We start from the raw sequence: 45958 nt of genomic DNA, 5'->3' as shown, positions 1-45958 counted from the left end.
CGACCTGAGCCGGATCGATGCGGACATCAACACCGCCGGCGATCAGGCGTTCTCGTTCGTGGGCAGTGCCGCGTTCAGCAACCGCGCGGGCGAACTGCGGTTCGAGAACATCAGCCTGGGCGGTCCGATCTGGCTGGTGCAGGGCGACACCGATGGCAACGGCGTGTCCGACTTCGAGGTCGTGCTGGTGATCAACCCCGCCGACCCGATCACCGCGAGCGACTTCGTGCTGTGACGCTGGCGTCGTGCCGCCGCCGTTGCGGGCGGCGGCCGACACCTGATATGCGCTTGGGGCAAGCACCCGTCTAAGGCGTCCGGACATCCCTACCACCAAGCCGAACTCGTCAGGATCCGCCGCGATCGTCGCCGTCGACCTTGCCCTCGCCGCGAGGGTTGCGCCGTGACGCAGCCACCACGACGGCCCGGCTGGGGCGAGGCTTTGCCTTTGTTCCGGGCGCATTCTCCGGACGGGCACGAGACCGACGGGAACGACGTGGCGGGAGGGCGCGCGGCGCTGGTGCTCTTCGCGGGCCTGGGCAGTCATCCCGCAGTCGCGGCGGCGTTGGCGACGGCGGCAACGCACCGGGCGGTGTTCGACGACGTGCACGCCAGTTTCTACGGCGTGACCATCGACCCGGCCGACGTGTCGGAGCAGCGCCTCTGTGAGCGATTGCCCGGTTGGCGCGTGATGATGGACGCTGATCATGCCTTCAGCCGCCGCTGCGGCGCGATCGACACGGCCGGTGGCTATCGACCCTATTGGCTGCTGCTCGACCGCACCTGGCGCGTGGTCGGGTGGTTCGAGATCGACCAGGGGGAGGCGGCGATCGCGGCGCTGCGGCAACTCGCCACGGGTGCATTCGAAGCGGATTGGGCACCCGTGCTGATGGTGCCACATGTGCTCGAGCCCGAATTCTGTCGCCGGCTGATCGACGAACATGGGGCGCACACCGCCGATCCGGGCGGCGTGATGCGCGAGCAGGACGGCATGACGCGGCTGGTGATCGACCCCGCCGTCAAGCTCCGCCGCGATCACCGGCTGCGCGCGGGACCGCTCGTCGAACAGCTTACCACGCGCCTCGCGGTGCGGCTGGCGCCGATGATCAAACGCGCGTTCCAGTTCGATGTCACCCAGGTCGAACGCCTGTTGATCGGCTGCTACGATGCGGAGGACGGCGGGCACTTTGGCGCACATCGCGACGACAGCACGCGCGGCACCGTGCATCGGCAGTTCGCGGTGACGATCAACCTCAACGCCGGCGACTATGCGGGGGGCGAGCTCTGCTTTCCCGAATTCGGGCAACGCCGGTACACGCCGCCGACCGGCGCGGCGCTCGTCTTTTCCTGCTCGCTGCTACATCGGGTGATGCCCGTCACGCGCGGTCGGCGCTACGCGATGCTGCCGTTCCTGCTCGATTCCAAGGCGTCGGAGCTGCGCGAGGCGAACCGGCGGTTCGTCGATTACACGCCGCTGCCGATCGCCCCACTCTAGAAGCGAAACGTCGTCGAAACAAAGGCGCGCGTCGAGCGCGGCACACCGGTGCTGCGCCCGATATCGGTCGCTACCGTCCCCCGCACGAAGATGTGGGGTGCGAAGCTCAGGTTGAGCCCGGCACCCGCCGCCTGCACGGAAACCTTCTGACCGGGCGCCGCGACCTGCGCATGATCGACAAACACCATCGGCTCGATCTGCAGCCCGTCCCAGGTAAGCCCATAGGCAAGCTCGCCCGACACCGAGAAGCCGCTGTCTCCCGCCGCGACGCCGGGATCGAACGCGCGCGCGGATCGCGTGCCGCCGATCTGATACTGGACGATGCCGGGCAGGTTGCTGGACGTCGCCACCTGCCAGTCGCCGCGCACCCGCGCCTGCACGCGCGGCGCGATCAGCTTGGCCAGTTGCAGCGAGCCGCCGAACAGCACCGGGTTCACTTCGGTAAGGCTAAGTCGTTCGTTGACGTGCGCAAGCGTGGCCTGCGTCTGCACCACGCCGGAAAAGCCCGGACCGGCATAGCTGAGCGTCAGCCCGAGCGAGCCGTTGAGCGCGTTGTTGTCGATCACGCGCGCCCCGCCGATCTCGGTTCGCGAAAGGCTGGTCTGGATCGAGGCGTTGCCGGTCAGGCTGAAACGGTCGCCGATCGACAGCAACGCGGCGGCGTCAGCGCCGAAGGAGTAGGACGAGCCGGTCACGCCGAGCGACGCGAGCGGGCCGTACTTGACCTCGGTGCGGCCATAGGAACCCGACGCGCCGATCCGCAGGCGCGGGCCGATCGGCGCACTGAGCGAGACGGACGAGCTCAGCACCCCCGCCGATTTCACGACGACGAGCGACGCGCGATCCGCGCCGCCGAACAGACGAAATGCACGCAGCACCAGGCCGACTTCCGCCGTACCGGTGGAGGCGAAGCCGTTATTGTCGACGAAGAGATCGCCCGACAATCGCGCCGGCTCCGTCACGGCGAGCGCCACGTCGGTGGTGCCGAACGTCGTTCCCGGCGTCAGTCGCGCGCGCAGCTGGGCGTCGTTGTTGGCGTTGAACAGCCGCAGCTGCTGCTCCAGCGCGCCGGGGGCGGCCAGGGTGCCAGCGGGCAAGGCCGCTGCCCGTTCGGCATAGCGGCGCCCGCGCGGCGAGCCGCCCTCGGCCGTCGTCGCACCGATGCGACCCTCGATCAGCCGGATCTGAACCGTGCCGCCGTCGATCTGTTGCGCCGGCAGCGCGGCGCGCGCGGTGGTGAGGCCGCGTTCGGCATACAGCGCGTTCACCCGATCGACGATGCGTTGCAGGTCCGCGAGCGTCACCTCCGTGCCGATCAACGGTTGCGCGAGCGCCTGTAGCTCGCTTTGGGTCAGGTAGCTCGACGGGTCGAAGCGGACCGCCGTCAACGTGAAACTTGTCGCGGGGGCGGTGCTCTCGGTGACGGCTGCGGGTGGCGGCGCCTCGACCTCGGGCGTGCGCGGAGGCGGCGCCTCCGGATTGATCCGCTGCTGCGATCGCTGCCGCTGCTCCTCGTTTATGCGGTCGGGGTTCACCGTCGGATTGCGTTGCAGCACCTGCGCGGGCGGCGCAACCTGTGCCCCCACCGGCACGGCCGCCACCACCGCCACCCCGGCGGCCGCCCACGCCCTGTTCCTCACCTTAGCGCGCCCGGACGCGTGTGGGCGCCGCCGGTGTGGGGGCTGGCGTCGGAGCTGGCGTAGGCGTGGGGGTCGGTGCCGGCGTCACCGTGCCGCTGGAAGTGCCCGTCACCGTCAGATAGTCGCGCACCTGCTTGCTCAGATAGCTCAGCACTGTCTGCGCCGCGATCACGCCCTTGTTTACCCACAGCGCGTCGAACTGCACCGGCCGCTCGGTCTGGAGGCGCAGTGTCAGGTCGTCGACCGCGCTCCTGCTGAACCCGCGCGCATCGATACGCACTGCCCGGCCGGTCGAGGTGCCGGTGTCGAACTGCGCATTGATGATGTCGCCCCGCAGCGTCGTGAGTGCGCCGGGCGCATCGATGTCCGTGATGAACCCCGCCGCCGTGGTGCTGATCGTCCTGCCCGCCAGCCACATGCCGCCAGCCGCGCTGACCGGGCCGCCGAGCGAGATTCCCCTGGCTGCATTGACCGTGAGCGTGGCGCTCGGCGCGCTGGGCAAAAGGCCGACCACGCGGGTGGTTCCGCCCAAGGCTACCGACCCGGTACTGCTGTTGAACAGCGCGCTGGTCGCCGACACGCCGTTGGTGGAGATGTCGTCACGCGCGGTCACCGTCAACTCGCCGACCACCGCCTGGTTGCGCAGGATCGCCATGCCACCCGACGCGTTCACCGTCGCGGCGGCGCCCGTCAGGGATCCGGTCGACAACGCGCCACCCGCCCGCAGCGAGACGACCTGCCCCGCGGCCTTGTTCGCCAAGACGTCGCCCACGACCGCCGAACCGTTGGCGCTCAGGTTCACGCTGGCCCCGCTGATCGCTGCCAGCGGATCGATCGCGACCGTTCCGGCGGCGATCCGCACCGACGCTCCCGGAGCCAAGGCGGTGATCCCCGCCGCCGACCCGAGCCGTAGCGTGCCGCCCGCGTTCAGCGTCAGTGCCGACGCACGGTCCGGCCCGAACAAGGACGTGCGGCCGTTCAGCGTCAGATCGCCGCCGGCGACCGCGGTCATGCTGCCCGCCAAGGTGGTGGCCGCCTGGAACCGAACCGCGCCGGATGCCTGGACCAGGAAGTCCGATCCGTCGGAGATCAGACCGTTGTTGATCACGAGGTCGCCCGCCCCGATCGTGATCGACCCGCCATTGGCGCGCACCGCCGCCAGCGTCAGCGTATCGCGCGCGGACACCGTCACCGCCCCAAGCGACCGCAGGTTGGTGGTCGGGGTGGTGGAGATCATCTCGGCGGCGCTGAGGTTGAGTACGCTGGAGTCGCGCACGCCATGCGACAGCGCGCCGAACGCGATCGATTGTCCGCTGACGTCGACCGCGCCACCGGCCACGATCGTCCCGTTCAGCGCCACTGCGCCCTGCGAGGTGAGCGTCGCGCCACCAGAAAGGGTAACGCCGCCGACCGCGATGCCGACGGGCGCGTCGATCAGCAGGCTTCCCCCGCCAACGCTTCCGATCGTCACCGCCGAGCCGCCCGCCGCCGCCGTGCCCGACCGCAGCACCGTCGAGCCGACGTTCACGAAGGATATCGTCGGGTCGAGGTTGAGCGCGCCGGTCGCCTCCAGCGTGAGCGCGCCGGTATTGACGAAGGTGGTGCGTGCCGCGCCGGTGATGGTCCGGCCGCGGATGGTCGCCGTATCCTGCGCGGCGATCAACCCCGCCACCGTAAGGTTGCCGCCCGTCAGGCTGAACACCGACCGCTCGTCGGGCCGGATGCTGTCGCGCTGCAGCAACACCGAGCCGCCGATCGTGACGGTGCCGTCGGCAGCGGCGGTCAGGTTCGCGGAGCGGCCGAACAGCCCACCCGCGATGGAGATGTCCTGGCCGACGACCGTGAGATCGGACGCATGCGCCCGACCGGTCACCGTGACATCGGACTGGCAGCCCAGGATCTGACCACCACAGGCGAGCAGCGCGATGGCGCCGAGGCCGGTGGAACCCACGGTGACATCCGTCGCCGCCTTGATCGTGAACGGCGTTTCCGGTCCGCCATTGCCGTACAACGTGCCGTCGACGCGGACGAAGCCCGACTTGGATTCCACCACGCCACCGCCGGCGGTCAGCGAGCCCAGGATGATCGAGCGGGTGTTCTGCAGATAATCGAACCGCCCCTTGATGTTCAGCTCGAGCGCCGAAAGGTCGACGACCTTGGCCGGGTCGTAGTTCGGGTTGGTGAGGTTACCCAGGCCCGTGATGCGCACGTCCGGATCGGGGAAGGCGACGTCGCCATCGGTGGTCAGGATCAGCCGGCCACCGACCAGGATGTCGGAGCGGAAGATGATCGACGACTTGATGGGCGTCGCGGAGTCGCGATCGTTGTTGAGCGTGCCAACCGTGATGTTGCGGCGCGCGCCCAGCATGGAACCCGGAATGTCCTTGCTGCCCATCTGCGACACGCCACGCAGCGCGAAGAAGCCGTCGCCTGCGGGCAACCCCGCCGGCTGTTGCCCCAACACGCCCGGCAGGCTCGTGGCATAGTCGTAACCCGCCACGAACTGCGTGATGATCGGCGCCTGGATGTCGAACTGGGCCGGCAGCCCGGCGCTGGTGACGCCGGCCGCGCCGATATCCCCCGCTGCGCGGATCGCGAGCCGGTTGGCGACGATGCGCGTGTTGCGATCCTCGCTCTCGATTTCCGACGGCATGCCGATCACGAACAGCGAGCCATAACGGTTGTCGAGCTGTAGCCGGTCGCCCGCGAACACGTCGCCGATCTGCAGGTCGTTGCCGAAGTTGAACGCGCCGATCGTGCTGGGCAGCGACACTGCCTGACGGCGCTCCACGGACGCATTGCCGGCGGCCCGCATGACCTCGATCGCGCGCGCATCGACCAGCAGCGATCCGCCGATGACGGAGCCGATCGAGCCGTTGGATGCCTCCAGACGCACCAGTCCGCCCATCACCACGCCGCTGCCATCGGCATTGGACAGCAGTTGCGACGCAGCGCCGTTGCTCGCGGTGACGGCTGCCGCCGCGGTGATGCCCTCGGTCCCGGCGACCGCACTGACGATCTCGGGTGCGACCAGGCGGATGCGGCTGTCGCACAGCCACGGAGCCGCTGCGCCGGTGTTGCAGCCGGCGACCTTGAGCGTGCTGGGCACCGTCGGCTTTTGCGAGATGATCGAGCCGACGATCAGCCGGTTGTCGTTGGAGATGAAGATGTCGCCCTGCACGGCGCTGCCGACCCCGGTGGCGGTCGAGTTCAGGTTGGTGAAGTTGACCGCGGCGACGGCGTTGACCGTGCCTTGCGCGTTGATCTGCAACGGCTGATCGCGTCGCGTTGTCACCTTGATCTGCGTCGCTTCGAGATCCTTGGGCGCGGCGCCCGGGTTCTTGAAGGTGATGGCGGTGGTCAGATCGCCCGGCCCTGCCGAGGCGAGATAGGCCTGCGCCACTTCCTTGGTGACGTCGACCTGGACGCCCGCCGAGTTGGTGATGAAGCGCGGAGCCAGCACGCCCTCGGCGTCGCGCGCGTCGACGAAGCCGCTGGTGCCGTAGGTGAAGGTCAGCTGCTTGTCGAAAGCGCCCACCGAATTGCCCGCGAGCAGATTGACGTTCTGCGCGGTGATGACCGCCTTGCGCGTCTCGAACTGCGAGTCAGCCACCGGTACGAAGGCGGTGGACGGCAGCGACACGGCCAGCATCGTCGCGGTCCAGGTCGCACCGCTGGTGCGATCGGAAAGGTTGATGAGCTTGCCGGTCTCGATCGTCGCGCGGTTGAACGCGACGTTGCCGAACAGCCCGGTCAGTTCGGTGACCGCAGCCGCCTGCTGGTTGTTGGCCCAGACCTGCAAATTGGTGCCGGTGATCGCCGACGACACTGCATCGAGCTTCTGCGCGGCCGACAGCGCCGGCGACAGCGTCGGCAGCGCCCCGGGCAGCAAGTCGAGCAGCGGCGTGCGCAGCGTGTCGAGATACTTCTGCAAGCCGACGCGGATGTCGGCATTCGTCGGCAGCGGCACCGTCTCGCGCAGCCCGCTGGGGTTGACCTGCGCGCGCAGCGTGGTGAGCGCCAGCTCGTACAGCGCGCCGCCTGCCTGGAGGTCGCGATGCGCGGCGAAGGCAGCGTCGGCGATCGTCACCGTCTTGCCATCGCCCGACAGGGTAAGCCCATCCTTCGCGCCGAACGCCTGGATCTGCTCGATCCGGCCGAGCGCGTCGGACGAGGCGCGGCCGCGCTGCGTCTGCAGGTTCTGCGCCTCGACCCAGCTCGTCAGCGCCGCGCCGTTGATGCGCTGCGATACGGCTGTCGTCTTGGCGGTCGCGCTCATCGTCGCGAGATCGTCGATGGTGATCGACAGGAGGCTCTCCACCGGCGCGCGCAGATCGTTGAGGTACAGCTGCAAACCGTTCTGCAGCTGCTCGGCCGTGGCGGTCAGACCGGTGGCGACCGGCTGGCCCTTGGCCGCCAGTGTCGTCACCGCGATCTGGTACAGCTCGCCGCCCGGGGTCAGCGCGAACGCGTTGGCGTTGCCGATGGTCACGGTGCGGCCGTCGGTCGACAGGTTGATGCCGGGACCGAACTTCGCGCGGAACGTGTCGACGGAGTCGTCAAGCCCGTTCAGGTACAGCTGCAGACCTTCCTGCAGCTGCGCGGTCGAGAGCGTCGTGCCCGAAGCGGGCGCGCGGTTCTGCTCGATCAGCGTCGTCAGCGCGAGCTGACGCAGGCTGCCGCCGGCGTTGAGCTGATCGGCTGCCGTGTCCGGCACTTCCACCTTGAAGTCCGCGCCCAGCGCGATCCCGTTGGTCAGCGTCGCGCCGAACGTCGTCACCGGCGCGATCAGCGCGTCGCGATGGAGCTTGAGTCCGGTTTGCAGCTGAGCCTTGGTCAGCGCGGTGCCGGCGGCCGGCGCGGAGCCGGCGGCGACCAGTGCCGCGAAGGCGGAATCGTACAGATCCACGCCGGGAGCAAGCGCGGCCGCTGCGGCATCGGTCAGCGTGATCGCGCCATTGGCGGCGAGCGTCGCCCCGGACAGCGCGGTCAGCCTGGTCCCGAACGCGGTTGCCGGCGCCGCGAGGCCGTCGACGTGGAGCTGTAGCCCCTGTGCCAGCTCTGCGGTGCTGGCCTTGGCGCCCAGCGCGGGTGCCTTGCCGTTCGCCGCGAGCGTCGACACGGCGAGCGTGTACAGTGCGTCGCCGGCCGCGAAGCCCGCCGCGCCGCCGTCGATCACCGACACGATCTTGCCGTCCGCAGATAGTGCGATGCCGGTTTGCGTCTTGCTGCCGAACGCGGCGAGCTCGTCGATGACCTTGATCGTCGCGACGACTGCGCGACCGCGGCTGTCCTCCGCCGTCGCCGCCGCGTTCGTCAGCGAATAGCGCTCGTACGCGGTCTCCGCCTGGTTGCGGAGCTGGAACTCGATCTTGCTGTCGCGCGACACGGGATTGGCCGCCTGGAACGCCTGCAGCTTGGCACGGTCGATCTGCACGGTGGCGATCGCGTCCTTGCTGGTGGGGACGAAGCCGAACATCTCGGTCAGCTTGGCAGCGGCGGCGGTCTGCTCCGCGCCGGTGCCGGTGCTCAGCTTGTCGACGAGCGCATAGCCGGTCTCGCGGTAACGCTGGTCGAGCAGGCCAAGCGACGCCGGATCGATGATGCCGCACGCGCTCGCGCACGCCGGATCGAGCTGCAAGGCGGCGGCGGCGGCGCGGAAGCGCGACAGCTTGGCCTCGTCGATCGTCGCGGTCGGATCGCCGGCGACGATCGAGCCATAGGCCTTGATCGTCACATCGCCCGGTGTGGAGATGTCGCCGATGCGCAGCTCGCGCGTCGCGGCCGTGCTGGTCTGGATCAGGCCATTGATGACGCCATTTTCGGAGCCCTGCTCGACCGACACGTCGCCGGTCGCCGTGATCGAGAGCAGCTGGTCGTTGCGCAGCCCGATCCGCAGCGAAGGCGCGGTCAGGCTGCCGGCCACGTAGTCGCGGCCGACGACCGCGCCGGTGACGTCCAGCGTCACGCCGCCATTGTCGCTGATGATGTTCGACGACACGCCGACATCCCTGCCGATCAGATTGGCGTCGGCGGTGAGCTTCACCGCGCCCGAGCCGCGGATCATGTCGACATAGATGGGGGCCGACTTGTCGCCCACCGTCGCTGCCGAGCTGAGCTTGAGGTTGACGGTGCCGCCGGAGCTGACCGCGCCGATCGACCCGCCCATCAGGCTGGCCTGGAAGGCGTTCTCCAGCAGCGGGTTCGCCGCCGTGCCGATGGTGCCGATCGAGCTGCCCGCGCTGAGCGCGATGTCCTTCGAGACGACCACGCCGTCCTTTTCGGTGACGATGCCGCTGGTGGTCGCGATCGTCGTCTTGCCGCCGCCGAACGTGACCGCGCTGGTCAGCGTGATCTGGCCGCCATTGTTGGACGTGATGTTGATCGCGCCGCCTTCCTTGCCCTGATCGAACAGGATCTGGATCGGGTGCGTCGCCTTTGCCGCGCTGACGATGTTGATGGTCGCAGCACGCGGCAGATCGATGAAGGCGCCGTCGTCGCCATCGTCGCTGTCGTTGTAGTAATATCCAGTGACTTTGGAGAAATTGCCGTCGAGCACCTGGACGAAATCGTCCCGGCGGCCGGTCGAGACATAGGCGCCGCCATTACCGCTCAGGGCCTTGTTGATCCGGCCCGCATCCTTGTCGACGAAGTCCTGGTATTCGTAGCGATAGGGTACGTCGATGTACCTCGGGATGTCGTTCCCGAACTCATCCTGACCGCAGGAGAAGAAGCCATCGCAAGCGGGGTTCAGCTGCCGGTCGACGCCCTCGGCGACCTTGGTCTCACGCGCGGCAATGTTCACGAAGCGGCCGTTGGTGCCGTCCGGCGCGGCGCCGGCGCCCGTCTTGGCCCAGGGACTGACGGTGTAGCCGGTGACCTCGTCGCCGACGCGGCGATAGTTGGCACCGGTGTCGCTGATCGTCCGCTCCAGCGAGATGGAGTCGTTCCACGCATAGTAGAACTGCCCGTCGCCGCTTGGCTGGTACAGGAGCGCGGATCCGCCAACGAGCCCCGCATTGTAGCCGATACCAACGTCATAGACGCGGGGATCGTAATTCTCGGTCGCAGTTCCCGGGACATAAGAGGGTCCCAGGTCGGTGACGGTGAGCTTCACCTGACCGTTGAGCGAATTGGTGTATTCATAGATCGTATGCGACCAGGTGTCGCTGATCTTGATCAGACCATCAGCCGACAAGCCCGCGTTGACGGTGCCGATCTTCAGCTCGTAACCGGTCTGGTTGTCGATGTTGATGTTGCCGTACCCGTTCAACACCTTCAGCATCCCGCCGCCGACCGGGCTGGTATTCAGGATCTTGCCGGTGATGCTGATCGAGCCGCCGCCGCCCGCGACCACGTCGTCGACCTGGATATAGCCCTGCGCCTGTCCATTCACGACACCCGTGCGGACGAACTGCGCGCCCAGATTCTTGCTGTCGGCGCTGAGCAGCGAGCCGTAGCCGGAGACGCCCTGAACAAGGTCGATGGTGGTCGCGGCACCCTGCGCCAGCGCGGTGCCGATGCTCGCGGTGCCGAAGCCTGCCTGCACCGTGTTCTTGATGGTGAGCGTGCGCTCCTTGACCGGACCCGCCTCGATCACGCCCGACACGTCGACGTTGAGCGCGCTGATGATGACCTGCGTCGCCTTGATCGTCGGCAGCGTCGCGTAATCGGGGGTGGTGGTCGTCCGGTTCTTCAGGATCACCGTGTCGTGATATCTGGGGACGACGGTCCAGATCGTGTCGCCGTCGAAGATCGAATCCGAGTTGCCGTTGAAGACGCGGACGCCGCCGACATTATCGGCCGCATGGTTCGGGCTGCCCATGTTGCCGTCGGGGCTGTAGAATTCGCAGCTGACCGTCCGGCAGGAGCCGAACAGCGTCACACCGGCAGGCGAGGTGGAATCGCTGCCATCGCTGCCCTGATGAACCGTGCCCGCATTGCCCTGCGAGTCCGAAATATGGCTGTGGTCGTCGAGGAACAGCGTCCGGAGGATGTCGCCTTCGACGCCGCGGCCATACTGGTTGGCGAATGTCTGATTGATGAACGCCTGCTGATTACCGTTGCCCGACAGCCCCTGGATGCCCAGCCGCACGGTGGCGATGTACGACGCCAGCGCGTCGATCGCGTCCTGCGGCGCCAGGCCGGGGCGATACACGCCGCCGGGATTGGTGTCGTACAGCGCCAGCGTGCCCGGCATTCCATACCAATGCAGCACCGGCAGCCCCTGGCTGAACGTCGTGTCGGGTGTGGACACGGTGAACAGTCCGTTGGGCACATCGGCCGAGAAGTTGGCGACGTTGACCGTGCCGAACTGGACGTAGTTGCCAGCCAGCGTCTTCGCGCGGAACGTGCCCGCGATGTTGGCGATCGCCCCCAGCGCGACGATGTCGGACCGCTTGGTGCCGGTCTGGACGAAGATCAGCGGGTCGGCCTCGCTGGTGTTCGCGCTCTGCACGATCGAACCGGGCAGCGTACGCGCGATGCCCTTGAACTCGATCGCGCCATTGACCTTGAACGGCATGTAGAAATTGCCGAGCACCGTATCGGCGCCCGTGTTGTTGGTGACGTTGATCACGGGCGCGCCCAGCGCCGTGACCCGGCCCGCGCCGGTGATCTTGTCCGCGCCCAGCGTGACGCGCCCACCGGCGGCGAATACCGCGCCGATGCGGTCGGTGTAGATCTGGTACGGGCTAAGCGTGTCCGTGCCGTTCTCGACGTACGTCCCGCTGCGGCTCATCCTGGAGCTGGCGCCCAGCGCGCCACCGATCACCACCGCGGCATGGCCTGCGGGTTCGCCGGTGCCGCTGTCGATCTGGTGCAGCTCCTGCGCCGTCTTGAACAGCGCCGCCTTGGTCTCGTACATCGCCGACAGCTGGGCGATGATGTCCGACTTCACCGCCGCCTTGTTGAGCTCGTTGCGCAATTGCTGCTGGGTCAGGCCCTGCGTGTTGATCGCCGGATTGGCGTGCTCCGCCGGATCGATCGGGATGCCGATGCCGAGCGCGCTCGCCTGGGCCTTCTTGGCCGCGATCTGGTCCTTGATCGACGCATAGGCATTGTAGCTCGACTGCGAGACCTGGAAGCGGCCGAGCCAGTCGGTGTCGCCCGGCGCGTGGTACAGCGCGTCGTTGGTGGTGATCGCATAGCCGGTGCTGCCGCCGCCGATGGCGACGCCGTCGCGGGTCGACGCGCCGGTGGCGGTGTCGATCGTGATCGTGCGGTCGTTGAGGAAGCCCGCGACCAGATTGGCGCCGTTCAGCGCCATCGAGTTCTTCACGTCGCTGCTGGTGCTGCCGGACTTCGTCTCCAGGCTGAACAGCTTGAGATACGGGTTGTGACCCGTGCCCTCGGCGGACGGCGTCGACGCGCCGGTGCGCGCCTCGACGATCACGTCGCGCGCGGAGCGGATCAGCGTCGCGGTGGTCTTGCCCGCGCCATCCGCGATCTCGCCCTGGAAGGCGTGGCGCGCGACCGCCGGGGTAGCGGCGGCCGTGGCGGCGTCGTCGCCGATGATCAGCCGGTTCGCGCCATGGACGTTGGCATAGGCCGACGCCTCTGAGTCGAGCGGCAGGATGGTGTTGTTGAACGTGTCGGTCTGCGCGACGAGGTTGTACACGTCGCCGCCCTGGCCGTTGGCTGCGCTGCCGGCGGTGATCGACACGTCGGCAAGCGATTCGATGATCGTGCCGTTGCCGATCGCGATCTGACCGTCGGCCCAGCTCGAGCTGTCCACCTTGCCGCCGCCGAGCCCGGCGAGGCCGTAGATCTGGACGGCGACCGTATCCTGGAATTTCTGCTGCGTGGAGGTGCCGATGCCGACGCCCATGTCGCCGCGGATGAGCACGTTGCGGCCGACATTGACGCGCGTGGTGCCGCGATAGTCGCCGCTGATCTCCGCGAACGGCAGCTGCATGACACCACCGACATCCAGCGCCGCCGAATGGCTGTGGGCCTGCCTGACGGCCGCGTCGATGAAGGTCGCGGTCGCGTTCTGCGACACGTCGCCGCCATATTGCCGCAGCGTCAGCCCATTGCCCAGGTTGACGGTCGCGGTCTGGTTGATCCGGTTGTTGACCGCCGCCGCCTGGCCGGTGACGACGCCGCCGCCAGCACCCGTGGCCGAGCCGCCATTGCCCTCGGCCAGCACCGCGTCGGCGCGGATCGTGATGTTCGTGCCGGTGATGTAGCTGCCCTTGTCGGGCGTGCCCGCCGCCGGCGCGCGGCCGATGTTGGTGGTCGCGTTGGCACCGACATGGTTGGTGCTGGTCGTGCCCGAGCCACCCGCCAGCGTCGCCAGCGTGGAGTCGGACTCCGCACGGTAATCCGCCGCCGCCGTCGACGTGGCGATCAGCTTGCCCGCCATGAACTTGTTGGTGTCGCCCGCGCCGGGCAGGGTGGGGGTCAGCATCTCGGTCAGCGCCGAGCCGTTCGAGCGCGTGACCGCGTCCGCCGCGATGCCGGCGCCCAGGCCGCCCGCGCCGGCGGTGACCTTGGCGCGGTTCTGATCGAGCACCGACGAGTTGATCGTCGCCGCGTCGTAGAAGCGCTCGAGCACCGGCTGCAGCTCGCCACTGACGCTGACCGTGCCGACCATGTCGAAGTAACGCTGGGAACCGTCGACATTCTCGACCGCCGCGCGCGTCTGACCGCCCGAACTGGCTTCCGCGCGCTGGATGCCGACTGCGAGTACGCCCGCCGCCGTGACGCCGGTCGCCTCGGCATATTGCGCGATGGTGCGCGTCGCCTGGATGTTGAGCGTGCCGATCTGGCGCAGCGCAGCGCCGGTGCTGCCACTCAGGTCCGCGCCGACCGCCGCGTTGGTGGTCAGCGTCGTCTCGGCAATCGCGATCGAGCCGTTCACCGCCGCGAGCAAGCCGCCCGCGCTGCCGATCGCCGTGGCCAGCACGTTGTTGCCGCTCGCCGGCTTCACCGTCTCGGCGGTGACGTTCAGCGTGCCGCGCGTCGAACCGCCTTCGCCGACCAGCGCCGAGACGACGCCATTCGACTTCGCGATGGCGACGCTGGCGCCCGCCGCGACGCTGCCCGACACCGCGATGCCGAACGAGTATGCTTCGACCAGCGGCGTGCTCGACGCCTTGACCGTGATGCCGTTCGTCGCGTTGATCGTGCTGTTCTCGCCAACCAATGCGCGGATCGTCCGCGTGTCGGTCGCCAGCGCCACCGCCGCGTTACCCGCGAACAGGACACCGCCCGACGCCGCATAGGCGGTCGCGTTCGCGCCGCCCATGCCGGTGGCGAGCACCTTCAGGGTCGCCGAGTTCGAGGTGCCTGAGACGCCCGCTTCGACCGTGCCGTTCTTGACCGCCTGGCTGACCACTACGTTGGCGACGCCGCCGCCGGCCGCCGCGCCGACTGCATAGGTGCGCGCGCGCGTCGTATCGTCCGCCTGCACCGTCGCCGTGGTGAAGCCGATGCTGCCGTCCGACTGGGCGGTGGCCTTGCTCTCCAGCTTGACGTCCGCGACCCCGACCGACAGCGCGCCGACACCGACCGTGCCGGCGTAGATCACGTTTTCTGCCGCGTGCGTCGGTGCGTTGATCAGCGTGCGAGCCTTTGCATCCTTGGCCTCGCCGGTCGTCGCCGTCACCGACAGCTCTCCGCCCCACGCCTCGACCGCGCCGAGACGCGCCCTGCTCTCGGCGGCGTTGCGGGTGATCCCGACCGTCGCCGAGCCTGCGGCGATGCCGCCGGTCGCTTGGATGTTGGTCGATTTCGACAGCAGGTTGGCGTCGCTGTCGATCGTCAGCGCGGTCTTCGCGAACACGCCGGACTGACCGGAGCCGGTGTTGCCCGTGACCTGCGCGAGGACACGCGACGAAGACGTGTCATCGGGGGTGGTCGCCGCATTCTCGGTGAACGCCGCGCGCGCGCCGCTGCTGCCGGCGGCCTTGTTGCGGTCAGTCGTACTGGTGGTATTGTCGGTCTGGCCGGCGATGAAGCCCGCATCCTTGCTGCCGCCGGACTGGAGCTGGTCCATGTTGGAATTGCGGCCGCCCGACGAGCCGGTCGAGCCCGCGACCTTGCTGTCGCTGCTGCCCTCGCCCGACGAGGCATAGAGCGCGCCGGTCTCCGACACCTTGCCGATGCCGATATACGCGACGTTGGCGCCGATGCCGACGCCGCCCACGGCGACGCCCAGTTCGGTCGCGTTGATCTGGTTGTAGCCGGTCGCGATCACGTCGACCGTGTTCGCGGCGACGGTCGGGCGCGACAGCGTCGCATCGACCTTGCTCTGGCCCAGGATGGCGATGACGCCCAGGCTCGCGCCGAGGCTGCCCGGACTGGCGCCGATCGCAACCTGACCGATGGCCGGCGCGATCGAGACGGACTCGGTCGCCTTGACCGTGACCGCACCCGTCGCGTTGGTCGCCTTGGCCCCATCGGCGCCGTACGGGTCGCCATAGCGCAGCGCGTCGCCAGTCGCGGTCACTTCGCCACGATGCACCACGCCGACGCCGTTGCCGACCAGCGACACGCCGGCGGATGCCGCCGCCGATGCGCCGGCGATCAGGATGTCGAACACCCCGTCGGCGACGATCGCGACCTTGGGCGCGTTCACCTTCACGGTGCCCAGGCCGTCACTGGCGGTCAGCCCCTGATAGAGCGCGCGCGTCTTGTTCTCGTTGGTCGCGACCACGACGGCGCCTGCCGCCGCGCCGCTGCCACTTCCCGCGAGCGTGACGAACGTCGCCAGCGCCTTGGCGGACGAGGTCGCGTTGACCGCCACCCCGTCCTCGCCCGTCGCGCTCAGCGCGGTCACGTTCCTGATCGTCGCGTCGGTCACCGACTGGAAGCGCGGGCTCACACCCGCCACCGCAGCCGCGATCGAACTCGATACCGCACCCGCCGCCGCCAGCGTGGTCGACGACTGGTTGCCGATCGCCTTGACGCTGACGCCGCCGGTGGAGGTGATCGCGCCGCCATCGATGGTGGCGGTGGTCGTGCCGGAATAGCCGTCGCTGATGATCGGCGCCGCCGCGGCGACACCGCCGCCCGTACCCGCCAGCGCGCCGGCAAAGGTCAGGCCGACCTGCTGGCTCGACGCGCGGACGTCGACCGCGACGCCCGCCTGGCTGCCCGAACCCGAGCCGACAGTGACCGTCGTGCCGGTGATCGCGGCGTTGGTGGCGCTGGTGACGTTGTCGACCACGCCCGTGACCGCGATCGCGACGCCCGAGCCGGCGATGCCGCCGGTCACCGCGAGCGTGCGCACCGCCGCCGTCGACGACGCGTTGACCGCGACGCCCTTGAAGCTGCCGGTCTCGCTCTTGACCATGGCGTCGAGCGCGAGGTTCTTGAACCCATCGAGCGCATCGAACTGGGGCAGGGGGGTGGTGAGCCCGCCGGTCCGCAGACCCGTCAGCGTGCGCGCCGCATCGTCGGCGCTGCCGGTCCATGCGTTGATCGTGCCCGCGCCCTTGACCTGCGCATCCGTGCTGCCGCCCAGATCGTTGACGATCACGGATGCGCCGATCGCGCCACCCTGCGAAGAGATGGCGAGCGCGCCCGCCAGCACGTCGATCGTCGCGTCACGCTGCGCGCGCACCCCGACCGATCCGGTCGCGGTGACGCTGCCGCCGCTCGCGACGTCGACCAGCGAATTGGTGTCGCTGTCGATCAGATTGACCGCGATGGAACCCGCGCCGCCGAACTTGCCGCCGCCGCCCGCGCCCAGACCGAAAGCCTTGATGCTCGCCGTCGAGAAGGATTCGACCAGCAGCGTGCGGACGCCGATCGTCTCGCCGGCGCCGACCTTCAGACTCGCCGCGACGTTCGCGTCGATGCGGTTGATCGATACGCCCGCGGCGACACCGGGCTTGGACGAGCTGATCCCCGCGACCAGCGCGGTGGAGGTGATCTTCGACGCATCCGAGGCATGGATCGAGAGATTGCCGGTCGAAGGTTGCAGATAGGTCAGCCGCGACGCGGTCGCCTCGATCGTCGGCTTCAGCGTGTTGACGGTTGCCGCCCCCGCAACGGACACACCCTGGCCGGCAGCGATCGCGATCGCATTGCCGACGATCTCGCCCCTGGATACCGCGCTCAGCTCGGCATTGGCGTTGCCCTTCAGGCTGACGCCGTCGATCTTCGCGTAGAGGCCCGAGGCGGATTCCGCGCCCGCCAGTCCGGCCGTGCCGACGGTGCTGTCACGCGTGATGTCGTTGACGCCGACCGCCATGCCCGCGGCGGCCTTCTTGCCGACGCCCACCGCGCCGGCGAGCGAGAAGATGCCGCCATCGGCTTCCGAACCGACCTGCAGGTTGGGCGTGGTGCCGGCCGGACCGGTGATGTCGATGACCAGGTTCTTGGTCGCGCCGCTCGACCGGCCGATCCCGGCGGCCGACGAACCCTCGATCAGGTTGCGCGACACCGAGCCCATCAGCCCCGCGCCGTCCTTGGACGCGCCGACGCCGACGCCCAGCGCGACGATGTCGGAATGGTCCGCCGTACGGACCGACAGCGATCCGGCCGAGATCGTCGTCGCCTGGCCGTCGGCCGAACCGCCGATGATGCTGGCGGAGCGATCATTGTCGATCGAGTTCCACGCGAAGCCGACGCCCAGCGCCTTGCCGCGCGACGCTGACAGCGGCACCGCGACCGAGAATATCTGCGTGCCGCCGGCGAGGTCGCTCGCCTGTAACGGGTCGTCGCCGGCAAAATCGGTCGCGCCGAACTTGAACTTGTCGAAGAAGCCGGAACCGGCAGTGGTATTCGAGCGGCCCACGCTGGCAAGCGAGTCCCGGGTGCCTGCGGAGCCGTCCCAATCGCCGGCGAACACGTTGACCGCGCCGCCCACCGTGATCGCGCCGCCACCGCTCGCGCCGGTATCGATCAGTGCGGTAGCGTCCAGCGACACGAGATTGATCGACAGCCCGACCGTCAGCGCGACCTTCTTGTCGTCGCCCGCCACGTTGACCGCGCCCGCCGCCGCGATGCCCGCAACACGCGCCGCCGTCAGCGCGCGCACGCTCAGGTCGGCAAAGCCGCTGACCGGTGTCGACACCAGCCGCGCATTCGCCGCGCCGCCCGAGGGCGAGCTGATGTCGATCACGGTGGCCGCGCCGCCAAAGGCGTTCTGCGCGCCCCAGCTCAGCCCGCCCGCGCCCGCGCCCATCGTCAGGCCGTTATAGGCCAGGATCTTGACCGCGCCGCCGGCCGCGTCGCCGCCGGTGACGCTGCCGCCGGTCACCGTCGCCGCCGCGCCGTCACGGGCGCGCAGGTGTGAAACGGAAGCCGCGAACGTCGCGCCCTTGTCACTCTTGGTCGTATCCGCCGACAGCGCCAGCCCCGCGCCGATGCGGCTGCCGTTCGCGGCCGCCTCGACGTTCACGTTGCCGAAGCCGCCGACCGTCGTGTCGGCCAGTGCCGCCGCCGTCTCGTTGCTCGACCAGGACAGGCCGTAGGCACCGGAGATCAGCGTGTTGCCGTCCTTCAGCTTCGCCGAGCCGGTCGTGATCGCGGCAGCGCCGGTGACGGACAGCATATCCACCGCCTCGACGGCGCGTGCTACGAACGCCGCGTCGCCGGCGACGGCGGTCGCTGCCTTGCTGAACACTGCGCCCGTGGTCTCTACCCGGGTCGTCAGGGTAGACAAGTTGACCGACGCCGACCCGGCAAGGCCGAAGCCCTTCGACGGCGTCTTGCCCTTGTCCTCTTCCTGGCCGGCCGCAGCCTGCGCGCCCTCGACCTTGTCGGTCGCCTCGTCGCGCAGCTCCTCGAAATCCTCGGCCGCTTCCGTCAACGGTTCGGCGATGTCGTCGCCCGCCAGATCGAGGATCGCCTTTGCCTTGGCCGAAATGCCGTGGCTTTCCGCCGGCTGCTCCGTCTCGGCCTCGTCGTCCTCGGGCGCCTGTGGCGCCTTGGTCGCGGGCGTGGTGTTGGTGACGACGCCAGCGACCGACAGCGCGTTGATGCTGCCCTTGTCGGTGGCGGTGAGCGTCACGTCCTCGGCGGTGATGCCGCGATTGGCGGCTCCCGCGGCGGTGCTCGCGCCTGCGCCGTCAAAGGCGCTCGCATCCCCGACGATCGCCTTGGTGTCGAACTCGACCAGGTTGAGCGCGCCCGCGACGCCGACGCCGCCGACGGATTCCGAGTCGCCCGACCCGTCGGCCTTGACGACCGCGATCGATCCACCGACCGCCCAGATCTCCAGCTCGGTCAGCGCGTCCAGCTTCAGCTTGCCCAGACCCAGGTCGAGGCGCGCGTCCTTGGAGATGACGGCCAGCGTCTCGCCACCGATCTGGTTGGTGCCAAAGGTGCCGGAACCCGTCTTGGTGTTGCTCTTGCCCGACTGCGGCGCGAGCGTGAAGCTGTTGACGACCGACTTGGCGGTGACGTCGGCGTTGACCGCGCCCGTGCCCGTCTTGGCCGTGATCACCACGCCCTTGCCGATGCCGGCCACCGTGGTGGGGTTGATCTCCGAATAGGCGACGGTGATGCCCGCCGCGGCGCTGCCGCCGGCGGTTCCGAAGCCGGTGTTGCCGCTACCGTTCCTGACCGGCAGCGCGCCCGACAGGTTCATCTGGACGATGTGGCTGTCCGCCTTGACCGCCAGCGGCCCGGACAATGTCACGACGGCGAGCGGATTGATCCAGGCGCGCGTGTCCGCATCGATGCGGTTGTAGCTGACCGAGCCGGAGATCGCCGCGTTCTTGGCGCTGTCGGTGTTGGCCGAGGCACCGGCCGAGCTGGCGAAGAAGCCCTTGGCAAGGCCCAGGTCCGTCGACGCCTTGTCCTTCAGGTCCTTGAAGAAGCCGGTGACATCGTTGGGCGTGGAGACATCCGTGTCCGGCAGATCGATATCGTACTCGCCGCCGCGCGGCCGGTCGGTGGTGGCGTTGACCGCCAGTCCGCCGGACTCGATCACGCCGCCGACGGTCGCATGACTGAGGTAGTTGACGTCCGCCCAGGATGCCGCGCCGGCGATGCTGGTCGCCTCGCCGTCCTTCTTGCGCTCGGCCGCGACCGATGCCTTGGCGGTGTTGCGGACGGTGATGTCCTTCACCAGGCTGGACACGGTCACCGCGCCGGTGCTCTTGATCGTGCCCGTGACGGTGGCGCTCGCGCGCTGGTCGTCGAGCAGCACCGTCACCGCAGCACCCAGGCGCGTGGTATCGCCGCCGTCCTTATCGGCCGCGGCGGGCTCCTCGCCGTCCTTCTTGCCCTTGAGCAGCTGAAAGGCCGCGTTCGCGAACTTGCCCGCGCCCGCGCCGAGCACGTTCTTGATCAGGCTGCCCGTGTCGTCCGCGAAGCCGATCACGTTCCTGGCGTCGGTGATGTCGCCGCTGCCCGTACCCGCCGCAGCGGAGTTGGCGATCTGCGTGGTGATCGTCTTGGCGTCGATCGTCACCGAGCCCGGCTTGGTGATCGTGCCGATCTGCCCGGCCATCGTCAGCGTCGCGCCGAGGCTGAGGTCGGATACCGCCGCCGTGCCGCCGCCGACGCTTTCGTCCTTGGCGGTGACGTTGGCGGTGTTGGTGAACGAGCCCGTCGCACCCTGATCGTTGATCGCGCGCAGGTTGACGGTCGAGCCGTCGAGCAGCGCGCTCGCGCCGATCGCCACGGTCGCGTCGACATCGGCCTCGGTATAGGCGACCGCGCCCGCCTTGGCTTCGGCCTGGCTGATCGCCTGGACCTGCAGCTTGCTGGTCGCCTTGTTGGTGGCGGCGACGTTCAGCGTCCCGCCGGCGTCGAGCGTGCCGTCGACGGTGACATTGGCCTTGGCGGTAAGCTGCGCCACGCCGACCGCGATCGCGACGCTGACGGTCTTCTCGCCCTTCATCGCCGCCTTGGCGGAGCCTTCCGCATGCGACACGCTGTTGGCGCCGAGCGTCAGGTCGTTGCGCGCCTTGATCGTCGAACCCTGCGCGACCGTGACCGCCGAGCTCGCGTCGCTGTTGGTGTAGAACACGTCCAGCGCGCTGCCGGTGGTGGCGGAGATGAGCCTGCCGACACCCTTCGCGGCGAGCGCGCCCAGCGCGCTGCCCACGGTCAGCGTGTTCGGCTTGGTGGTAGCACTCGACTCCGATGTCACGACGACGTTCGCGCCGCTCAGCGCGCCGCTCAGCTCGACGCTGGTCTTGGCGGTGCTCAGCGCGACGTAATCGGCCACCAACCGGGCGGTCGCCGCCCCCAGGGTCGAGCCGAGATACGCTTCGAGCATCGCGTTATCGAGTTCCACCACCTTCTTGGCGGCGATGTTGATGTTGGCGGCGCGACCGGCGGTCGTCCCGTCCCACGCGGTCAGCGTTCCGCCGAGCTTGATGTCGCCGGCGGACGCGATGTCGATGCCGCCGTTCAGCTGGGTACGGATGGAGCCCATCCCGACCTCGCCCGGACGTGCGTCCAGCGTCGCGGCGCCGGCAAGCGCCGGCCCTTCGACCGTGACGGACTTCTCGCCGACGATGGCGATGCCGCCATTGACCTTCACCAGGTCGGTGCCGCGCTCCATCCCCTCGATGTTGACCAGCGCCGTCTCCGGCTGGCCCGAGATCGCCGCCACGCCCGCAGCACCCGTCTTCAGCCGCGCGCTTGCGCCAAAGGTGACGTCGACGCCCTTGAGGTCGATGCCGCCGGGCGCGTTGATCGCGCCGTTGACGGTGATCGACGAGGCCGCGTCATAATCCAGCAGCCCCTTGGTGTTGAAGGTATCGGTGGAACCGACCAGCGCGTCGGTGTCGAGCAGCCCGGTGGGGTTGGTGAGCGACTTCAGTGCCGAGCTCGGCCCGCGCACGATCAGTCGGCCGGTGTTGATCGAACCCTGCGCGCCGACCAGGAACCCGCCCGAGGTGATGAAGAACAGGTTGCCACCGGTGGCGTTGGACGCCTGCAACTTGCTGACCACCGCGCCATCGATCTGGACGTTGCCTGCCACCACATTGACCAGGTTCTGCGTCGCCGTCGGCAGGATCAGCGTCGCGGTGGTTGCCGCCTGCACGTTGAACTTGGTGAAGCGGTTGAACGCGGTCTTGCTGGCCGCGTTGATGTTCGTGGTCTCGATCGTGACGCCGGCGGGTGAGCCCGCGGGCGCCGCCGTGACCTTGGTATGGGTGCTGCCCGACTCGACCTGTGCATAGGCGCTGGGCGCGCCGAGTGCGATCGCGGCGACGCTCGCGCCGCCCATCAGCTGCTGCACCTTGATGCGGGACATCGTCTGAACACCGGCGACACCGGCACCACCCACGGCGGTGACGACCTGACGAACGGCCACCCGCCCGGCGTGGCGCGCGGCCGCGACGTTCGCGGTGCCCGCCAGCTTGCCAAGGCGCAGCCGCTTCGCCGGCCGTTGTGTCGAACCCGTCATGTCTCTTCCCACCCCAGGGCGTGGACAGTCGGCCCCGTCGGCCGAACATTCACACGCTACGAACCCGACCGGACTGCGATCCGTGCCCCACCGCACGCAGCCCCGCTCACTTGTCGAGAGCATTTCCCGTACAGAACCGGGCCAAATTCCGCAAGCGAGGCTGACGGTCGCATCGTCCCAATCTGCGGGACGGTTTACCTTATACTTGGAGATACTTACGCTAGACCGTCCCGCAAATTGGGACAGTTCCCGGCGGGTTCGGGGGGTGCGCGCGATTGACAGTCGCGCCGCCGTTAGCACAATAGAAACCATACCGCGGCCGGCGGGGGATTCGGTAACACCGCCGAACAAGCCGGACCAGCGGATGCGTATGGGGGTTTTCGCGATGACCAATTCAGTCACGGGCCGGATCCGTCTGGCCCTGCTCGCCGGCGTCTCGACGGCGGGTCTCACCGCGCTGGGCGCCGTGCCCGCCGGGGCTCAGGTCATCTCCGGCACGCCGAACACCTCCACGCAGACCGCGGTCGGCTCCACGTCCACCGCGTCGGGCCCGAACGCAACGGCGGTCGGCGCAGGCGCGTCGGCCACGGGCAGCGAATCGGTTGCCGTCGGCGGCGCCGACCCGGTCGGTGGCGGTGGCACCAACTCCAGCACCACTGCGTCGGGTGCTTTCTCCACCGCGGTCGGTTCCGGCGCGCAGGCAATCGCCGAAGCGGCCACGGCGCTTGGTCAGTCCGCTCAGGCGTTGAGCCTGAACAGCATGGCGCTCGGCGCGGGAGCGCGTGCAGCCGGCGCGAGTGCGACGGTGGTCGGCACCGGCGCCTTTGCCAATGCGGCTGGCGCGATAGCACTTGGCGGTGCCTCCACCGGTGTCCTTACCAGTGCCAGCGGCGTTGACTCGATTGCGATCGGTCGCGGAGCAAGCGTTCTGTCGGGTGCATCCAACGCGATCTCGATCGGCAGGAACAGCAGTGTTCTGGGGGCCGGGCTGGACGCCATCGCGATTGGCAGTGGCGTTACGGTGAACGCTGCTTCGGCAATCGCCATCGGGCAGGGTGTGACGGCGAACGGCACGAACGCGGTGGCTATCGGCCTCTCGTCGGTCGCCAACGGCGAGTCGTCGCTGGCATTCGGGCGAAGTGCCGTTGCGAGCGGCCTGGAGTCGATCGTGCTCGGCAGAGGCGCGAGTTCGACCGGCGATTATTCGCTGGCGCTTGGCGGCCTTTCCAATGTCACCGTCTTCGGAGGGCTTGCGCTTGGCGACAGTGCCGAGGTCACCGGCGGCACCGAGAATGTCGCACTCGGCACCGGATCGATCTTCGGGAGCATCGAGGCCGCCGGACTTAGCTCATCGAGCGTATTCACGCCCAGCGGCGCGAACCGGCTGGGGGCGCTGGCGTTCCAGGCGCCGACCTCCACGGCGGGCGTCTCGGTCGGCGTCGTCGGCAACGAGCGCCGGATCGTGAACCTGTCGGCCGGTCGCGTGACCGGTAGCTCGACGGACGCGGTCAACGGGTCGCAGCTGTTCGCGGTCGCCGACGCCACCAACACCCAGTTCGTCTCGACCTCGACCAGCCTCGCCGGACTCTCCAGCTCGCTGGCCGCGGTTTCGACCTCCGCGCTCACGGCGGATCAGTCGCTCACCACCTCGCTGAGCGGTGTGTCCGCGTCCACCTCCACCGCGACCGCGTCGCTGGCCACCTCCTTGTCCGGCGTATCCGCGTCCACCTCCACCGCGACCGTGTCGCTCAACACGTCGCTGTCCGGCGTCTCGGCCTCCACCTCCCTGGCGACCGCGTCGCTGACGACCTCGCTCTCCGGCGTGTCTGCGTCGACGTCCACCGCGACCGCGTCGCTCGCGACGTCGCTGTCCGGTGTCTCGGCATCGACCTCGACGGCGACCGCATCGCTGGCGACCTCGCTCTCCGGGGTGTCGGCCTCGACCTCCACCGCGACCGCGTCGCTCACCACGTCCCTGTCCGGTGTCTCGGCATCGACCTCGACGGCGACCGCTTCGCTGACGACCTCGCTGTCCGGCGTGTCGGCCTCGACTTCCACCGCGACCGCCTCGCTGACGACCTCGCTGACGGGTGTCTCTTCGTCGGCGCTCACGGCCGACCAGTCGCTGACCAGTTCGCTGACCGGCGTGTCGTCGTCGGCGCTCACCGCCGATCAGTCGCTGACCAGTTCGCTGACCGGCGTGTCGTCCTCCGCGCTCACCGCCGATCAGTCGCTGACCAGCTCGCTGACGGGCGTGTCGTCTTCCGCGCTCACCGCCGACCAGTCGCTGACCAGCTCGGTCACCGGCCTGTCGACCTCGACCACCAACGCGGTCAACTCGCTCACCACGTCGCTGAGCGGCGTGTCCGCCTCGACCTCGACCGCCGTCGTCTCGCTGACGGACTCGGTGACGGCGCTGTCGACCTCCACCACCAATGCGGTCACCTCGCTGACCACATCGGTCACCGGGCTGTCGACCTCCACCACCAACGCGGTGAATTCGCTGACCACATCGCTGAGCGGCGTGTCCGCCTCGACCTCGACGGCAGTGGTCTCGCTGACGGACTCGGTGACGGGGCTGTCGACCTCCACCACGGACGCGGTCACCTCCCTGACCAGCTCGGTCACGGGACTGTCGACCTCCACCACGGACGCCGTCACCTCGCTGACCACGTCGCTTGGCGGGGTGTCGGCGTCGACCTCGACCGCTACCGCATCGTTGACGGACTCGGTGACGGGCCTGTCGACATCGACCACCGCGGCGGTGACGTCGCTGACCTCGTCGGTGACGGCCATTTCCAGCTCGGTCACGCAGCAGAGCTCGGCCTTCTCCTCTTCGATTGCGGCCAACTCGAGCTCGACCGCCGGTAATTCGACCAGCATCGCCGCCGTGTCCACGTCCACCTCGACGGCAACGTCCTCGCTGACGTCATCGCTGACCGGTGTATCGTCGTCGACGGCCACGGCGACCGCATCGCTGTCGTCGCGGATCGGTACGGCCGAGACCAGCGCATCGGGCACGAGCACTTCGCTCGCCAATGTGTCGACCTCTCAGGTCAACATCTCGGCTTCCGTCTCCCAGCTGGCGCAGTCGACGATCATCACGCGCGGCAACAACGCCTCCAACTTCGCGGTGGCCAACGCTTCGGGCAACGACTCGACGGCGATCGGCGCGGGCTCGACAGCCTCTGGAACGGGTTCGTTCGCGGGTGGTGCCGGTTCGGTGGCATCTGGGCCGGAGTCGGTAGCGATCGGCCGCAATGCGATCGCGCGGAACGGCCGCGCAACCTCGATCGGCTCCGGCAACACGGCAAGCGGCGACGGCGCGGTGGCGATCGGCGATCCCAACGTTGCGACCGGGCAGGGCGCCGTGGCGATCGGCGCAGACAACACCGCCACGGGGCAGGGCGCGGTCGCACTCGGCAACCTCTCCAGCGCGATCGGCCTGTCGGCGGTGGCGATCGGCAACACGGCGAACGCCAATGCGGCGAACGCGATCGCGATCGGCAACACCTCGTCCGCAACGGGCGCCGGCAGCGTCGCGATCGGGGCGAACTCGACCGATGGCGGCCAGACCAACGTCTTCGCCGTCGGCGGCACGGCGGCGGGCACGCAGCGTCGCATCGTCAACGTCGCGGCCGGCACGGTGTCGGCGACCTCGACCGATGCGATCAACGGCGCACAGTTCCAGACGCTGTCGACCAGCATCGACACGCGGTTCGCGAACTTCTCGCCCAACCAGACGACTGCCGCCAATGCCATTGCGCTGGGCACGGGGGGGTCGGCGGTCGCGGGCGGCACCGCCTTCGGCAACACCGCGCGCGCGACGGGGGCGAACAGCACCGCGATCGGTTTCAACTCGACCGCTTCCGGGGCGAACTCGGTCGCGATCGGTACCGGTTCGATCGCGAGCGATCCCAACACGGTGTCGTTCGGCTCGGCCGGCAACGAGCGCCGGCTCACCAACGTCGCGCCGGGCATCAGCGGCACCGATGCGGTCAATCTCGACCAGTTGATGAGCGTGCGGCGGACGGTCAACCAGGCGGAGGGCGGCGTTGCCATGGCGCTGGGTGCCGCAACCGTGCACCTGCCGCTCGAACCCGGCGAGATGGGGATCGTCGGCTCGGTCGGCTATTATCGCGGCGAGACGGGCGTCAACCTGAAGTACCAGGCGCGGCCATCCGAGAACGTCGTGGTCGGCGCGACGGTCGGCGTGACGACCCGTTACGGGGATGTCGGCGCCTCGGCGGGCATCGGCTTCAAATGGTAAGCCGCTGACGATCTGCTATTACAGGGCCGGTCCGATAAATGCGGGCCGGCCCTTTTTGCCTTTCGGAGCGTCATGGCCAGTTTACGTGTCGGCATAACCTTCAGTCGCTCGGCCGAAGACATTGCGAGCCTGCTCTGGTCATCGGGAATCAACCAGAACGCGGTGCTGGCGGTAATGGCGTTCCGACGCTTGCCGATCGTCGCGGACACCTTCGTCGTCGATTGCTCGGGCCTCTCGGCACCTCACCCCCTGGCGACCTGGGCGGGCGTGCCGACCCTGAGTCCCGCAGATGCCGCCGAGCGCTGCGACGTGGTGATCGAGATCGGCGCGCGTGCGCCGGTGGTCGACATGGAACGGCTGCGCGCGCGCGGGGGCAAGCTGGTCTCCTACATGGCCGGTAACGCGATGGCGATGAACCTGGAGGCGCTATCGAGCGGGCTGTCGCATGGCGAGATACCCAGCCTGGTCCCCTTCGACGCGGTCTGGATCACGCCTCAGCACTGGCACATGAACCGTGACCTCTGCCGCATCATGCGATCCGACAAGGTCACCAGATGCCCGCACATCTGGGACCCGATCTTCTTCGATCTGTTCGCGCGCACCCACGCATTGAACCCGTTCTACCGGCGCGAGGATGCAGCGCGGCCGTGGCGGATCGCGGTGATGGAGCCCAACATCAATGTGCTCAAGACGTTTCATCTGCCGATGTTGGTCGCCGAGGAGGCATATCGCGCCCGACCCGAGCTGATCGACCGGGTGCTGCTGTTCAATACCTTGCACCTTGTCGGCAACCCGCACTTTGATGACATCACGACCGGACTCGACTTGCACAAGTCCGGCAAGATGTTCGCGGAAGGGCGTTTCGCCACGCCCGTGATCCTTGCCGAGCACGCCGACGCCGTGGTCGTTCACCAATGGGAGAACGACCTCAACTATCTCTACTGGGACGTGCTGTGGTCCGGGCACCCGCTGATTCACAACTCGCCCTCGGCGCGCGATGTCGGCTATTACTACACCTCGTTCGACCCCGCCGATGGCGGCCGCGTGCTCGCGGACGCACTTGGCCGCCACCGCGACCGCGCGGGAACGGCGAGGGCGGAGGCGCTCGACTTTCTGCGCCGCTTCTCTATCGACCAGCCCGCCGTCCTCGCGGCCCACGAGGCACTGATCGAGGACCTGTTCGCATGATGCCCCCCCTTCTTCGCCTTTCGGTCGGGGTCGCGGCCGGGATCGCCATGACGCTGGGCGCGCAGCTGGCGCTGGGGCAGGGGGTCGCCGGCGGCTTTCGCCAGACGGCGGAGACGCCGATCCAGCGCCTCAACGCCGCCGTGCAGCAACTCGGGATCCGCAATTGTGCGCCCGTGTTCAGCCAGGCCGGCGCGTTCCTGTTCGAGGACGCCGCGGCGCAGTTCGTCATCCAGCCGCTCGGGCCCGACACCAATCGCTGGCCGACAGTGGTGACGATGGAGGGCACGCATCCCGTCGCCGGCCGCGCTCCGGCGGCGGGGCAGACCCGGCTCACGACGCTGATCGTCGCGCCGGCGGGCAGCTGTGCCGGCATGTACAACCAGGTGATCTACTGGCCCGAGCCGTGCCCGGCGATCAAGGCGCGCGTCTTCAAGAGCTATGGCAGCGAACGCCCGCTGCTCGCCCGCGTGCGGCAGAGCGAGGCCAACCCCGGGCTGCAGCTGTACCTGATGCCCGCCGGCGTGGCCGGCTGCGTGTCGGTCAAGAAGGAGCTGATCGGCTGATGGCGCGGGTCAAACGGCCCAAGCGCAAGGGCTACACCGTCGGCATCACCATCTTCGTCCGCCCCGGCGGCGACCTGGGATTGTACGAGAACGGCCTGCGCCAGAACGTGCTGTTCCTGTGGCAGCTGTTCACCGCCGCGCCGAACTGCGCCCGCGTTCACCTGCTCAATCACGGCGACGGCGAGTTCACCGAATGGCCGCCGGGCATCGGCATGGAGGGCGTGCCGGTGTTTCGCACTGCGGAGGTGGCGGACGAACTCGATTACCTGATCGTCATCGGCGCCGCAGTCGACAATGCCGCTTTGGATGCACTGCGCGCGCGGGGTTGCCGCGTGATCGGCTACAAGGGCGGCAACGCGGCGGTGATCTCGATGGAAGCGATGATCGCCCGCCCCGTGCGCACCGATGCGGAACGCTATGGCGACGTGGGCCGCTACGACGCGCTGTGGATGACGCCGCAACACATCCACACCTACGCGGGCTGGGCCCGCACCGTGTACCGCGTGCCGGTGCACGAGGTGCCGCAGGTGTGGGCGCCGACCTTCATCGACAATCGCGCCGCGCACCTGGAGGGGCGGTTCGGCTACAAGCCCGGGCGCGAACGGTGGCGGGTGGGCATCATGGAGCCCAACATCACGATCATGAAGACCTCGCACGTCGCCATGCTCGCGTGCGAATCCGCGTATCGCAAGCGCCCGGAGGCGTTCGAATCGGTGCTCGTCTCCAACACCTTCCAACACCGCGAGCAGCCGCATTTCAGGAGCTTCGCCAGCGCGCTCGACGTCGTGAAGGCCGGCGTGATGACGTTCGAACAGCGGTTCGTCTCCGCCGATTTCCTGACCAATCATTGCGACGCGGTCGTCACGCACCATTGGGAGAACGGCCTGAACTACCTCTATTACGAGGTCCTGCACGGCGGCTATCCGCTCGTCCACAACTCCGCCTGGCTCAAGGACTGGGGCTATTACTATCCCGATTTCGGCGCGGAAGCGGGCGGCGACGCGTTGCTCGCCGCCTTTGCCACGCATGACGAGCGGCTGGACGAATACCGCTCGAATGTCGCCGAACTGGTCGCACGGCTCGCACCGTCGCACCCGGACAACATCAAGCTGCACGAGCAACTGCTCGTCGACAGCTGAACGCCGCGCTGCCTTATCCGCGCCACGGTGGGCGTACAGGCGGGCAAGGAATTATCGCGGACTATCAGCCCCATGCGCCTGCTTGCCTTGCCTGTTCTGTTGCTCGCCGCCAGTCCGGCCAGCGCGGCCGAGCCCATCGTCGGCCGCTGGCTGACCGAAAACGGCAGGGCCGTCGTGTCCATCCAGCCCTGCGGCAAGACGCTGTGCGGTCGCATCGCCCGCGTGCTGGTGCCGACGCCTGGCGTGACACCCACCGATCGCAACAATCCCGACCCGAGGCTGCGCGGCCGACCCGTCCAGGGTCTGGAAATCCTGAGCGGCTTTACCGACGGCGGCAAGACGTGGCGCGGTCGGATCTACGATCCCGAGGCGGGCAAGTCGTACAAGTCGATCGTCACGCGCGAACCCGGCGGCCTGAAGGTGCAGGGCTGCGTGATGATGTTCTGCCGGTCGCAGCACTGGAAGCCGGCAGCCTAGGCGATCAGGCGGCCAGCTTCTCCGCCAGTTTTTCCAGCGCCTCGCTCGCCTCCAGCCAGCGCGCCTCGGCCGCCTCGATGCGCGCGTCGAACTCGGCGCGCCGCTTCATCAGCTCGGTCATGCTGAGCTTCGCCAGGGGCGCAGCCGCGGTCGCGGGGGCGAACATCGCCTGGTCGATGGCGGTGCGATCGGCGGTCAGCCTCGCCAGTTCCGCCTCGGCGTCGCGGGCCTCCTTGCGGCGCACCGCGTCTGCCTCGCGGCGCTCGGCGGCAGCCTTGGGCGACTCCTTCTTGCGCTTCGGCTCGGCCGGCTTCGCGTCGCCGGCGAGGATCATCGCCACATAATCGTCGAGAGTGCCGTCGAATTCGCGCGCGGTGCCGTCGTCGACCAGCACCAGGCGGTCCGCAGTGGTCTCGACCATGTGGCGATCGTGGCTGACCAGCATCACCGCGCCCTTGTACTCGTTGAGCGCGCGGACCAGCGCCTCGCGCGCGTCGACGTCGAGGTGATTGGTCGGCTCATCGAGGATCAGCAAATGCGGCGCGTCGCGGGTGATCAGCGCAAGCGCCAGCCGCGCCTTCTCGCCGCCCGACATCTTGCCCACGACAGCGGTGGCACGATCGCCCGAGAAGCCGAAGCGGCCAAGCTGAGCGCGCACCGCACCGGGGCTGGCGCCCTTCATCACCCGCGTCATGTGGGCGAGCGGCGTGTCGTCGGCTTCCAGTTCCTCGACCTGATACTGGGTGAAATAGCCGACGCGCATCTTGCCCGACGCGTTCATCTCGCCTTCCATCGGCGTCAGCTGCGCGGCGAGCAGGCGCGCGAGCGTGGTCTTGCCGTTGCCGTTGCGGCCGAGCAACGCGATCCGGTCGTCGGGGTCCATGCGCAGGTTCAGGCGCTTGAGGATCGGCGTGTCGGCGTATCCGACCGCCGCCATGTCGAGCGTGATTAGCGGCGGGCGCAGCTCGCTGGGATCGGGGAAGTCGAACGACAGCGTCGGATCGTTCGCCAGCTCGGCGATCGGCTGCATCCGCGCCAGCATCTTCTGCCGGCTCTGCGCCTGCTTGGCGGTGGAGGCGCGCGCCGAGTTCCGGGCGATATAGTCCTGCAGCTTCGCGCGCTGCGCGTCCTGGTTCGCCTTGGCGGCGGCAAGCTGTGCCATCCGCTCCGCACGCTGGCGCTCGAAGGCGTCGTATCCACCCGGGTAGAGCGTGATCTTGCCCTGGCTGAGGTGGAGGATGTGATCGACGATGTTGTTGAGGAAATCGCGCTCATGGCTGACCACGACGATCGTCGCGGGATAGGTCCGCAGGAAATCCTCCAGCCACATCACCGCCTCCAGATCGAGATGGTTCGACGGCTCGTCCAGCAGCAGGAGGTCGGGCTTGGAGAAGAGCAGCGCGGCAAGCGCCACGCGCATTTTCCACCCGCCCGAAAAGCTGTCGAGCGGCTGCTGCTGCATCGTCTCGTCGAAGCCGAGCCCGATCAGGATCTGACCGGCGCGCGCGGGCGCAGTGTAGGCGTCGATCGCGATCAGCCGCTCGTACACGTCGCCCAGCCGGTCCATGTCCTCGGTGTTCTCGCTCTCGTGCATCAGCGCGGCGCGCTCGGTGTCGGCGGCGAGCACAGTGTCGAACGGAGTGGAGTCGCCCGAGGGGGCCTCCTGCGCGATATAGCCGATGCGGGCACCGCGCGGCATGTCGGCGGAGCCCTCGTCCGGATCGAGCAGACCCGCGACAACGCGGACAAGCGTCGACTTGCCTGCGCCGTTGCGGCCGATCAGGCCGACGCGGCTGCCCGGCGGCAGCACGGCGGCGGCGCGGTCGAGGATCGTGCGCCCGCCGAGGCGCACCGTGATGGCATTGATGTTGAGCACGCGCGGGCCCCTAGCAGACCCGCACGCGTTCGTCAGCGGCGGAGTCGCACCAGTCGGAACATTGCATATGCCGTCAGCGCGGCGAGGCCGAACCAGGTCAGCGCGTAGATCAGGTGGTTGTTGCGAAAGGCGACCACCGTCAGCCCGCCGACCGGATTGCCGCGGCCGCCCGCGGGCGCGTCGATGAAGTAGGGTGCGACCGCGCCGAGCTGTTTTGCACGCGCGATCGCCGCGACATCGCGCGAGAACCAGCGATCGCGCGCCGGATCGTTGGCGCGCAAAAACCCGCCCCCGGGCTCGGTGAGCCTCAGCAGCCCGGCGATGACAACCTCGCCTGCCGGCCGGTCGATTGCTGCCGCGCCGCCCGCAGAAGCCCCTCCCCGGCTTTCGCCGGGGAGGGCGGATAGGGAAGTCACGAACCCGCGATTGATCAGCACCGTCCGCGCGCCCACCAGCGGCGTGATCAGCCAAAAGCCTTCGCCGCGCTCCGTCACCGCCTTGACCCACGTCTCGCTGCCATGCCTGAAGCGACCGCGCACCGCCACGCGGCGATAGGCGTCGGCGGGCCCTGCAATCGCAGGGGCGGGGACCGGCGCGGCAGCGATATTGCGCTCCACCTGCGCGATCAGTCTCAGCTTCTCGGCCCGCCGCTGCAGCTGCCACACGCCCAGCCCGATCAGCAGCGCCACCAGCATCGCGCCGACAGCCAGCCACCAGCTTACATCCCGGGCATGCCGGGCATCGTGTTGGTGTTGATGTGGTACATGATCCATATCGACCCGCCGACCATGATTGCGACGATCACCAGCGTGAACACGAACGCGATCAGCGTCCAGCCGCCCTCCGCCTTGGTGTCGAGGTGCAGGAAGCAGACGACGTGCACCCCCACCTGAACGGCGGCGCAGGCGAAGATCGCGATCGCGGTCGCGGGCACGCTGTTCAGCGCGCCCGTCATGACGAGCCAGAAGGGCAGGGCGGTCAACACCACCGACAGCGCGAAGCCGACCGCGTACCCGCGCCGCGAACCCTGTGCCTGCTCGTCGCTCACCGGATCATCCCGAACAGATAGACGAAGCTGAACACCGCGATCCAGACGATGTCGAGGAAGTGCCAGAACATCGCCAGGCACACCAGCCGACGGCGATTGGCGACAAGCCCGTGCTGGCCGATCTGCGCCACCAGCACGCCGATCCACACCAGCCCGGCGGTGACATGCAGCCCGTGCGTCCCCACGATCACGAAAAAGGACGACAGGAACGCGCTGCGCTGCGGCGTCGCGCCCTCGGCGATCAGGTGCGCGAACTCGTACAGCTCGACCCCGACAAACGCCGCGCCCAGCAGCGCAGTCACGGCCAGCCACCCTTGCGTCTCGCGCACGCCGCGCGCCAGCATCGCGAAGCCGAACGTCAGCGACGACACCAGCAGCAGCCCGGTGTTGACCGCCACCAGCCGCAGGTCGAAGATCTCGCGCGGCACCGGCCCGCCGGCATAGCTGGTCGACAGCACGCCGAAGGTCGCGAACAACGCCGCGAAGATCAGCGCGTCGCTCATCAGGTATATCCAGAAGCCCAGCACCGTCGCGTCGCCGGGCGGGTGCTCCTGTTCGTCGGTGGCGTACCAGATCACGGGCTCGTCCTTGGAAGCCTCAGCCATCGGTGTTCGCCAGCCGCTCGGCTTCGATCCGAGCCACCTCTTCCGCCGGAATGTGGTGATCGCGATCGCGCACGAAGGTGTGGCCGATGCCGACCGCGAGCAGCCCGGCGAAAGCGACTGCGGCCAGCCACCACATATACCAGACCATCGCGAACCCCAGCACCAGCGCCAGCGCCGACAGGTACACGCCCGTGCCCGTGTTGCGCGGCATGTGGATCGCTCTCCACCCCCCCTGCGGCGCCCGTGCGCCGCGCCCCTTCATGTCGTACCAGGCATCGAGCCGATGCACGACGGGTGTGAACGCGAAATTGTACGCAGGCGGCGGCGAACTGGTCGACCATTCCAGCGTCCTGCCGCCCCACGGGTCACCGGTTGCGTCGCGCAACCGGTCGCGGCGGACGATGCCCATGACGATGCTCATCAGGAAGCCGAAAATGCCGATCGCGATGATCACGACGCCGATCGCCGCCAGCACGAACCAGAATTGCAGGTCCGGATCGTCGAACTTGCGCACCCGGCGCGTGGTGCCCATCAGTCCGGCGACGTACATCGGCGTCCACGCGATCCAGTAACCGACCACCCAGCCCCAGAAGCCGACCGCACCCCACCAGGGGTCGAGCCTGAAGCCGAACGCCTTGGGAAACCAATAGACGATCCCGGCGAACAGTCCGAACACCACGCCGCCGATGATGACGTTGTGGAAGTGCGCGACCAGGAACAGCGAGTTGTGCAGCACGAAATCCGCCGCCGGCACCGCCAGCAGCACGCCCGTCATGCCGCCGACGACGAAGGTGAGCATGAACGCCACCACCCACATCATCGGCAGATCGTAACGGATGCGCCCGCGGTACATCGTGAACAGCCAGTTGAAGACCTTGGCGCCGGTCGGGATGGCGATCACCATCGTCGCGATGCCAAAGAAGGCGTTGACGCTGGCGCCCGAGCCCATGGTGAAGAAATGGTGGAGCCACACCAGCCACGACAGGATGGTGATGACCACCGTCGCATAGACCATCGACGCATAGCCGAAGAGCGGTTTGCCGCTGAACGTCGAGGTGATTTCCGAATAGATGCCGAACGCGGGCAGGATCAGGACGTAGACCTCGGGATGCCCCCACATCCACACCAGGTTCCAGTACATCATCGGGCTGCCGCCCGCCTCGTTGGTGAAAAACGCGGTGCCGACATAGCGGTCGAGCAGCAGCAGCGCGAAGGCGGCGGTCAGCACGGGGAAAATGGCGACCGCCAGCACGTTCGAACACAGCGCCGTCCAGCAGAAGACGGGCATTTTCATCATCGTCATGCCCGGCGCGCGCAGCTTGACGATGGTGGCGACCATGTTGATCGCCGACAGCGTCGTGCCGATCCCGGCGATCTGCAGCGACCACAGGTAATAGTCGACGCCGGTATCCGGGCTGTATTTGAGACCCGACAGCGGCGCGTAGCCCAGCCAGCCGGTACGCGCGAACTCGCCCACGAACAGCGACACCATCGTCAACACCGCGCCCGACGCGGTCAGCCAGAAGCTGAGGTTGTTGAGGAACGGGAACGCCACGTCGCGCGCGCCGATCTGTAGCGGCACGACGTAGTTGACGATGCCGACCACCAGCGGGATGGCGACGAAGAAGATCATGATCGTGCCGTGCGCGGTGAAGATCTGATCATAATGATGCGCGTCGAGATACCCTTCGGCACCACCATGCGCGATCGCCTGCTGCGCGCGCATCATCACCGCATCGCCGAACCCGCGCACCAGCATGACGATACCCAGGATCACGTACATGATGCCGATCTTCTTGTGATCGACGCTGGTGAACCACTCGCGCCACAGCCAGCCCCACAGCCGATACCGCGTGATCGCGGCGACGATGGCGGCGCCGAGCAGAGCCACCACGGCAAAGGTGCCGAGGATGATCGGCTCGTGGATCGGGAACGACTCGATCGTAAGCCGTCCGAAGATCGTCTTCCACTCAGGCATGTGCGCCTCGCGGCGGCAGTGCGGTCGTGTCGCGTTCGCGCGGCCCCGGTCCGGCCGGCTTGGGCGCACGCGAGCCGGAGCCCGCTTCGGGGTTCTTCTGCAATGCGGGCACCGGCTTGTCGCCCGTCGTCCCACGACCGGGCATGGTCCCGGACCCAAGGCGCGCATTGCCGGGATCACCGCCGCCGCGCCGCATGTCGCCGCGCATGGTGTCGCTCATGCAGGGCGTGTTCGGGCGCACGCAGCGATTGACGATGCGGGCGAACAGGTCCGACTGGACCCGCCCAAAGCGCAGCGCCGGCACCTTCTCGCTCGGCTTCTCCAGCTGGAGATAGGCCGGCACGGCGAGCGGCTGGCCGCCCTTCACATGCGCTACCCAGCGGTCGAACCCCGCGCGGTCCATCCCGCGCAGGCGGAAACGGTGATCCGAATGGCCCGCACCGGTGTAATTGCCCGAATAGCCCCAGCTCTCTCCCGGCCGGTTCAGCACCGCGTGCAGCGTCGATTCCATACCGGGCATGGCATAGATCATCCCAGCCATCGTCGGCGCATAGAAGGTGCTCATCTGGCTGACCGAGGTGATCCGGAACCGCACCGGCACGTCGACCGGCAGCGCCAGTTCGTTGACGGTGGCGATGCCCTGCTCCGGCAGGATGAACAGCCACTTCCAGTCCATCGCCACCACCTGCACCTCCAGGTGAGGCGCGTTCGCCGCCAACGGCTTGCCCGCCGCGATGCGATCGAGCGGACGGAACGGGTCGAGCAGGTGCGTGCTGGTCCAGGTCACCGCGCCGATCACGATCACGATCAGCAACGGCACCGACCAGATCAGCAATTCCAACCCGGTCGAATGATCGAAGTCGGGATCATAGGTCGCGCCCGCATTGCCGGCCCGATAGCGCCACGCGAACAGCACCGTCGCCGCCATCACGGGCACGACGACCAGCAGCATCAGCGCGGTCGCGATGCCCAGCAGGTTGCGCTGTTGCAGTGCCACGTCGCCAGCCGGGTCCAGCACACCGCCGCTGCACCCGCCCAGCAAGGCGGCGCAACCCGCGACCAACAGCGTTGGACAGCGTCGCAAGCGCGACCTAAGCGGTAGGGAATGGCGTGAACGGATCGGCAGCATGAACGCACTTGCCTCTGCGACCTCCACGCCGCTGGAACGCGACGCCCGCCTTGTCAATGCGCGCGAGCACCGCGTCCGGCCCGGCGAGATCGCGATCGGCGTGGTGATCGGCCGCGCGTCGGAGTATTTCGACTTCTTCGTCTATGCGCTCGCCTCCGTGCTCGTCTTCCCCCGGCTGATCTTCCCCTGGGCGGACCCGCTGACGGCTACGCTGTATTCGTTTGCGCTGTTCGCCGTCGCTTTTGCCGCGCGGCCGTTCGGGACGCTGTTGTTCATGTGGATCGACCGCCACCACGGGCGCGGGGTCAAGCTGACGATCGCGTTGTTCCTCCTCGGCGGCTCGACGATGGCGATCGCGCTGCTGCCCGGCCATGCGGAGATCGGCGCCGCGGCGGCGTGGCTGCTGGCGCTGTTCCGCGTCGGGCAGGGGGTGGCGGTGGGCGGCGCGTGGGATGGGTTGCCGACGCTCCTGTCGCTCAACGCCCCTCGCGAAAAGCGCGGCTGGTACGCGATGGTGCCGCAGCTCGGGGCGCCACTAGGTCTGATCGTGGCGGCGTCGCTGTTCGCCTATTTCCTGTGGGTGCTGACCCCGCGTGACTTCCTGGCCTGGGGCTGGCGCTATCCATTCTTCGTGGCGCTGGCGATCAACGTCGTCGCGCTGTTCGCGCGGCTGCGGCTGGTCGCAACGCCCGAGTTCACGCGGCTGTTCGAACAGGGCGAGCTTCAACCCGCGCCGGCGTTTCGGACGATGGTCGAGCAGTGGCGCATCATCCTGCTCGGCGCGGTCGCGCCGCTCGCCAGCTTCGCGCTGTTCCATGTCGTCACCGTGTTTCCGCTCGCCTGGGTGATGCTGACGCAGCCACGGCCGCTGGAGCAGTTCCTGTTGATCGAGATCGGCGCGGCGGTGGTCTTTCTGCTCGCCTTGGTCGCATCGGGCGTGACCGCCGACCTGATCGGGCGGCGCAAGGTGCTGGGCTGGTCGGCCGTCGCGATCGGCGTGTTCGGGTTCGCAGGCCCGCCGTTGCTCGGCTGGGGCATTGGCGGGCAGGTCGGCTTCATGCTCGCGGGCGCGGCGCTGCTCGGGCTGGCGTTCGGTCAGTCGTCGGGCGTGGTCAACGATCGCCTGCCGTCGGCCGCGCGCTACACCGGCGCGGCGATCGTCGCCAACGCCGCCTGGTTCACCGGCGCGGCGTTCGCGCCGCTGGTGGCGCTGTTCCTTGCCAGCAGGCTGGGGCTGTGGGCCGTCGGGCTGTACCTGCTGTCCGGCGTTGCCTGCACGCTGGGCGCGCTGTGGATCAACAAGCACTGGGCGACGCACCCGTCCGAGTGAGCCGCTGGTAAGCGTCTCAGTCCCTCCCCGGCGAAAGCCGGGCCCCAGCCAAGCAAAGATGCCGCGCGGTAGCGCCGGTCGGCGCTGCGCACCGACACTGGGCTCCGGCTTTCGCCGGGGAGGGGGCCCAGGTCAGCCCAGACGCTTGCGGAACAACGCCAGCGTGCGCGCCCAGGCGAGGTCCGCCGCCGCCTTGTCGAACCTGGGGGTGGTGTCGTTGTTGAACCCGTGCTCGACGCCGGGATAGACGAGGATCTGCGCGCGCGTCTTCGCTGCCTTCAGCGCCGCCTCCGCCGCCGGCCACTGTGCGTTGACCCGTTCGTCGTTTGCGGCGAGGTGGACGACCAGCTCTGCCTTGATCGCGGGGATGCCCTCGATCGGCGGTGGCGAGCCATAGAAGGGCGCTCCCGCGCGCAGCGACGGCATCCGCGTCGCCAGTCGCCCGACGATCCCGCCGCCATAGCAGAAACCGGTCGCGCCCAGCTTGCCGTTGCCGTCGGGCAATGCCTCGGCCCAGCGGGCGGCGGCGAGGAAGTCCGTGAAGATCCTGGCCTGGTCCAGCTTCCCGAACAGCGCCCGCGCCGCGTCCTCGGTGCCCGGATAGCCGCCCAGCGCGGTCAGCGCGTCGGGTGCGACCGCGATGAAGCCGGCGGTGGCGAGCCGCCGCGCGATGTCCTCGATATGCGGGTTCAGCCCGCGATTTTCATGGATCACCAGCACCACCGGCTTGCGCGACCGCCGCGACGCGCCTTTCGGCCTGGCGACGTAGGCCTTGATCGTGCCGGAGCCCTCGGGCGAGGCGATGTCGACGCGCGTTGTCGCGATCCGCTTGTCGTCGGGGGCGACCACCTGCGCGCCGACGAAATCCGGAGTGAGCGCGCCCAGCACCGCGCTGGCCGCCGCGACGCTGCCCAGCACCCGCGCCGATCCGTCCAGGAATCCGCGCCGGCTCAGGCTTCCATGCACATATTGGTCGAACAGCGTCAGCACCTCGCGCGGAAAGTCCGCTGCCGTCTTGCGATCGTCCGTCACGCTGCACTCCCCGGGGTTGTCTTTCATCGGCTTAGGGCACGTGCGGCTCAAATCCAGCCCCGCTCGCGCGCCCTGATCGCCGCGTCCGTGCGGTTTCGCGCGCCGATCGTGGCGATCGCGCTGGCGACATGGGTCTTGATCGTCGCGGGCGAGACGCCGAGTTCCAGCGCAATCCGCTTGTTGGAGCACCCGCTCGCCACCAGCTGCAGCACCTCGCACTGGCGCGGCGACAGGCGTGCCGCTTCGCTGCTCGCGGGGGCCGGCGCGCGCGGGTTTCGCGCCGCCAGCACCAGCTCCAGCGCGGCGTTCAGCGCCTCAGGTTCGGCGTTGCTGTCGGCCGGCAGCACCGCCGGCGCGAGCGCGCGCAGCCGGCCGCTGCGATCGACCGTCGCCTCGCCGCGCGCCGCCAGATCGCCAAGCGCGGCGGCGACCTGCTCGGCGAGCATCGCCAGCCAGGCACTGTTGACCGCCTGCCGCCGCATGGTCGCCGCCGCCCTACCAGGCGCCGTGGTGGTGAGCAGGAACAGGCGGCTGTACGGCGCGCCGGGGCTGACATTGGCATAGCGCACGCGCTCCAGCAGTCGCTCCGCATGCCGATCGGCGGCCCCGGCCAGGCTCAGGCGCAGCGCCGTGCCGGCCCCGCCCGTAACTCGCCCGATGCGTCTGTCGTCGAGATACAGGTCGCTGCCCATCCGCGTATAATTCGTGCCGGCGAGATCCAGCGACAGCGTGTCGCCCGGGCAGCCGTTGATCGAGCGCACCGTCAGCACCATCGCCGAGCAGGGCTCGTTGCATGCCGCCGGTGGTTCGAACGCCGGCCCCCGTCGGGCCGGTGATGGTTCTCGGCGCAAGGCGTGGCCGTGATGCGACATGGGCGGTCCCCGGTTCGCGGGCCGGGCCCCCGGCACCGCAGCGCCTTTCAATTAGGCCGCAAGCGCGGCGGCAGACATCCCCGATTGTATGGTGTTCTTCGCCCATTCGGCCTAGCCGGTTTGGCCGATGGTGCCTCGTACCATTTGGCGGCATCCGGTGTCGGTGTCCGGTGTCCGCTCCACTGGACCACCGCCGCGCCGTCCGGGGGGAACGGCGCGGCACCCTGATCGCACCTTGACGCCCGCGCGCCGTTCCGACGAAGGTCAGGCGGGAGACGAGCGTGACGAGCGACGAGAAGATGGACGAGGGGCTGACCACGCGCGCGCGGCTGCGGGCGATCATCGCCGGGTCGGCGGGCAATCTGGTCGAATGGTACGACTTCTACGTCTATGCCTTCACCGCCCTGTACTTTTCCGCCTCCTTTTTCCCCAAGGGCGATGTCACCGCGCAGCTGCTGGGCACATCGGGAATCTTCGCCGTCGGTTTTCTGATGCGACCGCTGGGCGGGTGGTTCTTCGGTCGACTTGCCGACCGGCGCGGGCGGCGGCACTCGATGATGGTCGCCATCCTGCTGATGGCGGTCGGCTCCGCGCTGATCGCGGTCGTACCCACCTATGCGCAGGTCGGCGCGGCCGCGCCGGTGCTCCTGCTGCTCGGCCGCATGGTGCAGGGCTTCTCCACTGGCGGCGAATACGGCATCGCCGCGACCTATCTCAGCGAGATCGCCACCAAGGGGCGACGCGGCTTCTGGGCCTCGTTTCAGTATGTGACTCTGATCGGCGGGCAGCTGCTGGCGCTCACCGTTATCCTCCTCGTCCAGCAGTTCGTGTCGGACGAGGCGATGCGGGAGTGGGCATGGCGTATTCCCTTCGCGCTCGGTGCGGTGGCGGCGGTCGCGGTGCTGGCGCTGCGCCGTGACATGCCCGAGACTGCGCCGGATCGGAACAAGGAGGCGGGCACGATGCGCGCGCTGCTGCCGCACTGGCGCGCATTCCTGATCGTGATGGGGCTCACCGCAGGCGGCTCGCTCTTCTTCTACGTCTTCACGACCTACATGCAGAAATACCTGGTCAACACTGCCGCGATGGACGCCAAGACGGCGAACTGGGTGATGACCGCGGTGCTGATTCCGTTCGCGCTGATGCAGCCCGCATTCGGCGCCCTGTCGGACCGCATCGGACGCAAGGCCAACATCGTCATCTTCGGCGTCTGCGCGACGCTCGCCACCGTGCCGTTGCTGACGCTGCTGGGCGGCGTGACGAGTGCTGGCGCGGCGTTCGCGCTGGTGCTGCTCGCGCTGACGATCGCCAGTCCGTACACGGCCGTCAGCGGGCTGTTCAAGGCGGAGCTGTTCCCCGTTCACGTCCGCGCGCTCGGCGTCGGGCTGGCGTACGGGATCGGCAACGCAGCCTTTGGCGGCACGGCGGAATATGTCGCGCTGTCGTTCAAGCAGGCGGGCAACGAGTCCGGCTTCTACTGGTACGCCACCGCGATCTGCGCCGTGGCGCTGATCACCGCCTTGCTGCTGCCCGACACGCGACGGCGCGATCCGCTGAGCGACGCCGACGTCGCCGTCTAGGGCGTCGCTGAGTCACCGATCGAGCGGTAACCGCTTGCGTTCCTTGGCGATCGGGGGAACGCTCGTGCGCAGGGAGTTCGATCGATGAGCGTGGCGTTTCGGCGGGAGAGTGACGAGGAGCATCGCGAGCCGCGTTTCGAGCTGCCGATCCCGGCCGGTCCCAACATCGTCACCGCGCGCGGACTGGATCTGATCCACGCCCGCGTGACGGAGCTGGAGGCGGCGCTGGCCGCCGCCGACGAGGCGGGCAGGGAGGCGGTCGCCAGGGACTTGCGCTACTGGCACACCCGCGCGGTCACCGCAGTGGTTGCCCCGGCCCCGGACGCCGACGAGGTCGGCTTCGGCAGCGACGTGCACATCCGGCTCCGGGGAAGCGAACGCCGCTTTCGGATCGTCGGCGACGACGAGGCCGACCCGGCCGCCGGACTGATCGCCTGGTCCGCGCCGCTGGCGCGCGCGCTGATGGGGGCGATGGCGGGCGAGCTGGTCGCGTTCGGTGGAGAGCCTGACGCGGTGGAGGTGCTTGGCGTCGGCTGATCGGTCGACAGCGCGCGCGCCGGCCAACAGCGTGTTCGCGGGATGCTTCGGGGGAGGCGACTTGATGGCGATCCGGTATCGCGCGCTCAGCCTGCGTCCGGGAGAGGCGTTCAGGGTCGAACAGACGTTTCTCGCCGGCCAGCGCGCACGCGTCGGCGTCGCGGCCGGGGTAGACCCCTTCATCCTCTCGGTGACGAGCGACGGGCGGCCATTGCCCTGCCGGACGGCCCCCGTCGCGCGCAGTGCGGCTGAAACGCCGGCGTGGACGACGCGGGTGACGATCGGCTTGAAGAACACCGGCGCGAAGCCGGGCAAGTTCTACCTGGTCATGCACTGACCCAACCCGAACAAAGCGCTTGCCCGTCGGCTAGCGGCCTTCCCCGGCATACAAAGCTCTTGCCCGGCGAATAAAGGGCGACGCCACCAGCTTCAGCGGCATCGACTAGCGCCGCATGGCCAGGCGCGCGCGAGCATTGAGCAGCGCCAGCGCCCCCGGCCGATCCATCCGCCCCAGCAGCCGAACGATCGCCTCGCCCTCGAAACGGAACGGCGGCGTGCGACGGTCGGGCAGGGTGATAAAGTACCGCCCGATCTCCGCTGGGGGAAGCGCATCGGCGATGTCGAGCAGCCGGAACAACGGTCCTTCGCCCACGATCACGCGACCGCCGTCCTGAACCGACGCACCGGTCGTGCGGACCAGCACCGCTTCCTCGCGCCACGGGATTTGCTTTGCCACAGGATAACCTTTTGCCAGAACCGAGCGGGGGAGGCCGGAGCTTCCCCCGCGCGTCCTTCAGGGCATCAGCACCGTGTCGACGACGTGGATCACGCCGTTGGACTGGCGAACGTCGGCGATGGTGACCATCGACGTGCCGCCCTTGGCGTCCCTCAGCATCAGGCGCTTGCCCATCATGGTGCCGGTCAGCGTGCCGCCCTGCACCGTCGTCAGCCGCGCGGTGCCGCGACCGGCCTTGATCGCCTTGGCGATGTCCTTCGACGTCATGGTGCCCGGAACGACGTGATAGGTCAGGACCGTGGTCAGCGTGCCCTTGTTCTCCGGCTTGACCAGCGTCTCGACCGTGCCCGCCGGCAGCTTCGCGAACGCAGCATTGGTCGGTGCGAAGACGGTGAATGGACCAGGACCGCTCAGCGTCGGCACCAGACCTGCTGCGGTGACGGCAGCGACCAGCGTGGTGTGATCCTTGGAATTGACGGCATTCTCGACGATCGTTCTGGTCGGATACATCGCCGCGCCGCCCACCCGGGGATTGCGCTGGGCGGAGGCGACCGAACTGACGCTCAGCAGCAACGCTGCGGCAGTGATCGAGGTACGAAACGGGGTCGGCATCGCGAATTCTCCAGGCACCCTTCGTGGATGCTGGCCGGAGCTACGGACGCCGCGCCGAGACGGATGCACGGCGTCTGAGATTTATGTGCGGGCGAGCGTACCCTTGGCGACGATCGGTCCCGTCGGCGCGCCGCTGGGCGATCCGCCGAGCGGCTCGATCGTCACGGCCAGCGTCGCAGCCGCCGCCAGTCGTGGGCGGTCGGCGGGTGCGATCGGCAGCGCGGTGACGTTGCCCTGGCGCAGCAGTCCCAGCGAATGCGGAACGCCATCGCCACCGATCACCCACAACTCTGCCGATTTGCCGGCCGTCGCCAGCGTAGCGGCGCTGAGGCGCAACGTGCCCGCGCTGGGATCGAAGATCGCGCTGAGCGGGTCGCCGGCCCCGGTGGGGGCGATGGCGGCGGCCAGCAGCGCGCCCGACAGCGCGGCAGGCGGTGCAGTCGGGACCGGTTCGGGTTCGGGTTGAGCCACCATCAGCGCCAGCATGGCGGCCGCGGCGATGCTCGTCAGCCCGGCGATCGAGGGCCACAGCCAGCCGCGACGTGGCGCAGCCGTCGGTTGATCGAGACGCTGCTCGACCGCCGCGAAGATGTGCGCGCCCGGCTCGACGGCAGGCACTGCGTCGACCAGCACCGCAAACTGATCGCGCCACCACTCCACCTCTGCCGCAAAGCCCGGTTCCGCGAGCACGCGGCGATACGCTGCCGCGCGCTCGGGCCCTTCCAGCACGCCCAACGCCAGTTCGGCGGCCGCGACATCGGGTTCGTTGTCGGTCATGCCTGCAGACACCGCTTCAACGCCTGCAGGCCCCGTCGGACCCAGCTCTTCACCGTACCCAGCGGCACCGCCTGCCGGTCGGCCAGCTCGGCATAGGTCACGCCGTCGAAGAAGGCCGTGCTGATCGTCGCGCGCTGCCGCTCCTCCAGGCCAGCGAGGCAGCCGTGCAGCCGTGCCGCTTCGCCCGCCGCCTCCAGCAGCTCGCTCGCGAGCGGCGCGGGATCGGCCACGTCCGGCGCGTCTGCGAGTGGCGCGGTGGGGCGGCTGCCGCGGGCGCGTCGCCAGTCGATCGCCCGGTTGCGCGCGATCGCCGCCAGCCAGGTGATCGGGCTGGACCGGCCGGGCTCGAACGCGCCCGCACGCCGCCACACCGTCAGATACACTTCTGCCAACACGTCCTCGGCGCCCTGCCTTTCACCACAGATACGCAGGCAGATCCCGAAAAGCTTCGCGGCGGTAAGATCATATAATTTGCGGAATGCGACGCGGTCCTCGGTGCCGGTCAGCACCAGCGCTGCGGTCAGGCGTTCGCGCGCGGCGTCGGTGGCATCCACGGTGCGATGGCTAGCAAAGCCATTCGGCGGCGACAATGCCGCGCCGACTTATGGTGTAACCTCCATCAGTGCCCGGAACCGAGAAGAGAGGCGGCGGTTGGGCAGCCATTGCACCCGTTCATCGCAGGTAAACCCATGGCCCGTCGCTTGAATTTCGGTACCGCCTTGCTGATGGGTGTGTCCGCTCCGCTCCTTGCGCAGTCGGCCCCGTCGCCAAATGCACCGCCGCCACCCCACAACCGCATGGCGTATCCCGCCCCGCCGCGAGCCGCCGCCGACATGCAGGCCGTGCTGAATCAGCTTCCCCTGCTCGGCGCGAAGCCGATCGAAATGCTGACGCCGGTCAAGGCCCGCATCCAGCCCTCGGCCGCCGATGCCGCGCATGCCCTGATGCGCCGCCAGGGCATGTCGACCGCACCGGATCCGGCGGTGACGACGCAGGACCTGCCCTATGGCGCAGACCCGATGCAGTACGCCCGCATTTACAGGCCCGTGGCGGCGGCCGGCGCGGGTCCGCTGCCGATCATCGTCTATTATCATGGCGGCGGCTGGGTGATCGCGGACGTCAACACCTATGACGCCACGCCACGCCTCCTGTCCAAGCAGCTCAACGCGATCGTCGTCTCCGTCGAGTATCGCCACGCGCCCGAATTCAAGTTTCCCGCCCAGCATGACGATGCGGCGGCGGCCTATCGCTGGGTGCTGCAGAACGCGGCCGCCTGGGGCGGCGATGCGGCGCGAATGGCAACCGCGGGCGAAAGCGCCGGCGGCAATCTTGCGGTCGCCACCGCAATTTACGCGAGGGACAATGGCCTCGCAGCACCCCAACATATCCTCGCGGTATACCCCATCGCCAACAGCAGCATGACACTCCCGTCGCGCCGCGACTCCGCTGCCGCCAAGCCACTCAACACCGCCATGCTGAGATGGTTCGGCCATTATTACTCGTCAACGACGGCCGACCAGCAGGACCCGCGCATCAACCTTGTCCGCGCCAACCTTCGCGGGTTGCCGCCCGTCACGATCGTCAACGCGCAGATCGACCCGCTGCGCTCCGACGGCGACACGCTCGCCGCCGCGATCCGCAATGCCGGTGGTCGGGTCGAGCAGCGCACCTTTCCCGGCGTGACGCACGAGTTCTTCGGCATGGGTAAGGTCGTGCGCGGCGCTTACGACGCCAACGAATACGCCGTCGC

At 68.7% G+C, this 45958-nt stretch carries 25 protein-coding genes and 1 pseudogene; 12 read left to right on the top strand and 14 right to left on the bottom strand.

All coding sequences use genetic code 11. The annotated features are described in order from the left end of the window. Positions 1 to 235: pseudogene (locus JWN21_RS10340) on the top strand (RTX toxin); the annotation flags it as partial. 165 nt (positions 236 to 400) lie between these two features. Beyond that, a complete protein-coding gene (locus tag JWN21_RS10335; RefSeq protein WP_299649409.1) occupies positions 401 to 1492 on the top strand; it encodes a 2OG-Fe(II) oxygenase in 1092 nt (363 codons plus the stop codon). On the opposite strand, the gene JWN21_RS10330 is transcribed toward JWN21_RS10335, so the two are convergent. After that, positions 1489 to 3132 carry a POTRA domain-containing protein gene (locus JWN21_RS10330; protein ID WP_299649406.1) on the bottom strand — a complete coding sequence of 548 codons (1644 nt, stop codon included), beginning with the start codon at positions 3130 to 3132 and terminating at the stop codon, positions 1489 to 1491. The two genes, JWN21_RS10335 and JWN21_RS10330, sit on opposite strands and share 4 nt — an antisense overlap. A 1-nt stretch (position 3133) precedes the next feature. Further along, the gene (locus JWN21_RS10325) at positions 3134 to 22459 is read right to left on the bottom strand and encodes a leukotoxin LktA family filamentous adhesin (RefSeq protein ID WP_299649403.1); all 19326 of its coding nucleotides are present in this window, start codon (positions 22457 to 22459) and stop codon (positions 3134 to 3136) included. 385 nt (positions 22460 to 22844) lie between these two features. Between JWN21_RS10325 and JWN21_RS10320 the strand changes: the two genes are divergently transcribed. The 5 genes from JWN21_RS10320 (at position 22845) to JWN21_RS10300 (ending at position 30096) form a co-directional block, all read left to right on the top strand. After that, positions 22845 to 26729: a YadA-like family protein gene (locus tag JWN21_RS10320; RefSeq protein WP_299649400.1), complete on the top strand. Its 3885-nt coding sequence runs from the start codon at positions 22845 to 22847 to the stop codon at positions 26727 to 26729. A 72-nt stretch (positions 26730 to 26801) separates the two neighbouring features. Further along, positions 26802 to 27917, top strand: a complete 1116-nt coding sequence (locus JWN21_RS10315) for a DUF2827 family protein (RefSeq protein ID WP_299649397.1) — start codon at positions 26802 to 26804, stop codon at positions 27915 to 27917. After that, positions 27914 to 28480, top strand: a complete 567-nt coding sequence (locus tag JWN21_RS10310; protein ID WP_299649394.1) for a hypothetical protein — start codon at positions 27914 to 27916, stop codon at positions 28478 to 28480. Before JWN21_RS10315 ends, JWN21_RS10310 begins: the two co-directional genes overlap by 4 nt. Next, entirely contained in the window at positions 28480 to 29619 is a 1140-nt protein-coding gene (locus JWN21_RS10305; RefSeq protein ID WP_299649391.1) for a DUF2827 family protein, read from the top strand. The genes JWN21_RS10310 and JWN21_RS10305 overlap by 1 nt, the downstream gene beginning before the upstream one ends. 72 nt (positions 29620 to 29691) lie before the next feature. Further along, positions 29692 to 30096, top strand: a complete 405-nt coding sequence (locus tag JWN21_RS10300; protein WP_299649388.1) for a DUF2147 domain-containing protein — start codon at positions 29692 to 29694, stop codon at positions 30094 to 30096. Positions 30097 to 30100: 4 nt separating this feature from the next. On the opposite strand, the gene JWN21_RS10295 is transcribed toward JWN21_RS10300, so the two are convergent. The 6 genes from JWN21_RS10295 to cyoA are packed head-to-tail and all read right to left on the bottom strand — an operon-like array spanning position 30101 to position 36666. After that, positions 30101 to 31972 carry an ABC-F family ATP-binding cassette domain-containing protein gene (locus JWN21_RS10295; protein ID WP_299649385.1) on the bottom strand — a complete coding sequence of 624 codons (1872 nt, stop codon included), beginning with the start codon at positions 31970 to 31972 and terminating at the stop codon, positions 30101 to 30103. Positions 31973 to 32004: 32 nt separating this feature from the next. Continuing rightward, the gene (locus JWN21_RS10290) at positions 32005 to 32667 is read right to left on the bottom strand and encodes an SURF1 family protein (RefSeq protein WP_299649382.1); all 663 of its coding nucleotides are present in this window, start codon (positions 32665 to 32667) and stop codon (positions 32005 to 32007) included. Positions 32668 to 32690: 23 nt separating this feature from the next. Then, positions 32691 to 33020, bottom strand: coding sequence for a cytochrome o ubiquinol oxidase subunit IV (gene cyoD, locus JWN21_RS10285; protein WP_299649379.1), 330 nt, complete (start codon positions 33018 to 33020; stop codon positions 32691 to 32693). Next, a complete protein-coding gene (gene cyoC / locus JWN21_RS10280; protein ID WP_299649376.1) occupies positions 33017 to 33625 on the bottom strand; it encodes a cytochrome o ubiquinol oxidase subunit III in 609 nt (202 codons plus the stop codon). Before cyoC ends, cyoD begins: the two co-directional genes overlap by 4 nt. Continuing rightward, the gene (cyoB, locus tag JWN21_RS10275) at positions 33618 to 35603 is read right to left on the bottom strand and encodes a cytochrome o ubiquinol oxidase subunit I (RefSeq protein ID WP_299649373.1); all 1986 of its coding nucleotides are present in this window, start codon (positions 35601 to 35603) and stop codon (positions 33618 to 33620) included. The genes cyoC and cyoB overlap by 8 nt, the downstream gene beginning before the upstream one ends. Then, positions 35596 to 36666: a ubiquinol oxidase subunit II gene (gene cyoA / locus JWN21_RS10270; RefSeq protein WP_299649370.1), complete on the bottom strand. Its 1071-nt coding sequence runs from the start codon at positions 36664 to 36666 to the stop codon at positions 35596 to 35598. Before cyoA ends, cyoB begins: the two co-directional genes overlap by 8 nt. A gap of 64 nt (positions 36667 to 36730) precedes the next feature. On the opposite strand from cyoA, the gene JWN21_RS10265 reads away from it, so the two are divergent. Continuing rightward, on the top strand, positions 36731 to 38062 hold the full coding sequence (locus JWN21_RS10265; protein ID WP_299649367.1) for an MFS transporter: 1332 nt from the start codon (positions 36731 to 36733) through the stop codon (positions 38060 to 38062). A gap of 132 nt (positions 38063 to 38194) precedes the next feature. Here the strand turns inward: JWN21_RS10265 and JWN21_RS10260 are convergent, their stop codons facing one another. Both JWN21_RS10260 and JWN21_RS10255 read right to left on the bottom strand, forming a co-directional pair. Continuing rightward, the gene (locus JWN21_RS10260; protein ID WP_299649364.1) at positions 38195 to 39094 is read right to left on the bottom strand and encodes a dienelactone hydrolase family protein; all 900 of its coding nucleotides are present in this window, start codon (positions 39092 to 39094) and stop codon (positions 38195 to 38197) included. A 47-nt stretch (positions 39095 to 39141) separates the two neighbouring features. Next, positions 39142 to 39867 (bottom strand): response regulator transcription factor, encoded by a 726-nt coding sequence (locus JWN21_RS10255; protein ID WP_299649361.1) that lies wholly within the window; start codon positions 39865 to 39867, stop codon positions 39142 to 39144. A gap of 380 nt (positions 39868 to 40247) precedes the next feature. On the opposite strand from JWN21_RS10255, the gene JWN21_RS10250 reads away from it, so the two are divergent. The 3 genes from JWN21_RS10250 (at position 40248) to JWN21_RS10240 (ending at position 42420) form a co-directional block, all read left to right on the top strand. Further along, complete coding sequence (locus tag JWN21_RS10250) at positions 40248 to 41546, top strand: MFS family transporter (protein ID WP_299649358.1); 1299 nt, start codon at positions 40248 to 40250, stop codon at positions 41544 to 41546. Positions 41547 to 41630: 84 nt separating this feature from the next. Then, positions 41631 to 42083 carry a GreA/GreB family elongation factor gene (locus JWN21_RS10245; protein WP_299649355.1) on the top strand — a complete coding sequence of 151 codons (453 nt, stop codon included), beginning with the start codon at positions 41631 to 41633 and terminating at the stop codon, positions 42081 to 42083. Between the two features lie 64 nt (positions 42084 to 42147). Next, a complete protein-coding gene (locus JWN21_RS10240; protein ID WP_299649352.1) occupies positions 42148 to 42420 on the top strand; it encodes a hypothetical protein in 273 nt (90 codons plus the stop codon). 105 nt (positions 42421 to 42525) lie between these two features. Here the strand turns inward: JWN21_RS10240 and JWN21_RS10235 are convergent, their stop codons facing one another. From JWN21_RS10235 to JWN21_RS10220, 4 genes are all read right to left on the bottom strand, one after another. Further along, positions 42526 to 42819: a hypothetical protein gene (locus JWN21_RS10235; protein ID WP_299649350.1), complete on the bottom strand. Its 294-nt coding sequence runs from the start codon at positions 42817 to 42819 to the stop codon at positions 42526 to 42528. A 57-nt stretch (positions 42820 to 42876) separates the two neighbouring features. Then, a complete protein-coding gene (locus JWN21_RS10230) occupies positions 42877 to 43431 on the bottom strand; it encodes a fasciclin domain-containing protein (RefSeq protein ID WP_299649348.1) in 555 nt (184 codons plus the stop codon). 81 nt (positions 43432 to 43512) lie between these two features. Further along, a complete protein-coding gene (locus JWN21_RS10225; protein ID WP_299649345.1) occupies positions 43513 to 44208 on the bottom strand; it encodes an anti-sigma factor in 696 nt (231 codons plus the stop codon). Further along, the gene (locus JWN21_RS10220) at positions 44205 to 44762 is read right to left on the bottom strand and encodes a sigma-70 family RNA polymerase sigma factor (RefSeq protein WP_299649342.1); all 558 of its coding nucleotides are present in this window, start codon (positions 44760 to 44762) and stop codon (positions 44205 to 44207) included. The genes JWN21_RS10225 and JWN21_RS10220 overlap by 4 nt, the downstream gene beginning before the upstream one ends. 135 nt (positions 44763 to 44897) lie before the next feature. Here JWN21_RS10220 and JWN21_RS10215 point away from each other — a divergent pair. Further along, positions 44898 to 45958: alpha/beta hydrolase (locus tag JWN21_RS10215; protein WP_299649340.1), on the top strand; the 1061-nt coding region annotated here is incomplete at its 3' end.

The organism is Sphingomonas bacterium, assembly GCF_028292945.1.
GTDB lineage: Bacteria > Pseudomonadota > Alphaproteobacteria > Sphingomonadales > Sphingomonadaceae > Sphingomonas.
This window is presented reverse-complemented; position numbering and strand designations above follow the sequence as displayed.

Coding starts and splice junctions, on each gene's coding strand:
- cyoC (WP_299649376.1), bottom strand. CDS start 33,625: ATGGCTGAGGCTTCCAAGGACGAGCCCGTGATCTGGTACGCCACCGAC.
- JWN21_RS10325 (WP_299649403.1), bottom strand. CDS start 22,459: ATGACGGGTTCGACACAACGGCCGGCGAAGCGGCTGCGCCTTGGCAAG.
- JWN21_RS10310 (WP_299649394.1), top strand. CDS start 27,914: ATGATGCCCCCCCTTCTTCGCCTTTCGGTCGGGGTCGCGGCCGGGATC.
- cyoB (WP_299649373.1), bottom strand. CDS start 35,603: ATGCCTGAGTGGAAGACGATCTTCGGACGGCTTACGATCGAGTCGTTC.
- JWN21_RS10315 (WP_299649397.1), top strand. CDS start 26,802: ATGGCCAGTTTACGTGTCGGCATAACCTTCAGTCGCTCGGCCGAAGAC.
- JWN21_RS10290 (WP_299649382.1), bottom strand. CDS start 32,667: ATGCTGGTGGCGCTGCTGATCGGGCTGGGCGTGTGGCAGCTGCAGCGG.
- JWN21_RS10265 (WP_299649367.1), top strand. CDS start 36,731: ATGAACGCACTTGCCTCTGCGACCTCCACGCCGCTGGAACGCGACGCC.
- JWN21_RS10225 (WP_299649345.1), bottom strand. CDS start 44,208: ATGACCGACAACGAACCCGATGTCGCGGCCGCCGAACTGGCGTTGGGC.
- JWN21_RS10255 (WP_299649361.1), bottom strand. CDS start 39,867: ATGGTGCTGACGGTGCGCTCGATCAACGGCTGCCCGGGCGACACGCTG.
- JWN21_RS10320 (WP_299649400.1), top strand. CDS start 22,845: ATGACCAATTCAGTCACGGGCCGGATCCGTCTGGCCCTGCTCGCCGGC.
- JWN21_RS10230 (WP_299649348.1), bottom strand. CDS start 43,431: ATGCCGACCCCGTTTCGTACCTCGATCACTGCCGCAGCGTTGCTGCTG.
- JWN21_RS10245 (WP_299649355.1), top strand. CDS start 41,631: ATGAGCGTGGCGTTTCGGCGGGAGAGTGACGAGGAGCATCGCGAGCCG.
- JWN21_RS10305 (WP_299649391.1), top strand. CDS start 28,480: ATGGCGCGGGTCAAACGGCCCAAGCGCAAGGGCTACACCGTCGGCATC.
- JWN21_RS10240 (WP_299649352.1), top strand. CDS start 42,148: ATGGCGATCCGGTATCGCGCGCTCAGCCTGCGTCCGGGAGAGGCGTTC.
- JWN21_RS10300 (WP_299649388.1), top strand. CDS start 29,692: ATGCGCCTGCTTGCCTTGCCTGTTCTGTTGCTCGCCGCCAGTCCGGCC.